Genomic DNA, 57,671 nt, shown 5'->3' with positions numbered 1-57,671 from the left:
CGAATTCCGGAAGCACAGGCTGTTTCCACCGATGACGCTCTGCTTGGCGGTGTCGAGTACGGTCAGCGTTAAGTCTTTAACGCTAACCCTCCTTTAACGCTATGCCCACCTTTGTTCGAGCGCGTAAGCGCGTGCTTGTACCTTGGTGGGTTTTGCTGTGCCTGCTGGCATTCATCCAGTCCCCCGGCAAGACTGTCGCTGACACAAAGCACGACCTGACAGAAGACCCCATCGGGTTTTTGTCCGCCTCGCTCAACATGTGGTCAGACACCATGCCGCTGGGACAGCTTCAAAACCAGGCATATGGCTATCTCTTTCCACAGGGCGCATTCTTCGCCCTGTTCAGTTTGCTGCCCGATGTATTAGCGCCCGGCTGGATCATCCAGGCGCTGTGGTGGAGTCTTACTCTCTGCTTGGCTTTTACCGGCGCATATCGCGTGGCTGAAGCTATAGGCGTCGGCACGCATACCTCTCGCGTACTGGCGGCGTTGTTGTACTCGTTGTCGCCGCGGGTGATTACGACGTTGGGCGCGATTTCGTCCGAGACCTGGCCCGTAGCGCTGGCACCGTGGATTCTGCTTCCGCTCCTGCGGGTCGCGGCCCGGCGCGAGGAACTGCCCTGGCGCGCGACTGCCCGCGCCGTATTGCTGTCCGGTCTAGCGGTACTGTGCACTGGCGCGGTCAATGCGGTCAGTACAGCGGCGGCTTGCATCCCCGCAGGTCTAATGCTGCTCTTCTTCGCTTTTACGGGGCCTCGTCGCGGGCGTGCGTGGGCGATGCTCGGCGGTTGGCTGGCTGCGTGTGCAGCGGTCAGCATGTGGTGGATTGTGCCTCTACTACTGCTGGGCAAGTACTCGCCACCGTTTACGGACTACATTGAGTCCTCCGGCGTGACCACTCGTTGGTTGAGTCTCGGCGAAACGCTCCGCGGCTCCACTTCGTGGACCCCGTTTGTCTCTTTCGAGCGAGTCGGCGGAAATGCTCTGGTCGCGGAGCCCATCCTCATTTACGCCACTCTGGCTGTGGCGGCGATTGGTCTGCTTGGCTTGGTCATGCGCTCACTGCCGCTGCGTCGGATGTGGCTGATGATGCTGCTGATCGGGCTTGTCATCGTGGCGGCCTGGACGGAGCCATTCGGGCTGGTGTGGGAATCGGCTCGAGAGGTGCTCGATTCCACGCTCGCAGCAGTACGCAACCTGCACAAATTCGACACAATTGTGCGCCTGCCACTTGTTATCGGCTTCGCTCATGCGACAGCCCAGCTGCCATGGCCGTGGCGAGAGCCGGCGAACGAGCACAAGAACGAGACGGCGAGCGATTCAGCAGCCACTGGCTGGCAGCAGTGGCTGCACCCTGAGAAGCACCCGCGCGCTATCGCATCGATGCTGGTTCTGGTGGTTATCGCCAGTGCCACCGCACCTGCGTGGAGCGCCCGTCTCGCTCCGGCAGGCGGTTTTTCCGAGGTTCCGGGCTACTGGCACGAAGCGGCCGACTGGCTGAATGAGCAGGGCGAGGACACCCGCACGCTGGTGATGCCGTCATCTCCGTTTGCTGATCAGACATGGGGCAATACTCGCGACGAACCGCTCCAGCCGCTTGCCGACGTGCCCTGGGCCGTCCGCGATACCGTGCCGCTAGTACCCCCAGAGGCGATTCGCGGCCTCGATGGTCTGCGCAATTCGCTGACTCGGGGCCGCGAGGTACCGGCACTGGATGCCACCCTGCGCAACAATGGCATCGGCTATGTGCTGGTCCGCCACGACTTGAGAGTTACCTCGAGGGGCGATTCGCCGCGCGCCATCACCTCCACGCTGCAGGACTCCCCGACCATGGAAAAGGTGGCGGAGTTCACGGACGAGGACGGCCATACCGCTATCCAGATTTGGGGCGCGGGCCCGAAGGAGCTGCGCAATCACGCCCTTTCGCCGCGGTTGGTGGACACTACACAGGTGCCGCTGGTCGCCGGTGGTCCTGAAGTGCTCCCGCGGCTTGATGAGGTCGATTCCGATGCCCCGGTGCGCATCCTGTCCGGTAAGAACGCCGGCACTGTCACCGACACTCCCGCACGCCGCGGCCGCAACTATGGTGAAGTCGTCGGAGCGGAGTCGGCAATCCTGGCCGAAGACGAGGACTCATATGTCCGCAACCTCGTTCCGGACTACCCCGTCGCGGGACTGCCACTGACGCAGACAGCAACGGGTCGCGCCACAATTGAGGTTTCATCGTCGGCCTCTGAGCCATACAACGTCGGTGGTGCATCGGCTGACCACTCGGTCAACGCAATGCTCGACGGCGACACCTCTACCTGGTGGGAACCCCTGGCAGGCAAGAGTCAGGCTGAGTGGGTCAAGCTGTCGTGGAAGGAACCGACCGATAACGCAGTGCTCAGCCTGACCGGTGCTCGCGTTCCGGCGCAACTGCGCATCCAGACCGATACGGCTTCCAGCTCCGTACAGTTGGTCCCGGGTGAGACGACCCACATTCCGCTGCCCGGCGGCAAGACCACATCTGTGCGCATCACAGCAAAGATTGCTCCTGTGGGGTTTGCTATCTCCGAGCTAGGACTGGTGATTCCAAAGCGGGACACTGGCTTCGACGCATTCGAATCCACCAACTCCGATTCCGATGAAGAGGCGGGACTTTCCGCCGAGGATATAGCAGAGGACCTCACGCCGGTTCGTGTCCCGGTGGTACCGAATTCCTCGTCGCTGGCTCAGCGTTGGGTCTTTGGCCAGGAGATTCACGAGGGCACGCTGGTGCGCCTGTTCACCGTTCCGAAGCCGGTAAAGGTGAAGGTCGATGCTGATACCTGCCGCAGCAGCATCGGAGACCCGTGGGCCAGCCTCCAACGAGGTGACGGTTCTGATCACCGCGAGCTGACCTGTGGTGAAGAGATTGAGCTCTCGCCGGGGCCATGGCGCATCGATGCCAAGTCCGATTGGGTATCGCTCACCTCGACTGGCTACTTCGCGCCGTCAGCCGAGCAGCAGAAAGCCACGCCAATCGACCTGAACAGTCCTATTGACCCTGCCGACCACGATCGCATCGTGTGGCTGCCAATCTCTGTCAATGCCGGCCACGAGCTTCGTGTCGGAGGTGCCGCCATGAAGCCGGTAACGGTCTCTGGTTGGCAGCAGGGTTGGACAATTCCGGCTGGAATTGGTGGTGCAGTCGAGCTGACCTATCCACCGCAGCAGACCTGGCGTACTGGAATCCTCGCAGGCGGCGCACTCGCAGCTGTGTACGCACTGGTCGCTGTGGGGCTGGCTTTCGCTTGGCGACGATTCGCTCTCACCGCCCCGATTTCCGTATCTTCGCTGGGCAATGACTTGCCGCGGGCGGCTATTGGCATTGCGGCTGCCGCGACAGTGACCCTGGTATCCAGCTGGCCTGGTGTGGTCGTTGCCCTCGTCGTGGTTGCCGCTACCCTTGGTGCGGTTTTCTGGGCACGGAAGCGTGGGGACGTCGTCAAGCCATGGCTGAACGTGCGAAACGCACTAATTGTGGCGCTTGCTGCGACGATGTCGATTGCGGGCTTGGTGCTGGCGGCGAACCCATGGCCAAAGGATGACTACGCCGGTGCCGGCTGGCCGCTTCAGTTACTGCTGACGGCGGCGCTGACAATCGTGGCGTGCTGCTCGATGCTTTCCGGTAGCGGTGCTGATGACGACACCGACAGAGATGCTAGCGACACCGACAACACCGCTGATTAAAAGCCGTTAGCGGTTGACCCAGACGCGTGCGAAGAAGCGGCGGGCAGGTTCCTCGACGAGCGCGTAGGAGGCGGCGGCCACCGGAATCGACAGTGCGACCGTGACAATGGTGACACTGAGCAGATGTCCGGTGAACAGCTTCACGCCAAGCAGCGGGAATGCAATGGAGAGCATCGCCACATGCCAGAGGAAGATACCGTACGACCAGCGCCCTAGCGCCTGCATGATGGGGTGTTCAAGGAAGCGAGACTCCGGCGCTATCGTCCAGGGGCCGATGATGGCGGCACCGAAGACCAGACCGCACAGCAGGCGGCGGGTGAATTCCCAGTTGGTGAGCTCGACTAGCCCTTCGGGACCCAGGTAGGAAGCCAGAACCAGCGCACCAACGGCGATCGCCAGCCACAGCGAACGGCGGCGTGCCCAGCGCTGCATGGTCTCCACCTTCGCGCGGGCGGCATCGGTATCGACGCCCTGGAGCGATTCCAGCTCGGCGAGAATCATGCCAGCTGCGAACCAGGAAAAGTAGGCAATCGGCTGAATATGCGGGTTAACGCCTTCTGGGTACGGCAGTGGCAGGTAGGGCCAGCCGAAGCTCAAGATCGCAAGCAGGGAAATTGCCACTATGCGGCGCCCCTGCTGGCGATGCGGGTCCAACCGGCTAAGCCCAATGGCAAACAGCGGCAGCGAGATGTAGAACGCGACCTCCACCGACAACGACCACAGGTGCGTCAACCCACCGTGCAGCGAGCCGGAGAAATACACCTGTGTCAGCGTCAGATTTGTTAGCCAAATCTTGAGATCCGCGCCGCGCCCCACCGGCAGTGCGATGAGCACAATAAGCACTAGCACCCAGTACGCGGGCATAATGCGCGCGACGCGCTTCTTGTAGTACTTCGCCCAGCTCTTCTTCCGTCCGCCGTCGGCATCGGACAATGCTTTACGACGGGGAATTCCGCCGTAACCCGAGCGGTGAGAACGCCACAACAGGAATCCGGACAGCACGAAGAAAACGGCCACGAAGAAGTCGAAGCGGCCGAGGATGCGCTCCCACAGGGCTCCCACATCATGCCCGGTCTGGAATGCGACGTGCGTGCCGATGATGCCCATCGAAGCCACAGCTCGCAGGCCCTCCAGCGAAGGCAGGAAGCCTGGGCGGAATGTGGTGGCAGAGCTCGATGCAGTGCTGGATCCCGAGCTGGATACAGTGTTCGGCGTAGAGTTCGGCACAGAGCTCGACACTGTGTCTTGCCCAGCGTTTGGCGCTGCCGCATATGCCTTGGACGTCATAGTACTTTCTTACACGGATACCGGAATGAGTAAAATCACTTGTATTTTATTATGAAATAAGTCCTGTTCAGGCCGGTTTTTCCAAAACTCTTTTGTTTTCCCGACAAGTTATTTTTAAAAAACACACCACATAACTCCTAACTTCCTGCTAGGTTTTGCAGCAGAAAGTTACGTACAGTTAAAGGACTATCCGCTGATGAAGAGAACTCTCGGACATGCACTGATTATTATCGGTGCTGCATTGATTGTCATTGCCGTCCTTCTGCCAACCTTCCTGGTGCCTCGCCTCCGGGTCATCCCACTTGACACTGTGAGCGATACCATCACGGAGGTGCGCGACGGCACTCTGTTGGACTCCAGCCAGCTGGGCAAGAATGAGCCAACGCCAAACCGCAAGAATGACCCGCGCTGCAAGGCAGAGACGGACGAAGAGAAGCGCGATCTCCCGGTCCACTGCTTCATCAACGACAAGACTCCGATGCAGTCGAAGCGCCACGTTGAGATTGAGGAGCCGGCTGACGACAAGATTGCAACTCTCCAGGTCGGTACCACTCTGCTGCGCGATGACCGCGAAGAGCCGAAGAACCTCATCAATGCGACCCTCGACCGCATCACTGTTGACCGCAGCACTGCGTACCCGGTAGATGACCCGATCTCCAGCGTTGCTATTAACGCACCGCAGGGTGGTTCGGACACCAAGCCGCCGACGTTCACCCGTCCGGGCATCCAGTACCAGTTCCCGTTTGGTGCTGAGAAGAAGTCCTACCCGTACTACGACGTCCAGGCGATGCGTAACTTCGAGATTGACTTCGTCGGTGAGGAAACTCAGGATGGCGTCAAGGTCTACAAGTACTCCATGACCATTCCGCCGCAGAACCTCTACGAGTCCCTGACCGAGCACTTCACTCGCGACGGCCGCAAGCTCACTGAGGCTGACAAGTCCTCGCTGGCTTCCATGCGCCTGAGCTTCCCGGCTCACAAGTGGGGCCTGGAGGGTGACGACGACGTCGAGCTGGATCGTTACTACACCAACGTCCGTACTGTCCGCGTCGAGCCGACTTCTGGCGTGATCGTCAACGGTACTGAAGAGATGTTCATGTTCTACGCCAAGGACGACAAGGAAGCTGAAGAAATTGCTTCCAAGGCTGGCCGTGAGAAGGAAGCCAAGGAGCAGAACCGTACCGCGATGAAGTACACCGCTCAGTGGGACGAAGGCTCCAAGGGCCGCCAGATGGACCGCGCTAAGGAAGCACGTAAGTCGCTGACTATCGGCGGCACTGTCGCACCGTGGATCCTCGGTATCCTCGGCCTGGTTCTCATCGTGATTGGCTTCCGTGTTCGCAGCAAGTCCGCCTAAGACGCCAAACTACGGTGCCACAGGCTCTCGCTTACCCTAAGTTTCACTGAGGAAAGCGAAAAATAATTTAATATAGGGCACGTGACACAACGTTTCCGCACTACTCTGACCCAGTCGGCTCGCTCTCATTCGGAGCGAGTCGCCTGGGTTTTTGTGTTGTCGTGGATTCTCCTGCTGACCGCTGCCGTGTGCTGGCCGCTCTTTGTGCCCCACAAGGCCCCGGCCGATGGTCGCTTTGGGGCACCGATGTTTCTGCTGCGCGACATGGTCATCCCCAATCACCCACCGCTTACCGACGCGGCCCTGGGACTCGGCCCCGCTGCGGCACGAGCTGTTCCGCAGGACACCGCACTGTGGGCACTGGGCTACTTTGTGGATGCCAGCCATTGGGTGCGCTTCGGCATGGTGGGCGCCTGTTTGATTGGTGGTCTTGCAGCTGCTGAGCTCGCCCGCAGGTTCACTCGCCACGGCTCGGGCACCAGTAGCGCATCCGGTGCGGGCCTTGTACCCATGACTCCGAGCTTGGCCAGCCAGCTGATTGCACCGACGATGCTGCTCTGGAACCCGTTTGTGGTCGAGCGTTTGCTCCAGGGACAGTGGTCACTGGTCATCGCCGTATTGCTGCTTCCGGCAGTTGTTCTGGCAACGCAGATGGGTAGTGCCTTGTGGCGCACCAGCGCAATTGCCGCTGCGGGTCTCACGCCGACCGGTGCCCTTTTGGCTGGTATCACCGGCATTGTTACCGCTCGCAATAACCGCGACCGCGCTTGGATTGTGGCCACAACAGTAGCGGTCAGTTCACCGTGGCTAGTGGCATCTTTGCTGAACCCGAGTGCAGCTGGGTCCTCCGATGCGGCTGGCGCTGCCGCATTTGCGGCCAGAGCAGAGGCACACGTCGGCACGCTCGGCAGCCTGTTGGGATTGGGTGGCATCTGGAATAAGCAGGCTGTGCCACTGACGCGCGAGGTTGGTTTTTCGGCGATTATGGTGCTGGCACTCCTGGTGCTTATGGGCCTGGGATTCCGTCGTGCCTGGCATTCGCAAGAGCGCTGGCGGGGGCTGATTATCACTGGCGCCACGGCCATCATGCTCGTCGCTCTCGCCGCAACAACGCCGGGCATTTTGATGATGGGTTGGGCGCTGGAGCACATCCCGGGCGCGGGCCTGCTTCGTGATACGCAAAAGTGGATCGCGCTCGCCGTCCCCGCCTATGTCATCCTCGCCGCAAGCGGTGCGGAATACCTGGCACGCCGCGCTCGCGGGGCCACCGCCAATATCGGCCAGTGGTTGGCTACTGGCGTCAGCGCGCTCATCATCATCGCCGCTGTCCCCACGCTGCCCGCCGATGTCGCTCCACTTCGCCCCATTCCGTCATGGGAGGGCTGGTCGGCGGTTTCCGGCGTGGTCGCGCTTGACGACGATCGCGTTGCGGTTCTACCTGCCGGTTCTTACCGCATTATTAATGGGCGTCCTGTCCTCGACCCGGCTACGAAGATTTTGCCCGCTCCGGTGGTGAGCTCTGGCGAACTGATTGTCTCTGGGCAGTCGGTGTCTGGCGAGGGAGCCACAACCGTTGAGCGCACGCTGCTCGGTGGTGCGAAGAGACACGAGGAGCTTGAGTCTGCGCTCCAGAGTCTTCGAGACCAAGGCGTTGGCTGGGTCCTAGTGGAGAATTCGCCCGGCAACTTCGGCGACTCCGCTGACATTGTGGCAGCGTTAGACCCCGTCTATGAAACACCTGACCTGCAGCTATACCATGTTCCCGGCGTTATCGAGCCGGCCACACAACCAAGCCAGGGGGCCTATGCAGCTGCGTGGACAGCCTTTGGAATCTGGACTCTTTGCCTACTCGCTGGGCTGCTGGCGGGGCTACTGACTGGAGTAATGGAAGCGCTACTGCCCCGCCGCAGGTAGCAACTTATCCAGTGTTGGGTTTTCCAAGACATTCAGAACTGCCTCACCGGTCTTGTCCCAGCCAAATTCCGCGGCACGGGCGACGCAGGCCTTGGACATTGCGCGATGCAGTTCGCCGTTATCGAGAATCTGTCGTGTCTTGGCAATCAGGTCAGCTTCATCGCTGGCCAGCAGGCCAGTTTCGCCGTCGTTGACCGAATCGCGCAAGCCCGCCGAGGAGCGATAACCGACCGTCGGCACGCCGTGCTGCGCTGATTCGATGACGGCGAGCCCCCAACCCTCCTTGCGAGAAGGCATCAGGTGCAGACACGCCTTGGAGAGGATGCGGTGTTTGTCCGCCTCGGTGACCTGCCCGTGGAAGACGACGTGGTCCGAAACGCCCTTGTCACGGGCATATTCCACGAGGTTGTCGTGCCACCACCCCGAGCCAATAACATCGAGAATCGCACCTGGACGATCTTGTACAAGATCTGCAAGCACATCGATGGCGTGCTCAATCTGCTTATGCGGAACCAATCGCGACAGCGTCACCAAATGCGGTGCTGGACCGTCGCACTCGGATAGGTCCGCCATGATTTCGGTCGACTGCAACTCCTCCGGAATCGGGTCCACACCATTGCGGATTACCGCGATGCGCCCCGGCGACACTCCAAGTTCTACCAGTTCAGCGGCACTTGGCTCGGAAACTGTGATGTAGCGGCAGCGGCGGTGAATCATCGGCGACAGACGCGACTCGATGAACCACCCAAGCTTGCTAATAATCGGCCCTGCCACTGGCCACTGTTCGCGGTGGCAGTGATGTGTTAGCAGCACCGTCGGTGCGCCGGAGAAAATCCGCGCGAAAAAGGGGACACCGTTTTGGGTGTCGACCACGACATCCGGCTTGCCGCCGAGCACCTTGGCAATTGGGCCCACGCCAAATCGCGCACCCAGCATCGCGGTCCAGGAGCGCACATAGACGGAGAAGTTTCCACCAGCGCGGGAGAACGTCACGCCATCACGACGCGAAAGGGCTGGTGCGTCTGGGTAACTGGCCGTGCGGAACACCACGGTGTGACCTTGGTCGGCAAGGTAACCTGCGACGCGCTCCAAATAGCGCTCACTACCTCCACCTTCGGGGTGACCAGTGTCGCGCCAACACAACAGTAAGATTTTCATAACAATATGAGCCTAACGCTCGGCGCGGCTTTCGTTGCCGCTTTAGCTCAAATCCATACTCCCAAACCCAACCAGTCCATTAGATTGTTTGACGTGACCAGCTTTCGCTTTCCCGCTTTTATCGTCCCGCCCGCTCTGAAAGAGCTGCGCAGCTTTGCTACGCTGTCGCGCTCATTCGGGCTGCTCAACGACTTCAAATACGAGCAAACCGATCCCGATATCTTCTACGGGCACCTGGCTGAGGACACCATCGGCCTGTTGGAAGGCATCGCAGCTGGGGCGGATGGTGCGGCGGGGTCGACGGACACAGGGGGCACGTCGTCAAGCGTTACGACGAATACCGCACTGCGTGGCAAGCGCATCCTTGATGTCGGCGGCGGCCCTGGGTACTTTGGCCGAGCATTTGCCCAGCGTGGCGTGGAATATTACACCTGCGAACCCGATGTGGGCGAGATGGCGGCGGCGGGTATCAAGCTGGAGTCGTCGGTACGCGGATCGGGGCTGGAACTGCCGTTTCGCGATGACGCGTTTGACCTGACGTACTCGTCGAATGTCGCCGAGCACGTGCCCGAGCCATGGACGATGGGCGAGGAAATGCTGCGTGTAACCAAGCCGGGCGGACTGGTCGTTTACTCGTACACCATTTGGTACGGCCCGTTCGGCGGCCACGAGATGGGGATGACGCATTACCTGGGTGGCGACCGCGCGCGGCGCATGTATGAGAAGAAGCACGGCAAGCGACCGAAGAACTATTTTGGCGAGTCCCTGTTCAAGGTCGGTTGCGGTGAAGGATTGAAGTGGGCGCGCGCTGCCGCGGAGGCCGGCGACTGCGAGCTGCTGGCCGCTTTCCCGCGCTACCACCCGTGGTGGGCCTGGTGGATGGTGCACGTGCCGGTGCTGCGCGAGTTCGCGGTGTCGAACCTGGTGTTGGTGCTGCGGAAGCGGTAGGGGGTTCATAGAGGAAGCCTTTAGAGCCCCTGAACGCAAACCGTCACCCTAGCCCCCCAATACCACCCCTGCTTTTAGGATAGCCTGCCCTTTGTTACTGTTTCCGACATTCGGTAGAATGCTGGGCTCGGGAGTACTCAACGAGACTCTTCGCACAAACAAAGGACCTACATGAACAAAACCTTCAGGACCCTGACAATCGCGGTGGCCAGCGGAGCCATCGCATTCACCATGGCAGCCTGCGGAAGCAGCGACACGAGCAGTGAAAACAACGCCAGTAGTGTCAGCGCCTCGGACGCCAACACACAGCTCCCTGTGACCATCAAGCACGCGTTCGGCGAGACCACTATCAAAGAGGCACCGCAGCGAATCGCGACTGTCGGCTGAGCGAACCATGAAGTACCGCTTGCTCTGGGACAAGTGCCCGTTGGCATGAGCAAGGCCACCTACGGTGACGATGACGGCGATGGCATCCTCCCGTGGGTTGAAGACAAGCTGAAGGAACTCGGCGCAGATTCCGGCGACAAGAAGCCGGTGCTCTTCGATGAAACCGACGGCATCCCGTTTGAAAAGGTCGCAGACACAAAGCCTGACATTATTCTTGCTACTTACTCCGGAATTTCTCAGGAGGACTACGACACGCTCTCCAAGATTGCGCCTGTCATTGCCTACCCCGACATGGCATGGGGCACATCATTGGAAGACATGATTCTGATTAGCTCCAAGGCGATCGGCAAGGCCGATGAGGGCAAGAAGCTGTCCGAGAACTTGGACACCACTATTGCCGACGCTCTTGAGAAGTACCCGAACCTCAAGGGCAAGAAAGCACTCTTTACCTCCTTCGGTGGCAGCTCCGACCCATCAAAGCTTGGTTTCTACTCCACCGAAGATCCACGCATGGGATTCCTTGTAAACCACGGTCTTGCAGCACCGAAGATCGTCGAGGAACAGTCCAAGACTGCTGACAAGTTCTGGGTTGAAGTCTCCACTGAGAACCCGGAGCAATTCGATGACGTCGATGTCATCATCTCCTACTCCTCGGGCGATAAAGCCGAGGATGAAAAAACGTCAAGGATATGCAGGCGGATCCACTGCTTTCCAAGATTCCGGCGGTGAAGAACGGCAACATTGCCTTCCTTGAAGATGGCCCGCTAGGAGCCGCCTCGAACCCCTCACCGCTCTCCATCCCTTGGGGCATCGACCGTTACTTCGCAGCGCTTAACGAAGGATTGAAGAAGTAATAGTGCCAACCTCAGTCCATGCTGCTTCAACAAAGCCCACTCCCCCTCCTTCGACGACCACCAAGTCAGCTGTATTTGTTCTCTTGCTGATACTTGGACTGGTATCGGTGGTCCTGGCGGTTATGTTCGGCATACGCAGTATTACGTTCACCGAGGCGCTTTCCGCCTTAGGTGGAGCTACCGACACCGCGGGAGAAGCTGCAGCGTGGACACGCATTCCGCGTACCGTGCTGGCACTGTGCGCGGGTGCAGCGCTCGCCACCTCGGGCGTAGCCTTTCAAGCTGTTACTCGAAACCCGCTTGCGGACCCCGGAATATTCGGCGTTCTTGCTGGCGCTTCTCTAACAGTTGTTATCGGTATCACCTTTTTCAACATCAGTCGCACACTGCCGACAATGCTAGTTGCGTCAATGGGCGCCTTCGCAGCTGCAGTGTTTGTCTACTGCGTGGGATCAATCGGCCACGGCGGAGCCACTCCACTCAAGCTAGCTCTTGCTGGAGCTGCCACGGCCGCCGCCCTATCTAGCTTGACCAGCGCCATCTTGTTGCCGCGCGCCGATGTCATGGACGAATTCCGCAACTGGCAAATCGGCTCCGTCAGCGGTGCGCAGTGGGAATCACTGACGGTCGCTTTCCCGTTACTTGGGCTCGGGTTCGTCATCGTCTTTTTAACCAGCAGCGGCCTCAACGCACTCTCCCTTGGCGATGATGTCGCCACCAGCCTCGGCATCAACTTAACCCGCACGCGAGTCCTGGCAACACTCGGCGCGGTGCTGCTCTGCGGGACCACCACTGCCGTCACCGGTCCGATTGCCTTCGTCGGTCTCATCGTCCCCCACGTACTCCGGATGATCCTTGGAACCGACCACCGCGTTCTCATCCCAGCAAGCGCTCTGGCAGGAGCAGTATTGCTCACGCTTGCTGACACCGTCGGGCGCCTCGTCGGTGACCAATCCGAGATTGCTGTCGGCATCATCATGCCCTTCCTCGGAGCTCCACTGTTTATTTGGATCGTGCGACAGACAAGGATGCGGGAACTATGACAAACCTCGCCCCCGAAACGCGCCCGCAGAATAGGGCCAGCGAATTAGCGACCGCTATCCAAGAACAACGCGGTCACGCCCGAATTCGTTTTACGCTCACATTATTGGTTCTAGCAGCGATTACGGCCGTACTGTGGCTGCTGAGTCTCATGCTTGGAGATTCCTTCTATTCCCTTGCCGATGTCATCGGCGTCATTCGCGGTGACACCGTCCCCGGGGCATCTTTCACAGTGGGAGAGCTACGCCTACCACGCGCCACGATTGCAATTGTCGCCGGCTTCGCGTTTGGCGTATCAGGAACAATCTTCCAAACGATGCTGCGAAACCAGTTAGCCTCACCGGACATTATCGGTATTTCCGCTGGTGCGGCCGCTGCTGGTTCGACCATGATTGTGCTGTTTCAGGCCTCTCAGACTGCCGTGTCAACGGTGGCGCTGATGGCGTCGTTAAGCGTGGCCGCTCTGACCTACCTGCTGGCGTTGAAATCGGGATTTGCCGGCACTCGCCTGATCCTGACGGGAATCGGCATTGCGGCGATGCTGCAGGCATGGACCACCTACGTGCTGTCGAAGGCTTCCGCGTGGGATCTGCCGACGGCCACACGTTGGTTGACTGGATCGCTGAATAACATCTCGTGGGAGCGCGGATTACCGCTGGTTATTACCGTTCTTGTCGTAACACCGCTGCTCTTGATTGGTGCGCACAGGCTATCAATCTTGGAGCTTGGCGACGACATCGCCACCTCACTCGGACTGCGCGTGAACCTGCTTCGCGGAGCTCTTATTGTCGGCGCCGTCATGCTCATCGCAGTGGCGACATCCGCAACCGGACCAATCTCATTTGTCGCATTCATGGCAGGCCCGATCGCGATGCGAATCTTTAGGCCCGGCGCGAACCTCATAGTGCCATCTGGATTGGTTGGAGCATTCTTGGTGCTTGTCGCAGATTTAGCCGGCCAATACCTCTTCGGCACGCGTTATCCCGTCGGAGTTATTACCGGCGCGCTCGGAGCACCCTTTTTGATCTATCTGCTCGTCAGAACATCTCGATAGCTGCGCTTTGTTCATCAAACCAAGGAGTCACTCACCGTGTCCGCACAACTGAATGCTCAGTCCCTTACTTCTGGATATGGGGAAAAACCCATTGTGAAAGACCTGACTTTGTCATTCGAAGCAGGCAAGATTACTTCGATTGTCGGACCAAATGGTTGTGGCAAATCAACGTTTCTACGTACGCTAGCTCGTTTGATTCGGCCATCAGCTGGATCCGTCGAGCTGGACGGCAAGGAGCTAGGTTCCTATTCTTCCCGCGAATTGGCAAAGCGGCTCGGACTGCTTCCGCAGACCCCTATCGCTCCTGACGGCATCACTGTCGCAGACTTAGTCGGCCGTGGTCGAACCCCCTACCAGGGAATTCTGGGTCGCTGGAGTTCAGCCGACTACGACATCGTCACCGAAGCTATGGAAGCTACCCGAGTCGCAGACCTCGCAGGGCGGTGCGTCGAAGAGCTCTCCGGCGGCCAGCGTCAACGTGTGTGGATTGCAATGGCACTCGCACAACAAACCGATGTGCTGCTTCTCGACGAACCTACAACCTACCTAGATCTAAAACATCAACTAGAAGTCCTGGATCTACTAACTGATCTCAATCAACGCCGAGGCACCACCATCATCATGGTGCTGCACGACCTCAACCTGGCTGCTCGGTATTCGGATGTTCTCGTCGCCATGCGCGACGGACGACTGCATTCCGCAGGAGCGCCTGTCGACGTGCTCACACAAGAGCTGACCCGGGAGGCGTTCGACCTCGAATCGCTGATTATTACCGATCCGGTCTCAGGGCTACCCACGGTTACGCCCATTGGGCGCCACCACTCGAAATTAGCCCAGTACTAGCTCAGTAGATGTAAGTAACTCATCAGATTTAAGGATTCCCATGGGATACCAGCCACACCGCGTCCGCGTTGCCCGCACGCAACAGATTTCCCCGCACTTTCAGCGCATAACACTTCACGACGTGGAGAATGTCGGGCCGAAGGACACGATTCGGGACCTCCGTATCAAAGTCATTATCCCAGCCGCTGGTCAGCTTCCAGAGCTGCCGGAGGAGAATTGGTTCGCCACCTGGAAAACCCTTGACCCCGACACTCGCGGCTATGTCCGCACGTATTCCATCCGCGCTTTTCGGCGCAACTTGCCAGACGACGCTCCCGATGAACTCGACATCGATTTCGTGCTACACCCCGATGCCGCTGGGCCAGCGTCTGCATGGGCTTCAAAGGCACAGATCGGCGATGAGCTGCTCATCATCGCACCGACACGAGATGATGAATCCGGCAGCGGCATCGAATTCGCCCCTGGAGCTAGTAGTCGCATCGTGATGCTTGGAGATGAAACTGCCTTACCTGCAATTGCGAAGACCCTGGAGGAATGGCCAGCGGGAGTGCAGGGAGAAGTGTTTATTGAGGTTCCATGTACAAGCGATGCCCAGAAGCTAGAGGTGCCATCTGGAGTCTCGGTGAAGTGGCTGGCGCGAGCGGACGATGAGCACGACACTTCGGGCGAGCTGCTGTACTCCAATCTGGTGAAGCTTGTCAGCAATGCGCTAAGCCCGGTCTCACAAGAAGCACTGTCAAACGTTCTCGAGGGGAATACGGCGGCGACCACTACGTCGACGGGCGAGGATGACCCCAGCTTTCTGGTGTGGGAGACCCCAAGCTATTCACAGTCGGGTGAAGATATTTCCAATTCCAGCGGCGAAGACAAGGCCAACACCGAATCTCCGAATCCGAGGCTAACCGGGACTTACTTTTGGATTGCAGGTGAGTCTTCAGCGGTGATTCGGATGCGGAGGCTGCTGGTGAAGGAATGCCACGTCCCGAGGAAGCAGGTGTCGTTCATGGGATATTGGAAGCGGGGTCAGGCAGCGAAGGGATAGCAAGAAATGCAGTGCTAGCAATTGCTGCAGGCCGGATCGTCACTACGCAGGCTCGACTGGAGTCCACGCGCCGAGCTCGTGACCTGCGGGCGTCGTGAAGTAGAAGCGACGACCGCCTGGGAAGTCGTACGGTTCCTTCGTAATTGTGCCACCCGACGCCTTGACCTGCTCGTATGTGGCATCCAGATCCGACACCCGGATGAGTGGCATGATTGCGCGCGTTGGATCCTCGGCGTTAACGCCACTGGCGGTGCCGGAATCTCCAGTGTCGGCGTAGTCGTCGCCGTACATGGCGTAGGTCCAGCCGAAAACGGATGAGAAGAAGTCGCGGACTGTGTTCAGTTCTTCAACGGAAGAGGCGGGGAACTCGATGTAGTCGATGCGGGAGTCGCTCATGAGCCAAGTCTAGGAGAATTGGAGGAGCCACAATCGCCACCTAAAAATACTTATGTAATTACCCCCGGTTTCTCACATAACCGCAGGTGGGAGACTACAGGGAGTCAACTTTCTCCCCAGCACCCCTCAAATCACCCCCGGCAATCCGCCATTCGTTATAGAGTGACGCACGACACTTTACGACGAATCTGTGAGGTAAAAACACATGACTTCCGCCACCATTCAGCCGGGCGGCGAAGCCTTCATCTACGAGGCAATTCGCACCCCGCGCGGCAAGGGCAAGAAGGACGGCTCCCTCCACGAGGTACGCCCGGTATCACTTCTCGTCGGCCTCATCGACGAAATTCGCAACCGCTTCCCGGACCTGGATGAAGAACGCATCAGCGACCTCATCGTTGGCTGCGTCAGCCCGGTCGGCGACCAGGGTGCGGACATTGCCCGGACCGCAGCACTCACCGCAGGTCTGCCGTACCGCACCGGCGGTGTCCAGATCAACCGCTTCTGCGCTTCCGGCCTCTCCGCCATCAACTTGGCTGCTCAGAAAGTCCGCTCCGGCATGGACGAGCTCGTCCTCGCCGGTGGCGTCGAGTCCATGTCCCGCGTGCCAATGATGTCCGACGGCGGTGCAATGGCGATGGACGCACAGGTCTCGTTTGCGACCGACTTCGTCCCGCAGGGTATTTCCGCTGACCTGATTGCATCGCTCGACGGCTTTGACCGTGAGTCCCTCGACGAGATGGCAGCACTCTCCCACGCTCGTGCCGCAAAGGCTTGGTCTGAGGGCCGCTTTGACCGCTCCGTCGTCCCAGTCAAGGACGCTAACGGCCTGACCATCCTCGATCGTGATGAGACCATCCGCGAAGGCGTCTCCGCAGAGTCCCTCTCCGGTCTGCGCGCAGCCTTCACCATGATGGGTGAGCAGGGCGGCTTCGACGCAGTTGCACTGAAGAAGTACCCGCAGCTTGAGCGCATTAACCACGTCCACCATGCAGGTAACTCCTCCGGCATCGTCGATGGCGCTGCACTGACTCTGGTTGGCTCTGAGAAGGCCGGCGCAGACATGGGTCTGACCCCACGCGCACGCGTTGTCGCCACCGCCGTCAATGGTGTCGAGCCGACCATCATGCTGACCGGTATCGAGCCGGCTGTCCGCGAGGCACTGGCCAAGGCCAACCTGACCGTCGACGATATCGACGTCTGGGAAATCAACGAGGCGTTTGCCGCCGTCGTCAAGCACGCTCAGCAGAACCTGGGCATCGACTACGACAAGCTCAACATCAACGGTGGCGCAATGGCCATGGGTCACCCGCTGGGTGCAACCGGTGCCATGATCACCGGCGCCGCAATCGACGAGCTGCACCGCACCGGTGGCCGCTACGCTCTCATCTCGCTCTGCGTGGCTGGCGGCATGGGTGTTGCAACCATCATCGAGCGCGTCTAAAGCAAACCGGAACGAAACTCACAGCGACAATTACCGCGGTCACACCGCGATAACCACAAAGGACTGACTGATTTATGAGCACAGATAACATGTTCCGGTGGGATCAGGACGACGCCGGAATCGTCACCCTCACCATGGATGACCCGAATGCGCCGGTCAACACCATGAACAAGACCTTCCAGGACGACATCTGCGCCACCGTGGAGCGCCTGGAAAACGAAATTGGCGACGGCTCTGAGACCTCCATCAAGGGCATCATCATCACCTCTGCAAAGAAGACCTTCTTCGCAGGTGGCGACATCAAGCAGATGTCCAAGGCCACCGAGGACGATGCAGCTGACATGTTCGGCATGGTCGAGGACATGAAGGCCTCCCTGCGTCGCTTGGAGAAGCTCCCGGTGCCAATTGTTGCTGCCATCAACGGCGCAGCACTGGGCGGCGGCCTCGAGGTCGCGCTGGCTGCTAACTACCGCGTTGCTGCCGATGCCCGCGGTTCCAAGATTGGTCTGCCAGAGGTCACCCTCGGCCTGCTGCCGGGCGGCGGCGGTGTTTCCCGCGTCGTTCGCATGCTGGGCATTCAGGACGCACTGATGAAGGTCATTCTGACCGGCGCGCAGATGAACCCGGCCAAGGCTCTCGCAGCTGGCCTCGTTGACGAGGTTGTTGCCCCGGAGCAGCTCATCGACACCGCTCGCGCATGGCTGACCAGCGAAGACGCCAAGGCCGCACAGCCGTGGGACGAGAAGGGCTTCAAGATCCCGGGTGGCGACCCGAAGACTCCTAAGTTCGCAATGAACCTGCCGTCCTTCCCGGCAAACCTGACCAAGCAGCTCAAGGGCTCCCCGATGAAGGCTCCGCGCCTTGCTATGCAGGCTGCCATCGAGGGTTCTCAGGTCGACATCGACACCGCACTGCGTATCGAGTCCCGCTACTTCACCGAACTGGTCACCGGTACCCAGTCGAAGAACATGATGCAGGCGTTCTTCTTCGACCTCAACCACGCTCAGGGCGGCGGCTCCCGTCCGCTGCAGGCTGACGGCACCCCGTACCCGAAGCGTGAGTTTAAGAAGGTGGCCGTTGTTGGCGCCGGCATGATGGGCGCAGGTATCGCCTACGTGTGTGCAAAGGCTGGCATGGAAGTTGTCCTGAAGGACATTTCCCTGGAGAACGCCGAGCGCGGCAAGTCCTACTCCGAGGGCCTGGAGGCGAAGGCTCTCAAGCGCGGTCGCACCACTGAGGAGAAGTCCGCAGCACTGCTGAACCGCATCAAGCCGACCGAGTCCTACGACGACCTGGCCGACGTCGACCTGGTCATTGAGGCCGTCTTCGAGAACACCGACCTCAAGCACAAGGTTCACGCCGAGATCGAGGCCGCAGTTCCGGAGACCTGCATCCTGGGCTCCAACACCTCCACCCTGCCGATTACCGAGCTGGCTTCCCACGTCAAGCGTGAGAAGGACTTCATCGGCCTGCACTTCTTCTCCCCGGTGGACAAGATGCAGCTGATCGAAATTATCTCCGGCGATAACACCGACCCGGCAATCCTGGCTGCTTCGCTGGACTTCGCTGTTGCGATCCGCAAGATTCCGATCGTCGTCACCGACTCCCGCGGTTTCTATACCTCCCGCGTCATCGGCACCGTTATCAACGAGGCTCTGCGCATGGTTGCCGAGGGCTACGACCCGGCCATCATCGAGGCCGCTGGTCGCCAGGCTGGTTACCCGGCACCGCAGCTCCAGCTTGCCGACGAGCTGAACCTCAAGCTCATGGAGAAGATCGCTGGCGAGACCCGCGCAGCCGCCGAAGCTGCAGGTCAGACCCTGGACGAGGGCGGCGTGCCGGCCCTGGTCGAGGCCATGCTGCACAAGTTCGAGCGCCCGGGCAAGCTCGAGGGCAAGGGCTTCTACGAGTACGTCGACGGCAAGCGCTCCGGTCTCTGGCCGGGCCTGTTCAACGAGCTCCGCGAGGAGCTGAACATCACCCCGATTGCTCCGGAGGACACCGACCTGCAGGAGCTGGTTGACCGCATGCTCTTCATCGAGGCCATCGAGACTCAGAAGTGCGTCGACGAGGGCGTTCTGCTTCACGACGCCGACGGCAACATCGGCTCCATCTTCGGTATCGGCTACCCGGCCTGGACCGGTGGTACTCGCCAGTTCATTAAGAACTACGACGGCGCCACTGTTATCGACCCGGCCGCAGCTCACCCGGAGCGCCGCGGTGTCGCAGGCTTCGTCGAGCGCGCCGAAGAGCTGGCCGCTAAGCACGGCGAGCGCTTCAACGCTCCGGAGTCCCTGAAGAAGTAGGGCTACCCCGAGCGCACCCCGGTTGCTGGAATTGTTCCAGCAACCGGGGTTTTCCGCCTTCGAGGCCACGTCAACGTACGTAGCACCGCTGAACGCACCAGCGCGCCAACCCCAATTCGGCCTACCCGTTAAACTGCGCACATGGCTAGAAACGTCGCTGATCTGCCCACCGCACTGCCTGAACTCGCTATCGACCAGCAGGGGTTTGATGCCCCATCGCCGCAGCTGGTCATGCTTAACGACGAGCTCGCGACCCAACTCGGCCTCTCCCCGCAGTGGCTTCGCTCGGAGGCTGGCCTGAAGTTCCTCACTGGCCACGGCGCCGATCACGGAGTCGGCCAGGAAACCGATACCCCACTCGGCGCATACACAACCCCGATGGCCACGGCCTATGCCGGCCACCAGTTCGGCAACTTCGCAGGCCTACTCGGTGATGGTCGCGCGCTCTTGCTTGCCACAGTTGAGGTTGAACCGGGGCTGACTGGGCTGCACTGTCCGCCTAACCAGCCCGACTGCCCCAAAGAGACAACCCACAGCGACAGCACCCAGGCCTACGAGATCCAAGCGAAAGGCACCGGCCCCACGCCCTTTTCCCGTGGCGGTGACGGCAAAGCCACGCTGACCTCCGCGCTGCGGGAGTACCTCATCAGCGAAGCCATGTATGCGCTCGGCATCCCCACCACCCGCGCGCTGGCGGTCATCAAAACTGGCGAAGAGATTTACCGCGGCTCGCAAACCCCATTCGACAACACCGACCCCACCACCGAACTTCAACCGGGCGGCATCGTCGTGCGCGTAGCATCCAGCCACCTGCGAGTTGGCACGTTCGAGCTGGTCGCACGCTCCGGAGCGGACACCGGAGTCATGGATCGGCTCATCGAGTTCGCCGCGCAGCGGCACGGCTACGAGGGTTCGGCGGAGTCGGTTCTCCGGGACGTCGTCAAGCGGCAAGCCAATCTCGTTGCGGCGTGGCTGGCCTGTGGATTTGTCCACGGCGTGATGAACACCGACAATGCCAGCATCGCGGGCGAGACCATCGACTTTGGGCCGTGTGCGTTTCTGGATGCGCACGACCCCCGGGCGGTGTTTAGCAGCATTGATCAAGGCGGTCGATACGCGTTCGGCGCGCAGCCGACGATTGCCGGGTGGAACATGTCGAAGCTCGCGGAGACTTTGCTACCGCATTTCGCAGGCACCCCGGAGGATGCCCTCGCACGCGCCCGCGACATCCTGGGCGAATTCGCCGACGAATTCACCGATGCGCTCAGCCGCAGGTGGCTGCCCAAGTTGGGGATTCTCCCCTCGCTTTACGACGACCCGCTGGCCATCCCCCTGGTGCAGCAGTGGCAGGCGTTGCTGGCGAAGTTTGGGCTCGACCATACGAATGCTCATCGGGCGCTGATTGAGGTTCTGGCCGATGGTGATGGGGATACAGTTGCTGCGTTGGCTGCGCTGACCAGGCTGACCGCTGATCCTGCGTTCCCCGCCGCCGCGGCTGAGTGGGGGCAGTTGTGGAAGCAGACGCGGGAAGAGCTGGGAATCGACCAGACGACGGCCCTGACACTTATGGAGGAAACGAATCCGCTGTATATTCCGCGAAACTACCTGGTCACGGAAGCGTTAGCGGCGGCAGGGGCGGGGGATCTGACCGACTACCGGCACCTGCTGGAGGCGGTAACCAACCCCTTTGAGTCGCAAGACGTCCCTGCGGGGTTCACGGAGCCGGCACCGCGGGAGTTGGGTGCTTTCCGCTCGTACTGCGGGACTTAATGCGCTGTCTCTCCGCCTCCTTCAAAGTCCACTTCCTCTTCCAAAACCCACTTCACGACACGGGTGTCACCTCGTGCCAACTGTGGAGGTGGCATGAGGTGACATAGCTGTCGTGAAGTCGCGGATGGGGCCCGCGGACGGGCCCAACGCGGGTAGGGCCCTGACTGAGTGCCAGCGGCGCGGAGAACCAAAGGGCAACCCCTGCGGGGGTGCCAGGATGTTACAACGTTGCACCACTGCACAGGATTAACTCCCCAATCGAGGGTAAAAGACACCGTCAAATAAGGGATGATTCGCCTGATTAATACTCATATGTTTTTGGACTTGTATGGTTAGAGACTGTATTGAACGGTCGTATCCAAACCTTAGAGTCCACCACACCCAAGTTGTCACCACCATTGCTTATGCAGGTGGGAGGTGGGTATCTAAGCCATTTGGAGTGAGCCGATCACCAAATTCATATCGCCTATCTGGCAGAATCTAGAAAGGCTCGCGATGCATAGACCCGTTGCCTCCGGCCCCTTCCACACCCGGCAGAAACTCCGGCGGAAGCTCCGACAGCGAGAGAAGTCCCGTGCCACAAAACTGCACGCAACAACGCTCAGCGGAAAAGGAAAGTTCACGCTGCATGTCCGCCAGATCCTGGCGGCTTTGCTGGTAATCGCCTTGCCAGGAAGCGCGCTCGCTGCCTGCAGCACTGACCAGCAACAGGTCGGCGCGGGGTTCATTGTGGTCCAGAACTCCGAACCACAGTCGCCGCTGTACACCACTGACACCAATGAAACCGGTGGTGGCGATATCCTCCGCATGCTCTACTCAGGTCTGGTGCGCTACGACACCGACGGCTCGATGATCCTGGACCATGCGGCAGAAATTAAGCCCAACGAGGACTCGACTCATTTCGACATCACGCTGAAACCGGGCTGGACCTTCCACAACGGCGAACCAGTCACCGCGCAGAGCTACATCGATGCCTGGAATTACGCCGCCTACGGACCGAACCTGCAGAAGCAGCAGTCCTTCTTCGCCAACGTGCAGGGTTTTGATGCTGTTTCGGGAGAAAAGGCCACGGAGAAAACACTCTCCGGCCTGAAAAAGGTCGATGACCTGAGGTTCACCGTGGATCTGACCAACCCAGATTCTTCCTTCCCGCTCAGCCTCGGCTATGTCGCGTTTATGCCGCTGCCGAAGGCCGCGTTCGAAGACAAGAAGGCTTTCGGTGAACACCCAATCGGCAATGGACCGTACAAGATGGCCGAAGGCCGCGCTTGGCTGCACAACAACCAGCTAACTGTGGTTCGCAATGATGACTTCGCCGGTGAGCACAAGGCCCGTAACAACGGCCTGGTATACCGCTTCTACTCGGACGTGGACACCGCATATGCAGACCTCCAGGCAGGCCGCCTGGACACGCTGCCACGCACAATTCCACCAACAGCCCTGGCCAGCTTCGAAACGGACTTCCCCGACTCCAGCGCAAACGTCCCGACCTCGTCTTCGCAGTACTTCGCAATTCCGCGAAATCTGCCAGGTTTTTCGGGTGAAGAGGGCAAGCTTCGTCGTCAAGCGATTTCCATGGCGATTGACCGGAAACTGATCACTGAGAAGATTTTCTTCGACACCCGCACCCCGGCGCGCGAGTTCAGCTCGTTGACGCTCGGCGACCTTGACCCGAACGTACCTGGCCAAGAGGTGCTGGAATACAACCCGAAGAAGGCCCGCCAACTGTGGGCCGAAGCCAACAAAATTGCACCGTTTACCGGCTCGTTCGACATCGCCTACAACGCCGACGGCGGACACCAGCAGTGGGTCGAAGCGGTGACCAACATGATTGGCGAAACCCTCGGCATCGATTCCCACGGCAAGGCCTACCCGACCTTCAAGCAGTTGCGCGATGAAATCTCCAACGAGACCATCACCAGCGGCTACCGCACTGGCTGGTCAGCGGACTACCCGTCAGTGGCCAACTACATGATCCCGCAGTTCGTCACTGGCGGTTCCTCGAATGACTACCACTACTCGAACCCGGAGTTCGACAAGCTGATTCAGGAGGCGGCCTCGGCAAAGAGCGCAGAAGATGCCAAGCCAATTTATGTCAAGGCTCAGTCTGTGCTGATGGAGGACCTGCCAGCGATTCCGCTGTGGTACCCCAATGCTTCGGTGGCGTGGAACCCGAAGCTGCGCAATGCCGTAGTGATGTGGGACGGCATCTTGGACTACCCAATGATTGAGAAGGACTAGCACCATGGGTTGGTATATCGGAAAGAGACTCCTACAGATGGTGCCGGTATTCTTCGGTGCCACACTGCTGATTTATGCAATGGTCTTCGCCATGCCAGGCGACCCCATTGCCGCACTGGCTGGCGATAAGCAGCTGCCACCGGAGCAGGTCGCAGCACTGCGCGCCCACTACCACCTGGATGAGCCTTTCCTCGTCCAGTACTGGGAGTACCTCAAGGGCCTGTTCACCCTGGATATGGGCGAGACCTTCTCCGGTCGCTCGGTCGGCGAGGAAATCGCGCTGGCCTTCCCTATTACGATTCGCCTGGCGCTGATGGCCGTTGCCATTGAGGCCATTTTCGGTATCGGCCTCGGCGTTATTGCCGGTATGCGCAAGGGTGCCTTCTTCGACTCCACCGTTCTGGTGATGTCCCTGCTGGTTATCGCAACTCCGACCTTCGTGCTCGGCTTCGTGGCCCGCTACCTCTTCGGTGTGCGCTGGGAGATTGTCTCCCCCACCGTTGGTAGCGATGCCTTCTTTACCTCCCTGCTGCTGCCGGCATTCGTGCTGGGTCTCGTCTCGGTTGCTTATGTTCTGCGACTGACGCGCTCCGAGGTCTCGTCGGCACGCCATGCCGACTTCGTGCGCACTGCCCGCGCCAAGGGCTTGCCAACCTCTGAAGTCACCCGCCGCCACATCTTGCGTAACTCGCTGATTCCCGTTGTGACCTTCATCGGCGCTGATCTCGCGGCTCTGATGGGCGGCGCAATTGTCACCGAGGGCATCTTCAACGTGCCAGGTATCGGTGGCCTGATCTTCCACGCCGTCCAGATTGGTGAAGCTCCCACCGTGGTCAGCATCGTGACCATCCTGGTGGTTATTTACATGTTCGCCAACTTGCTCATCGACTTGCTCTACGCAGTCCTGGATCCGAGGATTCGTTATGCCTAAGCCAGATTCGACGCAGTTAGATTCGACGCAGCCAGAAAAGCAGTCCAACGCCGCGCATACCGGCACCGCACAGTCCGGCACCACCCAGGCCAACGCCGCACAGGCACCAAACCCGGCGACGAACCCCGACCACAAGCAGTTGCCGGATACCCCACCACTGGGGCTCTGGGGTTCGGCCTGGCAGAACCTGCGTTACCGCCCACTGTTCTGGGTTTCCGCATTCATTATTTTGCTCTCCATCGCAGTGGCCGCGTTCCCGTCGCTGTTCACCTCTGTGGACCCGACGGCGGCAAACCTGCGTGACTCGCTGGCCCCAGCCCGCGACGGCCACCCGATGGGCTTCACTCAGCAGGGCTACGACGTCTACGCCCGTGTCATCTACGGTGCCCGCGCCTCGGTCATCGTCGGCATCGGCGTCACCCTTGCCGTGACCGTGGTGGGCATCATCCTCGGTGCCATCGCTGGCTATCTCGGCGGTTGGGTCGACGCGGTGCTCTCCCGCATCACGGACATGTTCTTTGCCATCCCCCTGATTCTCGCCGGCATCGTGCTGATGCAGCTGTTTACCGAACGCACCATTTGGTCCGTGGTCTTCGTGCTCGCTGCTTTCGGCTGGCCGCAGATGGCGCGCGTGGTGCGCTCCTCGGTGATCTCAGTGAAAAACGAGGAATACGTCACCGCCTCCAAGGCGCTCGGTCTGTCCAGCACTGGCATTCTCTTCCGCCATGTGCTGCCGAACTGCCTCGCCCCTGTCATCGTCATGGCCACGACCTCACTGGGTATTTACATCGTCGCCGAGGCCACGCTGTCCTACTTGGGCATTGGCTTGCCGACGACCACCGTTTCCTGGGGCAACGACATCTCTGTCGCACAGCAGGTGCTCCGCCAGGCCCCGTCCAACCTGTTCTGGCCAGCACTCGCCCTGGCGATTACCGTTCTCGGCTTCATCCTCATGGGTGACGCTTTGAAGGATTCTCTCGACCCGAAGGAGCGTCGTCGATGAGCACCGACACCAATACTTCCGCAGCGCCCATTCTCACCTTGAAGGATGTCTGCATTGGCTTTCCGACGACCACAGCGTCCGGCCGCCGCAGTAAATCGTTGACCGATGTGGTGCATGACGTCGACCTGGAGATTTTCCCCGGTGAGACGGTCGCCATTGTTGGCGAATCCGGCTCGGGTAAATCCACCACTGTCCATGCCGCGCTGGGGCTCCTGCCCGGTGATGGCGAAGTCACCGGGGGCACCATCACCTTTGATGGCCGCGACATCACGCATCTGACAGACCGCGAGTTTGTCAGTATCCGCGGTAGCGGCATCGGCTTGGTCCCGCAGGATCCGATGACCAACCTGAATCCGGTGTGGACCGTCGGCGCCCAGATTACCGAGGCGCTGCGCGCAAATAACATCGCCACTGGCTCCGAGGCCCACAAAAAGGCGATTGAGCTGCTGGAACAGGCCGGCCTGCCGAACGCTAAAAAGCGTATCGACCAGTACCCGCACGAGTTCTCCGGTGGTATGCGCCAGCGCGCACTTATCGCGATGGGCTTGGCCGCGCACCCAAAGCTGCTGATTGCCGATGAGCCCACGTCCGCTCTCGACGTGACCGTGGCGAAGAAAATCCTCGACCACCTCGACAAGCTCACTAGCGAACTCGGCACGTCCGTGGTGCTTATTACTCATGATCTCGGTTTGGCTGCCGAGCGCGCTGATCGACTCGTCGTTATGCAAGCAGGACGTGTCGTGGAGACCGGCCCTGCCCTGCAAGTTCTCACCCGCCCGCAGCATCCATACACCAAGCAGCTAATCGCGGCGGCTCCATCGCTGGCTGCCCGGCGCGGTGATCGCGTGGTGGCGGCGCCGACGACATCGGATGCGGACCAGAAGGAGATTCTGGTCGCGAAGAACTTGGTGCGCGACTTTGCCATCCGCGGCGACCGTCCGTGGCGCAAGGATTCCTTCCGTGCCGTCGATGACATCAGCTTTACGCTGCGTCGCGGTCGCACCATTGGAATCGTGGGCGAATCCGGTTCGGGCAAGTCCACTGTCGCCAACATGGCGCTGGGGCTGCTCGATCCGACCGAAGGCGAAGTGCTTTTCGACGGCAAACGCGTCCAGGGCCGGAATCGTAAAGAGGAGCTGGAGCTGCGGCGTCGCATTCAGCCGATTTTCCAGAACCCGTATGCGACGCTGGACCCGATGCGCACGGTGCATTCCTCCATCGAGGAGCCGCTGCGGATTCACAAGATTGGCACCAAGAAGGAGCGTGAGCAGCGCGTATTCGAGCTTCTCGACCGCGTCGCTCTTCCCGCGGAAATGGGGCGCCGCTTCCCCGGTGAGCTGTCGGGTGGTCAGCGTCAGCGTGTGGCGATTGCGCGTGCACTGGCCCTGAACCCTGAGGTTGTGGTCTGTGACGAGGCGGTGTCAGCACTCGACGTGGTGGTGCAGGCTCAGGTGCTCGAACTACTCGCTGAGCTGCAGGAAGAGATGGATTTGGCCTACCTCTTTATTACGCACGACCTCGCTGTGGTGCGGCAGGTGGCTGATGAGGTCATCGTGATGGAGCACGGCAAGATGGTTGAACACCGTCCGACCGACGATCTCTTCGACCACCCGGAGAAGGAATACACCCAGCGGCTGCTGGACGCCATCCCAGGTGCGTCGTTGGATTTGGATCTGTAGCTGGGCAGTGGCCTGTTTCCCCAGGGCACTTCGCTCCGCCCCCCTCTGGGCCACTTCACGACACAGGCGTCACCTCGTACCAGCTGTGGAGGCGGCATGAGGTGACATAGGTGTCGTGAAGTGGCTGGGCGATTTTGAGTCGGAGCGGATTGAGCGGGAGAAGAGAGAAAGCTATCCGGAAAGACCGTCCAGACAGCCTGCTAGTCCTCCGGAGCAAGCTCGCTTTCAGTAACCCACTTGTGGTTCTTCATGGTCATACCATCATCGTCAATGTCGACCATGTACACCGGCTCCTGGGTGGAGTAGTCAACAGTGCCCTTGGCCCCCTTCATGCCCGCCATATGCTCGGCGTTGATGGTGATCTCGGAGCCGTCGGCAAGCGGTGCTTCGCCTGGGTTCTCCAGCTCCTCATGAACGACCCAGCGGTGGTCCTTCACCGGCTCACTGCCATCGGTCGGGGTGTAGGAAACGGAGTAGGTAGTGGTGTTGAAAACACCAACAACCTTGCCTTCTGCACCCTTCATGCCCGGCATGTGATCGGCGAGAACCTGCACTTCACTGCCGACCGGGAACTTCGCGTTGTCCGCCGCAATCATTCCCTCTGGAGCCGGACCACCATCGGCCGGATGGTCATGGCCGGCCATCGCGTCATCACCATGGTCACCATGACCGCCATGCTCATCGGCATCGTCCATATCATCCATGTCGTCATGCCCCTCAGAGCTGGTGGCCGACACGGAAGAGCTGGTTTCGCTAACAGTGCTGCTTGCCTCAGTACTAGCCGAATCATCGGAGGAGCAACCGGCCAGCACAAGGACGCTGGCGGCACCCGCGGCTACGAGAGCATCTAGTGGTCGAATATTCTTTGCCATGGTTGAGCTCCTTTGTTGTTGATGTCAATCAATCTATGCCCTCACCCTAACAACGCTCCCCCAGCTTCACCAGGGCTTATCGCCCGCGGCGGACGGAAATCGTCCAGCCAGCTTCACCGGTCTGCTCAAAGTTGGTGACCTTGTGGCCATCCTTCGCAGCCCAGCGCGGAATCGCATCCGTGGCCTGGGTGCAGTCGAATGGGATCACCAGCTCCTCGCCGACCTCAATCTTGTTGATCGCGTCCTTGGCCTCGATCAGCGGGAATGGGCACACCGCGCCGACGGTGTCGAGCTCGTAACGCCCATCGCCCAGTGGCGTGAGCTTGCCGTCTTCCTGCTTGACGACGCTCCGGTCGAGCAACGCTACCGGCGCCACAGTAAAGGCACCCGCCAGCGGGGAGGCCTCGGTGCCAGCGGCACCGGCACCTTCGCTACCCGGCAGGGACACAGGCGAAGTAGCAGTCGAAGTGACCGGAGCAGTTGCCGATACCGCTGTGTCGTTGGTGGTGGAAGGGGTGCTCGGGACGTCGTTAAGCGAAGGTGCGGACGGCTTCAGCCAGAGCTTTGCGGCGATAGCGACACCTGCGGCGATGGACGCCAGTGCGAGCCAACCCTGGTAGCTGAACAGCGAGGTCTGAACCATGCCGTTACCGACGGTGCAGCCGCCGGCCCACGCAGCGCCGACACCCATGAAGATGCCGCCGACGACCGAGCGTGCACCCTGGGTGGCGTCCGGGACGCGGAGGCGGAATTCACCGGAGGCCTTGGCCGCGATGAAGGAGCCGACGAGGATGCCGAGGACGAGGAGGACGCCCCAGTCGAAACGCTCGGTGTCACCAGTAACAACGTAGTTGGCGAGGTTGGAGGACGGAGTCGTGATGCCGAGGCCGTCGTTGCGGCCGGTGGCGGCGGACAGCGGCCATGCGATAACGCCAAGTACACCGACGATGGCGGCGGTGGCGTACACGTGCCAGGCCTTTTCAGTCAGAATGTGCGCGAGACCGGACTTGCGCGGCGCCAGAGTGGCCGGGCGCGGACCGGAGAATTCTTCGCGCAGGAAGCGGACAGCGAAGTATGCCGTGACGGCGCTCAGCGCGATGACCAGTGGCCAGATGCTAATGCCCAGAGAGGCGTGGATGCTGGTCAGGCCGACGGTGCGGTCCTTCAGGGAATCCTGCAGGCCGTTGAGGAAGCCAGTCTTCATAGCAGCAGCGGATAGGGCGTAAAAGACCAGTGCAATCCATGATCCGATCAGGCCTTCACCGGAGCGGTACCAGGTGCCCGAGGCGCAGCCACCAGCCAGGACGATACCCAGCCCGAAGATAACGCCACCGACGATAACGGCCAGTGGTGCCAGCTCGTTGTATTCGGGAGTAATCACGCCGGCGCTGGTCAGTGCGGCCAGACCGATGGCGTGGACGGAAATAACAATCAGCAGGGCGACAAAGCCGCGCCAGCTGCGCTGAGTGAAGATGTCGCGCAAGAAGCCGGTGACGCAGAAGCGTCCTCGCTGCATAACAAAGCCGAGCACGGCACCCAGCGCTAGTCCTGAGATGAGCATGAGAGTGTTTCTCCTAAATTTATGAGCCAGTCCGCCATCAAAGCCATAATGAACAGACCTGTCTATTAGTGGATTAGAAGCTACTCTACACAGCGAAAAAAGTCCAACTTAATGAAGTTTTCACAGGGTAGAACACCTGCCAATAGACAGACCGAACCGTATAGTTGCTGGTGAGAAGCGCAAGTTGTGGCAAGCTAAAACACTATGAGCGCACAGAATTCAGCCCTGGTTGGACACCAGCGACACCAGCGGTTCCTTGCGATGCGCTCGATACTCGACCTTCCTTTTACCCATGCTTTCGCCCTTGACCCTCAGGCGGTCATCGATATTTCCGGCGTGGCCCGCCTCAGCGAGCTCAATGCCAAAAATGTCGTGACAATCGACAGCTTGCGTTCACTCGCCCACACCAACACGCAGGACTTTTACGCCATCGATGACGCGGCAGAAGCTCTGGGTACCGCCTTGCGAATGGCGATTTCCTCCCGGCAGCTACTCTGGTTCAGCTCGCTGCCCGAAAGTGATGTGGACAAGGTACAAAACATCCTCGGTAGCGACATCGTTCATGTGGTGGGCCCGGAACTGGCCGTCGATAAGCTCGATGACAGTACCCTCGAGCTTCCCACTGCACTGAAACAGCGCGGAGAACCACTGGTGCCCATCGCTATCTCGCCAAGCGAGCTGGTGCAGGCCTGGGCACACGGCAGTCGCGTGCAGCAAAAACTGCTCGCTTACCTGCTGGAGGGAACAAATACGCTGGTCATGCAGCAAAAGGATCTGCATGCACTACGCAAAGTCGGGACCAAACTCATCGAGCGCAACCCCGTGTGGCGCCTGCTCTACAACCCGAAAGTGTTGGCCTACCTAGTGGTGATGGTCTACTCTTCGCTCCGCGCGCTACCTGTGGTTTTCGTCCCCGGATTCCACGGCAATGTCTGGGTGCTGTGGAGCATCGACATCATTACCGCTATCCCCTACACCTGGGGAATTGTCGAGATGATCACCGGCCGCTCATTCGGCCGAAGAATGCTGGGGCTCCTGATCACCCTAGTGACTTTCGTCTCGCCTTACGTCTACTTCTGGGCCAATGGGCGCGATTATCCGATGTGGGTCACCATCTTTGTCATTGCATTAATTGTCGCAGCCTGCGCCGTCGAATACGTCCGCTGGCTACGCGACCGCGCCATCTCCGCAATCCTGCGCCAACCACCCACCGCCTGCCGCTAGCGACCGCTGAGCGAGCGCCGCACGCCGCCAATAATCAGCCAGGCACCGGCGGCGACGTTGACAGCCACAAGCCCGTGGATAGAGGTCATGCTTAACGACGCTACCGCCGTCTCACTTGCGATAAGCATGCCGGTCGAGACAATCCAGATGAACGTTGCGGCAATGTTGGCAATCCGGCCGCGTTCCACGCGGAATGGATGCGTGTAGTGCAGCGGCACCAGCGTCATTGCGCTGAAGATAAAAATGGCAGAGATGCACACCGCCATGGGCGCGTTCCATACCCACAGCAAGACCGCCACGATATTCCACGCGGCGGGGAAACCAACGAAGTAGTAGTCGCCAGACTTGGCGGCTTCGTTGGCATAGCAGAACATCGACGACACCAGAACCAAAATGATCAGGGCAATCGCCAACGGCCGTGGCCCCAGCGGCAGATACATAACCATGAAAGCCGCGGGTATGGCGGTCCAGGTGAGATAGTCGACGATGTTGTCCACCACTGCGCCGTTAAACCACGGGACGACTTCCTTGATGTGATGCTTACGCGCCATATTGCCGTCGACACCATCGACGACGAGGGCAATGCCCAGCCAGAGCCACATCCAATGTGGGCGGCCCTCCAGCAGTGCGACCGCAGCCAGCGTTGCCCACACCAAACCGGTCAGCGTGAAGGCATGCACAGCCCAGGCGATGACATGCTGGCGCCGGGTGAAGCGGGTAAAGGTCGCGGCGGTGCTGGCAGTATCGGCGCAGGCAGTATCTGGCCCACTGGCGGTACTAGAACTGGCATTGTCGGAGCGGGTAGTAGCGTTCACGGCAGATGTCCTTTAGAAAACACAACGCGCACAACTGCAAACCTTTATCGCAGTTGTGCGCAGAGTCGATTTTTTCAATCGGTGAGTATAACGGCCGATGGGTCGTTTTCCCGTATTATTGCTCGGGCTTGTGCCGAGTTATTTAACGACGATCCTCGAACCAACCGGTAACCGCCGGTGCTGTGTTCTCGTAGACCAGCTTGGCTTCGGTGTACTCCTCCAGGCCGGTCGGGCCCAGCTCACGGCCAATACCGGACTGACCAAAGCCACCCCACTCGGCCTGTGGCAGGTAGGGGCCAAAGTCGTTGATCCAGACGGTACCGTGACGCAGCTCGCGGGAAACGCGCTCAGACACCTCGCGGTTGGATGACCACACCGCACCGGCCAGGCCGTATTCGGTGTCGTTGCCGATCTCGATGGCCTCGTCAACCGTGGTGAAGGTCTCCACCGTCACCACCGGTCCAAAGGCTTCGTCGTGAACGCAGTCCATTTCGCGGGTGACCTGGTCAATCACGGTTGGGAGGTAGAAGTAGCCGTCGGCAAGCGAGGCGGAACCATCGGCGGTGGTGCCCGTGGCAATCTCGCCGCCTACGCGCACGCGTGCGCCCTGCTCACGAGCTCGATCGACGTATGCCGCGACCTTATCCAGGTGCTGCTTCGAAATCAGCGCACCGGTCTCGGCCTTCTCGTCGAGCGGACCGCCGAGCTGGATGTGTCCGGCGCGCTCGACCAGATCGTCGACAAACTTCTCGGCGATGGACTCCTCCACAATCAAGCGAGCGCCCGCCGAGCACACCTGACCGGAGTGCAGGAACGCAGCATTGAGGGCATTGTCCAAAGCGGCTTCGTAATCGGCGTCGGCGAAGATGATGTTCGGGTTCTTGCCGCCGAGCTCAAGCGCGACCTTCTTCACAGACTTAGCCGCTTCACCAGCAATAATCTTGCCAGTGACAAGACCGCCAGTGAAGGAGACCATGTCCACCTTCGGATGCGAGGACAGCGGTGCGCCCGCTTCGGCACCGGCTCCGGTAATGAGGTTGGCAACGCCTGCCGGAACACCCAGATCATCGATGACGTGCATGAGCAGAATTGCTGTGTGCGGAGTCAGCTCCGCCGGCTTGAGCACAAAGGTATTGCCCGTGGCCAGCGCCGGTGCGACCTTCCATGCGGTCTGCAGCAGTGGGTAGTTCCACGGCGTAATCAGACCACAGACACCGACGGGCTCACGCACAATACGCGCGACGACGGACGGGTCATCCGCATCCACGAGACGACCGGCATCATTGCCCGCGAGCTTCCCGAAGTACTCAAAGCAGGCGATGATGTCATCCATATCGGCTGCCGCCTCAGGCAGGCGCTTGCCGGTATCCATAGCCTCTGCCCAGGCAAATTCGTCCTTGCGCTGCCTGATGGCAGCACCGATATCGAGTACCAACTTGCTGCGCTCAGCTGTGCTCCAGGATGCCCAGGAACCTTCTCCGGTACGTCGGAAAGCAGCGTCGGCGGCGGCGATGGCACGCTCGGTGTCGGTTGCGTCTGCTTCTGCGACCTCGGCGATGAAAGAGCCGTCGGCCGGGCACTCGATGGTGCGAGTGTTGCCAGCGGCTGCAGCGGACCAGGTGCCGTTGATAAACAGCGTGGCGGCCCCTTCGTGAGATTTGGCGGTCTCGGGTGCGAGAGCCTTATCAGTAGTGGAAGGCTTAAAGGTCATTTAGGAATCCTCCTTGGCGTAGTCATCAGACCATTCGCGGACAGGTTCGGCATTATCGGACAGATCTGAGGTGCCCGGGAGATCAGACTGCATATGCAGGAACTCCAAGTGCCGTTCGTAGAGGTCGAGGACGTCGGAAATCAGCTGCTCTTGGGTGTAGCCATAGACGTCGTAGCCGAGCGAGCCGGTAAGCGTGAAGACCTCGAGACGGTAGTAGTAAATATCAGCATCACTGTCCAGGTGTACCAGGCCAGCGAAAGACGGCGTCAAGTGTTCAACCGGATAGACCTGGTAGCGGAAGCTCATCTCCTCGCCGAAACCGACCTGCAGGTCAATCTGGTCGATGCCAACTTCTTCTGCTGGTTCACGGTGCAGCGTCACTTCGCCGCCACGATCCCTGATAGCTTCTGCCACCTGTTCAAGCGCGGGCTGTACCACTCGGTCGAGGTAGCGCATGACTGGCTTCTTGCCCGGGAAGGACATGGAGCGGGCAAGTCGCTTACGCCAGTCGCCCTGTTCGCCATCTACGGCGCGGCCCGACATCGCCCCATGGAGGGCTCGACGTGTCGAATCCTGTTGCAGCAGCTCCAGTCGCAGCGACTTAAAGAGGCCATACATCACCAGATAGATGACAAAGGCGAACGGCAGGCCCATCACAATCGTCGCGGACTGCAGTGTCGGAATACCGCCGACGTAGAGCATCGCGATGGTCAGCACACCGACCACGACAGCCCAGAAAATACGGGTCCACTTCTTACCGTCCTGCTGTGTGTCGGTGATCTTCGAAGTGAAGTTACTCATCACCAGTGCTGCCGAGTCAGCCGAGGTGATGTAGAGCAGCAGACCGATCAGGGAGGCGACTGCCGCCACCAACATCGGTGCCGGGTACTGCTCTAGCAGAAGGTAGAAGGCGCGCTCCGGGTAATCCAATGCAGTCTGCCCAAACTCCGAATCGCCACCGATAACCAGGTCCAGAGCCGAGTTACCGAACACCGATACCCACATCAGAACGAAGAGGAATGGAATGGTCAGCGTGCCGACGACAAACTGACGCAGACTACGGCCACGGGAAATGCGAGCCAGGAACAAACCGACGAACGGTGCCCAGGCCACCCACCAAGCCCAGAAGAACAGGGTCCAGGAGTTCAACCATTCCTGCGCTCCGGAGAACGCGTAGGTATCCATAGTCATGGACGGGAACTTCGAGACGTACTCACCGACGTTCATCACCAGTGCGTCAAACAGGAACGCGGTGCGGCCGGTAACCAGGATGTAGAGCATCAAGCAGATGGCCAGGCCAACGTTGAGCTCCGAGAGACGACGAATTCCCTTGTCGACACCGGAAACTGCGGAGGCGATAGCCACCGATACGGCCACGACGATTAGAGCGATCTGCCAGGACGTACTCTCATCCACCCCGAACAGCACACGCAGGCCGTAATTCAGCTGGACGACGCCGATACCCAGCGAGGTTGCGACACCGAAAACGGTACCCAGCATCGCCGCGATTTCGACCGCTTCACCAGCGGGGCCGTGGATGCGCTTGCCGATAATCGGATAGAGCGCCGAACGAATGGTCAGCGGCATGTTCAGGCGATACGCGAAGTAGCCGAATGCCATACCCATCAGGGCGTAGAGTGCCCAACCGGTCACGCCATAGTGGAAGAGCGTGAACACCACTGCCTGACGTGCAGCTTCGATGGTCTCCGCGTCTCCGGTCGGCGGGCCATAAAACTGTGCCACCGGCTCCGCTACCGAGAAGAAGAGCAGGTCAATGCCGATACCCGCCGCAAAGAGCATAGAGGCCCAGGAGAACAGACCAAACTGAGGCTTGGCGTGATCGGGGCCGAGCTTAATCTGTCCCGTTCGCGAGATAGCGACGTAGAGCATGAAGAGCACTGCCACCGTCGCGGTCACAATATAGAACCAGCCGAAGTTCTTCGATACCCAGGCGACAATGCCAGCTAGGGTGTCCGCTGCATTGTCCGGGGCAAAAATAGCCCACAGGGCAATGGCAAGAATGCCAACACCTGAAATAATAAATACAGGCCAGTTGACCTCAGGCTCGGAGGTCACACTCGCTTGCGCTTGTTGTGGAGGGGCCGACTGCGATCGCTGCATTCCTTGCGACGATCCAGATTTTTCCTCCGTTACCTTCTCAGTTGGCGGAGTATCAGACATAGGAAAATCCTTCAGATTCGGGAACTAACCCAGCATACCTAGTTTGAATAATCCCTCAAGTTTAAGAATCGATTCAGAAGAATTCTCCAATACCAACATCAACACCTTCACCTGCATATTTACCCAGTTTTCAAGACGTTTAAAATCATTCCAACTGGAATTGAATACCAATTGTGTGGCATTCTATATAGGTGAAGGGGATTTGAGATACGCCTCCGGCCACTTATTCCAATATCAATATATAGGGCCCGCCTTTAAATATTACTTGGGGCTTATCGGGGCTTATCACAGTCCTTGAAAACCATTCCGATATGCATCGGCAAACAACCTACGGAGGTACACCAGAACATGGGAGCTTTCCCGGCTGTCTTCAACTTCGGTAAAAAGAATGGCAACACCACAGTCGAACACCGCGACGTCGTCATCGTTGGCGCGGGCTCTGCCGGCTCTGTGCTGGCTAACCGGCTGTCCGCAGACCACACTCAGCAGGTGCTCGTACTCGAGGCCGGCCGCATGGACTCCCTCTGGGATCTCTACATTCACATGCCTTCGGCGTTCTCCTTCCCAATCGGTAACAAGTACTACGACTGGAAGTACGAATCCGAGCCGGAACCGGAGATGAACGGTCGCCGCATCTACCACGCCCGCGGCAAGGTCGTCGGCGGCTCCTCCTCCATCAACGGCCAAATTTACCAGCGCGGTAACCCCATGGACTACGACAAGTGGGGCGACACCAAGGGGCTGGAGAACTGGGGCTGGAACCACGTTCTGCCGTACTTCAAGCGCATGGAAAATGCGCTCGGCTCCGACAAGGACGACCCGCGCCGTGGCCACGACGGCCCACTGCGCATGAAGCGCGGTCCGGCCGATTCTCCGCTGTTCAAGGCCTTCTTCAAGTCTGTCCAGCAGGCCGGCTACAACTACACCCCGGACGTCAACGGCTACCGCCAGGAGGGCTTCGGTCCCTTCGACGCGAACATCGACAAGGGCCGTCGCCTCTCCGCTGCCCGCGCATACCTGCACCCAGCCCTGCAGCGTCCAAATCTGGAGCTCCGCACCCGCGCAGAAGCCACCCGCATCCTCTTCGAGGGCACCAAGGCCGTCGGCATCGAGTACACCTGGAAGGGTCGTACACACCAGGTGCGAGCAGACAAGGTCATCCTCTGCGGTGGCGCTTTCAACTCTCCGCAGCTGCTCGAGGTCTCCGGCGTTGGCGATGAGAAGATTCTGAATGCCGCCGGAGTGAACGTCGTCAAGCACCTGCCTGGTGTCGGCGAGAACCTGCAGGACCACCTGGAGGTCTACATTCAGTACAACGCCACCCAGCCGGTGTCTTCACAGCCGTACCTGGAGAAGTGGCGTTGGCCGTTCATCGGTCTGTGGTGGATGCTCACCCACAAGGGCCCGGTGGCAACGTCGCACTTCGAGGGTGGCGGTTTCGCGCGCTCCAACGACAACGAGCCCTACCCGAACCTGATGTTCCACTTCCTGCCGCTGGCCATGCGTTACGACGGCACGAAGATCGATAGCCCGCACGGTTTCCAGTTCCACGTTGGTCCGATGTACTCGGATGCCCGTGGCCATGTCCACATCACCTCCTCGGACATCAAGGTCAAGCCGTCGATCCTGTTCAACTACCTGTCCACTGATCAGGACCGCCGTGAATGGGTCGAGGCTGTGAAGGTCTCCCGTAAGTTGCTGGACACTCCGGCCATGAAGGAGTACACCGACGGCGAGATTTCCCCGGGTGCAGATGTGCAGACCGACGAGGAAATTCTCGAGTGGGTCCGCAAGGATGCCGAGACCGCCCTGCACCCATCCTGCACCTGCAAGATGGGGCCGGCCTCCGACGAGATGGCCGTGGTCGATCCGGAGACCATGCAGGTCCACGGCACCGAGGGCCTCTACGTGGTTGACGCTTCGGTCATGCCGGGCATCACCAACGGCAATATCTACGCACCGACTATGATGATTGCCGAAAAGGCCGCTGACCTCATCGCCGGCAAGACCCCGCTGGCACCGCAGGACATTCCGTTCTACCGCGCTGGCCAGGGTATGCCGCTGGATCCGCCGGAGAGCACCAAGTAGTTCTTGAGTTCTTGAGGCGGTAGCGCGGCGTCTATTGCGCAACGTCGTTCGTCGGCATTGGCCGGGTTCTCCCACGCGGGGGAATCCGGCCTTAGTGTTACTCTCGCCCCTATGAGCAGTACAACCTCGCAGACACTCGAAAACCTCCGACGCTCATCAATCATTTTGGCGCCGATGGCCGGTGGCCCATCCACGCCCGAACTCGTCGCTGCCGTTTCCAATGCTGGCGGGGTTGGCACCCTTGCCGCCGGATATCTCACTGTCGAAAAGCTCACTGAACAAGCACGGAAGACGTGCGCACTGCTTGACGACGGCAAAGGTTTCGGCATCAACCTCTTCTGCCCCAACACTGCTGACGCCGGTATCGGAACCTCAGAGGAGGAACTTGCTCAGTGGACCGCTTTTCGTAATCGTCTGGCGCCGGCCGCTGCCCACTTCGACATCGACTTGCCTGACACTCCGACCTGGTCAGATGACTACTTCTCGGCGAAAGTCGAGGCAATTCTCGCTGATGACTTTCTGCCCAATCCCGATGCCCTGAAGTTCGTCTCCTTTACCTTTGGCTACCCAGATAACGAGGTCATTGCTCGGGTAAAGGAATCAGGCCGCAAAGTGATTTTGAATGCGACCTCAATTGAGGGTGTACAGGCGGCGGCGAAGGCTGGCGCTGATCGCATTGTCCTGCAGGGACTAGCTGCGGGTGGGCACCGCGCATTTGTGAAGGGGAAGGATTCGTCCGACAGCATTGGGGCCTCTGTGGAAGAGCTCGCCCAAGCAGTCACCGAAGCATGTGCAGTTACCAATGTTCCCATCATCGCCGCTGGTGGGGTGGGTAACCGAGAGGACGTCGTCAAGCTTGTGGAAGCCGGCGCGGTGGCTGTGCAAGCTGGCACACGGTTCCTCACCACCGCGGAGGCGGGTACGAAGGAGACGCACCGACGGGCACTGCGTGATTTGGTGGGGCGTGACACCGTTTTGACTCATGCTTTTTCCGGCAAGCCAGCGCGTGCCATCGAGAACACGTTTACCCGGGAGTTTTCTAGGGTCGCGCCGGAGCTTTACCCGCAACTGCACTACTTGACCACACCGCTTCGCGGCGCGGCGAATAAGGCCGTCGATCCCGAGTATCTCAATTTGTGGGCAGGTATTGCGTTTGCGCAGTGCACGAATCAATATGCGGCGGATGTTGTTGCGGAGCTTTCCGGCTTGGCCGAGTAATACGAAGCCGCCGATGCTACAAACTGCAAAATGACCAGCCCCGGACATATATCGCGGCTGGTCATTTGGCTTTATTTGTGACGACGACTTTTATGGCGACGGCGCGGTTGTGGCGTTAAGCGTCTAGCAGCCAATCGTTCGGGCTGAACAGCTCGAAGTGAACGTTATCGCGAGCAACACCGCGATCGGCGAGCTGCTGGCGAATGGCCTGCAGGAAGCCGTTGCCACCACAGAGGTAGAACTGAGCGCCCTCCGGCAGCTCCGCATCCGCCAGATTCATCAAATCCGGCTCGTACCACACCTGCTGGCGAGCATTGGTCAGAGCGGCGACAGCATTGTCACGCTCTGCGCGCAGGGCATCTGCGGTTTCTGCACGGTCCGCGTGGAGGACGACAACATCTCGCTTAGAGTCGCCAGCCACCAGGGCATCCAACATGCCGATCATGGGAGTGGCACCAATACCTGCGGAAATAAGCACCACCGGGTCGTTTGATTTGGTGTCCAACACCAGGTCACCTGCCGGCAGAGAGATCTCGATGGCATCGCCCGGCTGCACCTTTTCCCACAGCTGTGTGGAAACTTCGCCAGCCGGCAGGTCCTCAGAGGCATCGACACGACGAACCGCGAAGGTCAGAACACCTTCCTTGCCGCCGACCAGAGAGTATTGACGTAGCTGGCCGGCGCCGTCCGGCATGGTCTGACGCACGGAAATGTACTGTCCCGGGAGGTAGGAAACGGGGGTTTCGTCGTCAAGCTTGACGGAGAATACTGCGACATCATCACCGCGCTCTTCACGAGAGACGACGTGAGCGGCGCGGAAAACATCACCTGCTTCGACGCCGAGGTCGTCATAGAGCCCCTTCTCGAAGTCGATGAGAACACGCTGCATCTCCAGGTAGACGGCATCCCATGCGTCGCGGACAGCCCCCTGAAAGACCTCTGGGGTGAGGATTTCCTCGATGGCATCGAAGAGGTGCTTGTGCACGATTGGGTACTGCTCCGGCTTGATGCCAACGGAAATGTGCTTGTGGCCGATGCGGGAAAGCAGTTCTTCCGGGGCAGGAGCGTCTGGGTCGACCAGCGTAGCTGCGAAGGTAGCGACGGATGCCGCCAGCGCCTTCTGCTGAGCCCCCTGCTTCTGGTTGCCGCGGTTGAAGGTATCGGCAATGAGTTCGGGGTGAGCAGCGAACATCCGGTTGTAGAAGTTCGGCGTGATTTTCTCGATGTTGGCACCGACGACGGGCAGGGTTTGGGTGACGACTTCGGCCTGCTCTGGAGTCAGGCCGTTCTTGTTGACATTCAGGTTTGGCATGACTTCACACTATCACCATATTGCGCATTTTGTTTGCGCAATATTGTTTGTTGGCGCCAAAACTAGTCTTTGCAGTTGCGAATCAACCGCTTTTAGCTGCAGAAACGGCGCCGCCAAAAGTCTTGACAGACAAGCTCCGACAGCACCACTCTCAGCTCTTTTCAAATCGAGATTAGGCCTTCAGTTCTACGCCTAAACCACCTAAACCGGACGAATATTGAGCCTCGACCCCTCAGACAAGCTACCTCCCTCGGAAGTATCACCATCCGCACCATCAACCGACTTGGCGGGAATGAGATCAGCAATCAACACCGGATCGAGTGCCGCGAAGAACGCCTCCTGTGCAGCCGCTAACTTGCCACGCAACAGGCACGTCGGCAGCAATGGACAGTCAGTGCCGACACAATCGACGACCTCGTTGTTTTCCAGAGTGCGCAGCAGCTTGCCGACGGATTTTTCCGTAGCCGAATCTCGCAGATAGATGCCACCATTGCGCCCCTTGACCGCTTCCAAGAAGCCGAGCTCCACAAGCCGCGAGACAACCTTGGAAACATGCGCGCGAGACGCATTGAGAGACTCCGCTACCTCGGCAGCGGTGTATTTGCGCCCCAGCTCCCCCATCGCCATCAAAGTGATGACACGCAGGCTCAAATCAGAGAAAAGCGTTAGTTGCATTGCGTGTCATCCTTCATCGTTGTACTGCACAAACCACCCCCTTGCCAGCCACTTCGGGCAACAAGGGGGTGGTTCTAGGTTCTAGCTTTTAGCAAGGCTAGCTAGCAAGATCTTAGTCCTGCAGACTCTTCTCGATACGAGCCTTCAGAGCCTCGAACTCGTCCCAGACCTCCTGCGGAACGCGGTCGCCGAGGAACTTCAGCCACTCCTCGTTGTCCGGGAGGTCACCCTGCCACTTAGCAGCCGGTGCCTTCAGGGCTTCCTTGACATCGGCGAAGTCGATGTCCAGGCCAGTCAGGTCCAGGTCCTCTGCCTTAGCGGTGTGACCAACAACGGTCTCCTTGGCGCCAACACGGCCCTCAATGCGGTCGATGATCCACTTGAGAACACGGGAGTTGTCGCCGAAGCCCGGCCACAGGAAGCGACCGTCTTCGCCGCGGCGGAACCAGTTGACCAGGAAGACCTCTGGCATCTTGTCGCCGCCCTTGACACCCATGTCAATCCAGTGCTGCAGGTAGTCACCGACGTTGTAGCCAATGAACGGCAGCATTGCCATCGGGTCGTGACGCAGGGAGCCAACCTTAGCCTCAGCGGAAGCAGCGGTCTGACCGGAAGCCAGGGTTGCACCGATGAAGGTTGCGTGGTTCCAGGACAGAGCCTGGGTCACCAGCGGCACAGTGTCCGGGCGACGGCCACCGAACAGGATGGCGTCAATCGGGACACCCTGCGGGTCGTCATACTCCGGTGCAGCGACCGGGCACTGCGAAATCGGGGTGCAGTAACGGGAGTTCGGGTGCGAGGACAGCTCGTCGGAATCCGGAGTCCAGTCATTGCCCTTCCAGTCAATGAGGTGCTCCGGCTTGCCTTCCATGCCTTCCCACCAGACGTCGCCATCGTCGGTCAGTGCGACGTTGGTGAACAGGGTGTTACCGGCCTCCATGGTCTTCATGGCGTTCGGGTTGGAGGAGTAGTTGGTACCCGGTGCAACACCGAAGAAGCCGTTCTCCGGGTTGACAGCGTACAGGCGGCCGTCCTCACCGAACTTCAGCCATGCGATGTCGTCACCGACGACCTCGGCCTTCCAGCCCTCGATGGTCGGAGTCAGCATAGCCAGGTTGGTCTTACCACATGCAGACGGGAATGCAGCGGCGATGTGGTAGGCCTTGCCCTCTGGGTTGGTGAGCTTCAGGATGAGCATGTGCTCGGCCATCCAGCCCTCTTCCTTAGCCATGACCGAAGCGATACGCAGTGCGTAGCACTTCTTGGCCAGGATGGCGTTTCCGCCGTAGCCGGAACCGTAGGACCAAATCTCCTTGGTCTCCGGGAACTGGGTGATGTACTTCTCATCGTTGCACGGCCATGCAACGTCCTCCTGGCCCTCCTCCAGCGGAGCGCCAACGGAGTGCAGAGCGTGGACGAAGTCTCCGTCCGGACCAATCTTGTCCAGGGAATCCTGACCCATGCGGGTCATGATTCGCATGGAGAGAACCACGTACTCCGAGTCGGTCAGCTGAACACCCAGCTTCGGCTCCGGGTCGGTAATCGGACCCATGCAGAACGGAACGACGAACATGGTGCGACCCTTCATGGAACCGCGGTAGTGCTCGGTCATTTCCTTCTTCAGCTCGACCGGATCCGCCCAGTTGTTGGTCGGGCCAGCGTCCTCTTCCTTTTCAGAAGCGATGAACGTGCGGGACTCCACACGAGCAACGTCCTTCGGGTTAGAGCGGGCAAGGAAAGAGTTCGGGCGCTTTTCCTCATTCAGCTTGATAAGAGTTCCCTTATCAACCAGGTCCTGGGTAAGGCGGTTCCACTCTTCTTCCGAGCCATCAGCAAAGACAACCTTGTCTGGCTGGGTCAGTTCTACGACCTCAGCAATCCAGCGCAGCAGTTCGGCGTTCTCGGTCGGGGCCTGGCCCTCGAGACCAGGAATAGAAGGTGCGGACATCAGTTCTCCTGACTCATTGATTCGCGTCTTAATTTAAGGCTACCGGGGGATACCGAAAGTTGCCGGGCCCCACATCGACAATCGGCTCGTTCCCTCATTTGCAAGCCGTTACATCACGGCTTTACAACAAATAATTTTCCTCGCCCCATTCTTGCGACCTGTTCATTTATGGCTATAACCAGCGAATAAGGCCAGCCTCACCACATAAAATTACAACCATTAACCCTTTGGCTGCAGTTACCCCCATTTGTAAGCAACCGAGACACGGGTACCCCCGCGCGCAGCGGTTCCAAAGTCATTAGCCCCAGCTGCCCCGAGCGGATTGCTCCCATGAGTACGCATCCCACTTCCCCGCTGCTGATACCGTTTCCGCTGCCGCTCCGCCTATCGCGTCAGCAGCCCTCACATCATCGCTGCTCCAAGACTCCCAAGTGCCGTCAAAACGGACCGTCGTAACGTGATCCACCGTGCCGTCACCGTCTAAATCCGAATAGATCGACAACCCGGAGTCGTCGGCAAGCGTAATTGACCCCTCGTCGTCGCCGAGGTCGTAGAGCTGCCCATCGACCTCCACGACCAACCCGGCGCCACCAACGTCCGCAGACTGCCCATCAATCGGTGTCGCTGCCTCCAAACCACACGGCGTAGCGGGCGAACGCGCCTCCACCCCGCCATCGGACGCGGGTTGGTCGGAAAAGTACTGCAGTAATGAAAACTCATCCATCGTGATATCCCCCTATTTCTCTTCGCTGTCACAGCTATCGTGCAGGCGTTCCGGTGTACTCCGCCAGCTGCTCTATTCGCCATCCCGGACCCCGCGCACCAATGGCTTCGCGCACCGTCATCTCCACGGACTGTGTCCATTTTCGCCGCAGATGGGCAAGATAATTTGCCCGCCACTGCGCGGTGCGTTGGCGTGCGTTACGACGAATCGTTGCGCCCACCGCCACCACCGCAACACCGAGGCCTATTGCAAGTGCGACCAGCTGCGCCGCAAGCGTCGGCACCCCAATCCACATCAGCAATCCGTGGACGATCCGCACTGCACCGACCGCCACGCCAAGCGATGCCACCGCCACCAGAGCGTCCATGGCATAACTGGGGTGAGCTGGGCTTGCTGGAGCGGGCACTGAGATTTCCACACGAAGGCCCAATTCGTCGCCACACCGCTGTTGCAGCCGCGTCGCTGCGACCTCGGCACGCCCCTGAAGTTCCACCTGATCACCTGCGGGGCCGTCAGCCACTTCCTGGAGCGCATCCAGCACTGCACTCTCAGCTGCCAACTGCATCTTCCGCTGCAATCGCGCCGCCGCCCCGGCTCCGCGCGATCGCTCCTGTGTCAGCTGAGCTCGCACATTTCGAGCCCGGCGCGCACTCAGTGTTTCCCCCGGGTTTCTGGGCGGACCTTCTGCCAGCAGAACCAGGGTTCTGGCCATCTTCGCGTCCAGCGCTCCCATTGGGATTGTGCTGTCGATTTCCTGACGCCAGGCCTCGGCATACTCACCATTGCCAATCAGGCCAACTGCAACACGGCCGGTGGCTTGGCTAATGGCTGCAACCGTGCTGACGCACTCCCGCGTGGGCTGCACCTCGCTGTCTGCAACATAGAGCACGACGGCGCTGCGTTTATCCACAAACTCCAGGCGTCGTGGCGGAGTCGCAGTATCGACAATCTGCGAGAAGTCCGCGCGGTCCGCTGCGTCCCCGGCTTTGGTGACAAGAAGCGGTGGCTGCTCCGGAGCCTCGGCCGAGACCGGGAGTGGCTCAACTACGTCCGGTGCTGCCATAACAGCTCCTCCAGGCTGTCTCTAGCAGCGGGAAAGGCCGCCGCAATCTCAGTCAACTGCACTGCGAGTAGCCCGTCATCATTGCGTGATCCGCCTTTCGCACCGTGGCGTTCAGCAATCTTCCGCAACGCGGAGCTGAACAAAAAGGTGTGTTCAGCTGTCTCGTTTGTGGCGATGTCGCAATACTCGTCGGCAAGCGAATGGCGAATCGGTTGTTGCTCGATGACCAGCGCGACAGAGACGGACAGCTTGTCGGCCAGCTCCGCGTGACATTGCGAAAACGCCTCGCGCACAGCGGTTTCGCGCACGCCCCTGCGCAATCGCGCGCAGATTATCGATGGCCGTTTCTCACGCTCAAGTGCCTTGGCGACGCACACCTCCGCACCGCTCGTGTGTGTGGTGTCCGAGTGCGCGACCTGCCGCGCTGACAGCCAGTCCACCACAGCGGCGCGCAACGACGACGATGTAGATCCTGTTGACGGCTGTGTTGTTTCCGTGACGTCAGTTGCGGAAATAAGATCCATTAGGCCTAGTCCCCTCCCATAAATCCCCTGCGTGGTTTAGTTAAAACCTGCGTAACCCCCATACGGCCCGTGAGCCAGATTCCGCGCCCTGAAACGCTGCGCTAGGCAGACCCCAAGCACCGCTTCAACCAACGAATAAGCGCGGCTTCGCGTTCAGCCTACAGCGGACCGCGGATTCGGCAAGTCGACAAAACAACTCGCCTCGCCGTGCCGCCAATTCAGGACGACGCGGCATCGTCAACCGGCGTGAAACCGCCAGGACAACAACAAAAATCCTAGGGGCAATGATTGGATAGTTGGCCGATGTCGTGGACAATAGGGAACGTGACTACTTCTGATTTTTCTGAAAATATCGAACAGCCTGCGGTTTCGCAGGAATCCGAACCATTGCCAACTCGCGCAGACGCGCAGGCGGAACAACCGCATGAGCGCCAGCCGAAAAAGGGCGAATTGCCTGCAGGTCGTCCGGAAAAGACCCAATTCGATGATGGTCTTGACTACCCGCGCATCGGCAATCTGTCCTTCCGCCGTGGCACTTTGACTCCCAACCAGGAAAAGATCTGGGAAGACAACTGGGACACGTACGGCAAGGTCCTCTCCGACGAAGTCATTGACGTAGAGGAATGGTTCGGCCGCAAGGGTCCGACCATCGTCGAGATTGGCTGCGGCACCGGCACGTCCACCGTGGCTATGGCTCCGCAAGAACCGGACCACAACATCATCGCCGTTGAGCTCTACCGCCCTGGCCTGGCGAAACTGCTCTCCGCCACCGTGCGCAATGAAGTGTCGAACATCCGCATGGTCCGCGGCGACGGCGTCGAGGTCCTGCAGCGCATGATCGAGCCGGAGTCGCTGGCCGGCGTACGCCTGTTCTTCCCGGACCCGTGGCCGAAGGCACGCCACCACAAGCGCCGCATTGTGCAGTCCGGCACGTTGCGCCTGATTTCTTCGCGTCTGAAGCCCGGCGGCATTTTCCACGCCGCCACCGACCATGCGGACTACGCAGAGTGGATTGAGGAACTCCGCGAGGTCGAGCCGACGCTCGAGCCTATCGCCTGGCCCTGGCCGGAATCCCCCATGCTTCTCGACCGACCGACGACCAAGTTCGAAGCCCGCGGCCTGAACCTCGACCACGACATCCACGAGTTCATCTGGCGCAAGAAAGAGGCATAGGAACATGAGCACTACCCAAAACACCTCTGCCAGCTACAACACCACTGAGACGCACCCGACCGCACTACTCGTGTGGGACGCCCCGAACTTGGACATGGGGCTCGGCGCCATTTTGGGATCCCGCCCGACCGCCGCACACCGCCCGCGCTTCGACGCCGTGGGCAAATGGCTTATCGACGAAGCCGAGCGCGTATCCCACAACATCGGTTCCGATGTCCTCCCCGAGGCCACGGTGTTCACCAACGTCAACCCGGGCTCAGCGGAGATTGTCCGCCCCTGGGTCGAGGCTCTGCGCAATGTCGGTTTCGCGGTCTTCGCAAAGCCGAAGATCGAAGAGGACACCGACGTTGACCCGGACATGATTGCGCACATCCAACGGCGTTACGACGAGGGCGTGTTGCGCAGTGTCGTCGTTGCGTCCGCCGATGGCCAGAATTTCCAGGAGCTGCTGGAAAAGCTCGCATCCGAGGGGATTCGGGTAACCGTCATCGGTTTTCACGAGCACGCTTCCTGGGCGCTGGCCTCCGATGCGATTCGCTTCGTTGACCTGGAGGAAATCAAGGGCGTCTTCCGCGAGCCGCTACCGCGTATCGATCTCGACCGCCTGCCTGATGGCGGTGCGTGGCTGCAGCCGTTCCGTCCGCTCACGTCGTTGCTCAAGGAGCGCGACGGCAAGAACGACGACTAGGGAGACCACCGCGGCGACGTCTAGGGAGACGAACAGGAAGACGAACAGGCTTCTTATTTATGTCACGACTTAAAAAAGTCCTCAAAACCGGCAATTCGAGCTGGCTACGATCGATAATCCTCGTGGCCCTCGTGATTGCCGGTATCGTCCTGACGGTAAGAAACTGGGACAGCGTCGTCCAGGGGCTCCAAATCCTTGCGGATGTCGATGCTAAGTGGCTGTTCATCGCCATTTTTTCCGTGGCTTTTTCGCTCTACGCGATGGCGGAAGTGATGCGTCTGCTGTTGCGAGCTGGAGGCGTAAAAGCAGCCACTCGCCGTAGCACCAATGCGCTAACCCTCGCATCCAACGCGTGGGCGGTCACCGTTCCCGGTGGTGCCGCATTCTCCACGGCGCTGCAGATTAAGCGCATGATGCAGTGGGGCGCATCCGCGGTCCTTGTCAGCTGGTTCGTGCTTTTTTCGGGCGCGTTGTCGTTTTTAGGTCTGGCATTTCTGGGGCTTGGCAGCCTCTTCTTCGTCGGACAGGGTGGCACGACCGCAGTGCTCATCGCTATGGCAATTGCGGTTTTACTAGCCACCATTTTGCTGTGGCGGATTTCGCAGAACCCGGCTTTTCTCAACAAGACAGGCGCGTGGTGTCTGCGTGTCTTTAACAAGATTCGAAAGAAGCCCGCGGACACCGATGTCGACCGACTTGAAGAGTCCGTCAAACAGCTGACCAGCGTGAAGTTGCCCGTGCAAACTTTGGCTCTTTCCTTCACCTGGTCCTTTATCAACTGGGTCGCGGAAATTGTCTGTCTCTACGCCGCCATCCGTGCCGTTGGTGTCGATGACATCTCCGCTACGAAGGTGCTGCTGGCTTTCGTAACCGGCAAGCTCGCAGGTTTCATCCAGGCCACACCGGGCGGCATCGGCACTGTCGAGGCCGCTTTGACCGCGGCTCTCATCGCAGGCGGCACCACCGGCGCCGAGGCCTTTGCAGCGGTGCTGGTCTACCGCATCGTTTCCTTCGTCCTGGTGGCAATTGTGGGCTGGATTATCTACGCCCTCGGCTTCGACCACAAGGATCAGCCCGAGCATCAGCCAGTCGCTGACCGCTAATGGCTTCCTCGCCGCTGGTCGCTGGTCACCCACCAATCTGAGGGGTCGCTAGACTAAGAAGCATGAACACACGCGTATCGACGTTCTTGATTGACATCCTCGCCATCTTTATTTTCGCCGTGTTGGCACGTCTGGCTCACAACACTCCCGAGGGTCCTTTTACCTTCATCAATATCCTCGATACCTGGTGGCCGTTCGCATTCGGTGTCCTCCTGGGCACCGCGCTGATTAAGAACGAGCCGAACCCGCGTGCAGTGAGTTCAGGCGCAATTGTGTGGCTCGGCACTGTCGTCGTCGGCCTAGCTGTGTGGGCCACCCGCAATTCGGCAGTCCCGCACTGGTCCTTCATTCTGGTTGCCTCAGTCATGAGCGCCTTGCTGCTGCTGGGTTGGCGAGCAGCGTCGAATGCGGTTGCTCGTAAGTCTCTGGACTAAGCCTTCGGCCCCATCCCTAGCCCTTCGGTTTAGTTCACTGACTAAATCTGGTTTTTAATTTTTGCACTCCGCCTCGATAATTGAAGAATGGACAAATCTTCTGACGAGGCTCTCGGCAATCAACCAACTGCTGAGACCCAACGAACTCATAACCCCGCAGGGTCCAGCGAAGACCGTACCTTCATGGGCCAACCGTGGGGTCTCGCCAACCTCTTCGGCATCGAAATGTGGGAGCGCTTCAGCTTCTACGGCATGCAGGCCATCCTGGCTTTCTACATGTACTACGAGACCACTCAGGGCGGTCTCGGCCTGGACAAGGGTGCTGCTACCTCCATCGTCGGTGCTTACGGCGGTCTTGTCTACATGGCCGCACTCGTTGCCTCTCTGGTTGCTGACCGTATCCTTGGCTCGGAGCGGACACTGTTCTACTCCGCCATCCTGGTCATGTTTGGCCACATCTCCTTGGCATTCATCCCCGGCGTGATTGGCCTGGCTATTGGCCTTGTCTCCATCGCAATCGGCTCCGGCGGCGTGAAGACCAACGCACAGGTCGTGCTGGGTCAGCTCTACGCCAAGGACGACCCGCGTCGTGACGCCGGCTTCTCCATCTTCTACATGGGCGTCAATATCGGTGCCCTGTTCGGCCCACTGCTCACCGGCTGGATCTGGGGAATGAAGGGCTTCCACTGGGGCTTCGGCCTGGCCGCTATCGGTATGGCTGCCGGTCTGATTCAGTACATCCTGATGCGCAAGTCCACCATCGCCGAGGCTGGCCATGAGATTCCGAACCCGCTGCCGAAGAAGCAGTACCCGGTATGGATTGGCATTGCAGTGGTCATCACTGTTGTCTCGGTTACGCTGGTTTCCACCGGAATTGTTCCGGTCACGACTCTTTCCACTGTGGTCACAGTGATTGCACTGATCGCCGCTGTGGTGCTGTGGTGGCAGATGTACTCCTCGCCACTTACGACGAAATCGGAGAAGACTCGCCTGGTCGGTTTCATCCCGATGTTCGTCTCAGGCGTGCTGTTCTTCGGTATCTTCCAGCAGCAGTTCACGGTGCTGGCCATCTACTCGGACATCCGCCTCGACCGCGAGATCTTCGGTTGGGAAATGTCCCCGGCCTGGATTAACTCGATCAACCCGATCTTCATCATCGCCTTCTCGATGGTCTTTGCAGCCGCCTGGTCCAAGCTTGGTGACCGCCAGTGGTCCACCCCAGTGAAGTTCGGTGTCGCCAACATCATCATCGGTATCTCGCTGTTCTTCTTCATCCCATTCTCCGGTGGCGGTGAGAACTCCACTCCGCTGTATGCGATTATCTGGATTCTCTTCCTGTTCACCATGGGTGAGCTCATGCTGAGCCCGGTCGGCAACGCCCTTGCTACCAAGGTCGCTCCGGCAGCATTCCCGTCGCGCATGATGGCCGTCTGGCTGATGGCAGTCGCTATGGGTACTTCGCTGGCAGGCACCCTGGCCGGCTTCTACAACTATGAGGATGCCGCTGCTGAGAACACCTTCTTCATCACCCTGGGTATCGCCTCGGTTGTCCTGGGCTTGATTCTGCTCGCCCTGCGCAAGTGGATTGTCAAGGAGTTCGTCGACGTCCGATAGGGCTGGCTCCGTAGGGCTGCCCCTCGCTCTGGCACAGCCCACGCTCACGCCCACGCCCCTCCCCCTCCTCGCCACTTCACGACACCTATGTCACCTCATGCCGCCTCCACAGATGGCACGAGGTGACATAGGTGTCGTGAAGTGTTTTTTGGGTGGCTCTGAACATGCTTCGCCACAAACTCGCCACCAGCACAACCGCCATCCACAGATTTTCCCCACCTCCCCACCGGCTAAAATTGAGGCCATGTTTGCCATCATTACCGTCACCGGCGAGGATCACACCGGCATCATCGCCGCCGTCACCACTGCTCTGGCGGAGCAGGACGTCAACATCGTCGATGTTTCCCAGACCCTCATGGATAAATGGTTCACCATGATCCTGCGGGTGGAGTTCAACGAGAAGGCCACCCCCATCAGCACGCTGCAGGGTTACATGGATTCCGTCGGCAAGCGGGAGGGGCTTGTCATTCGAATCCAGTCTGAGGCGCTATTCAACGCCGTCAACGAGATTTAAAGGGCGCGACCAGGATGGATTTCAACTTCGCGCAATCTAAGTTCCTCGACACTATTGACATGATCGAGAAGTACCGTCTGGATATCCGGACGGTCACCATGGGCATTTCCCTGCTCGAGTGCTCTCGCTCTGAAATGGAAGCCACCGCACAGGCGGTGTATGACCGCGTAACCAGGCAGGCCGCTCGCCTCGTGGAGGTCTGCGAGGGTATCGAGGCGGAGCTGGGCATTCCGATCGTCAATAAGCGCATCTCCGTCACACCAGTTTCCCTCATCACGGCCGGTTGCGAAGGCGACCCCACCGTGGTGGCCAAGGCACTGGACCGCGCCGCCCGCGATTCTGGCGTGAACTTCCTCGGCGGCTACTCGGCGCTCGTCGAAAAGGGCGCGACGACCAGCGAGAAGCGGCTCATCGACTCCATTCCCCACGCTCTTAGCGAGACCGAATTGGTGTGCAGCTCGGTCAACGTAGCGTCGTCACGCGCGGGCATCAACATGGATGCAGTGCGCCGCATGGGCGAAGTGGTGAAGGAAGCTGCGGCGCAGACCGCCGACCGCAGCTCGATTGCCTGCGCAAAACTGGTGGTTTTCGCCAATGCGGTGGGCGACAACCCCTTCATGGCCGGCGCGTTCCACGGTGTCGGGGAGCCAGATTGTGTCGTTTCTGTCGGCGTTTCGGGTCCGGGTGTGGTCGATCGCGCGCTCGGCGATCTGCATGGCGCCAGCTTTAACGAAGTCGCCGAGGAGATTAAGAAGGCAGCGTTCAAGATCACACGCACGGGTCAGCTGGTCGGCACGATGGCGTCGGAGCGCCTGGGCGTGCCTTTTGGCATCGTGGATCTCTCGCTCGCGCCGACCGCCGAGATGGGCGACTCCGTCGCTCATATTCTCGAGCATATGGGGTTGGAGCAGGTCGGCACGCACGGCACCACTGCCGCGCTGGCACTGCTTAACGACGCCGTGAAGAAAGGCGGCCTGATGGCGTGTTCACGCGTCGGTGGACTGTCCGGGTCGTTCATTCCGGTCTCTGAGGACAAGGGCATGATTGATGCTGTGCGCGCGGGGTCGATCAGCATGGACAAGCTGGAGGCGATGACCTCTATTTGCTCGGTGGGCTTCGACATGATCGCGATTCCCGGCGACACGCCTGCGACCACGATTTCCGGCATGATTGCCGACGAGGCCGCCATCGGTGTGATGAACCACAAGACCACCGCAGCCCGCCTCATTCCGGTGCCGGGTACCAAGCCGGGCGATGAGGTGAACTTCGGTGGTCTGCTCGGCTACGCGCCGGTCATTGATGTCAATGCCAAGGGCAATGCCGAGTTCATTGCCCGCGGCGGCTACATCCCCGCGCCGGTGCACGGCTTCAGGAACTAGCGGATTCGGACGAGGCTCCTACGATTGCAGGCGGCGCCCATTTGCGTCATAGGCGTAGGAGCCGCTACCGACGAGAATCAAAATGAACTCGATAAATGCCCAAATGCTGACGCCGATAATGAGGAAGAAGCCAACCAGGAAGATGGCGGTAATCCAGCCGAATACCGTCAGTGCTAGCTGAATAGCACCACGCGAGTTGTGCCCCAAGTAGAAATTGTGAACACCCAGGGTGCCCAGGAAGAAAGCAAGCAGAGCCGCTGCAATCTTGGACTTATCCGAGACAGGGGAACCTGCCACCCCGTAGCCCTGGTGCGGGTTCGGGCCGCCGAAGCCAGCGGAATACGCCGGCGCCTGCTGGTTTGGGTAACCACTCTGATACGGATTCGAGTACCCGTTGTGGAAATTGTGCTGGCTCGGGTCCTGATAGCCCTGCCCCACGTTCGGCTGCTGCGGTGGGTATGGATCCGAGTACGGCATACCGGAGCTGTAAGCACCCGAGCTGTTAGCGAACTTCCCCTTGGACCTCGGCATACCGTCTTCGTCGAAATCTCCATATGGGTTTGTCGGATTCGTCATTGCACCCTACCTTTTCGCCTAGATCTCCCCGGTCATGAACAGCAGTTCCTTGGGCGATAATAACCGGTTCCGTCAGACTGCTTCCTGCAACTTTGTCAATTTCTTTCGAAATTTTAGCGAAACTGTTGTTTTGGAACATTAAACACCAGTTCTTGAGCAAGATTCTAACAGCAAGTCCCCGTCGGGGGCGTCTCGCACATTTCGAGCTGCCTCTACCGCGCCAGCGATTGCTCAATCAGTTCGCGAGCCCAACCCTCAGTCCAGGCCAGCGGAGTCGTCCCCGGAATTGCCACATCATTCGTGGCGTAGGTCGCGTGCGCACCCGCGCCGGTAATCATCTCCTGCGCTCGTGCAATCGCATCGGCCACTCCCGGAGGCACATCACAGAAGGAGTCCGATGGCACGCAGACATTCTGGACCTTGTCATTAAGAGGACCAAAGCCGTCTCGTGGACCGCGCATCGTCGCGCCCGGAACCACAGCCTGCACAATGCCGCCAAGCGGCTGCAATGACAGCTCGACGCCCACACCAGCCAGCGGAACGCCCTGGTTCACGCCCTGATTGGGGTCACGCCGCGGGTCGCCCAACAGAGCCACGCCCGCAATGCGCTCGGCCGGAACGACACCGCGGCCATTGCCGATGTCAGAGGCCAAATCACCTGCAATAGCGGCACCCTGGGAGAAGCCCATCAGGACGAAGTCCGTCAGTGGACACTGCCCGTGCAAGTCAGCCATTTCCTTAGCGGTGACATCGCGCCCGACTGCCTGCGAATCATCGTAAGTGAGTTGGTCGGGCAGCTGATGCGTCTTGATCTGTGCCGGGTACGGCGTAGTCCAGACCTTGACATCACCCTCCGAGTAGGACCCTGAGATCGAGTTCGTCAGGCCAAGCAGCAGCGAATGCGGGTTCGCGGTCGGGGCCATCGGATCATCGTCAGCACGCGATTCCGCAGTTCCGGGCACGGCGATAACTTCTACCGCCGGGCACCACTCGGGCTGTTCGGCCAGAATCCCACCATCGTCGCCGGGGGTCGGTGGGGTTTGACCGCCTTGGTCGTCGTTAAGCCATTGCACTACGCCGAAGCCAATAGCGGCCACCAGCACAATGACCGCCAGAATTGTCAGCACTTTACGCATGAGTGCTAGCAATACGCCTTTTTAGCGGAGCTTGCAATAGTCTTCGCCACTTCTTCGGCACTTTCCTGTGAGCGCCCCTGTGCGACCAGCTGTCCGGCAATCGCCAGCGCGATGACCTGACGCTCCTCCTCCGGTGCGTCTGCGCATGCCGCGCGACCTGTGCCGATGAGCTGATCCTCCACCCCAGCAACATCAATTCCCGCTTTTTCCAGCGCTTCGAGGTATGAATCATCCGCCTCACTGAGCTTCATCTGCCCATCGGGCGCTTCGTCCACGCGCTTAGCTTGGGGATCTGTGATCTCCGGCGCAGACTTTTCGCTCGACTTCGGCGCAGAAGTCTTCGTGCTTGACGACGTCGTGGAGGTCTTCGTAGTCGTCGACGAGGTGACCTCCGAAGACTCCACTGTGGAACTGCCACAGGCGGCCATTCCGAAGGTCAGCAGCGCAACAGCTGTGGTTGTAGCCAGTGTCCGGAAGGACTTGTTCATGGACATTTGTCTATCCCTTATTCAGTGCCCTGCTTTGGTTGGCTTACTTGTCATCACCGTTGTCGGCGGCTGGGGCTGGTGCTTCTGGCTTATTGCGCTCTTCAACAATCTTGCCGTTGAGCTGGCGAATCCAGCCACCCTCGAACTGCTGTTCAAGACCGCCGGCCTTGACTGGCTGCAGTGGGCCGACCGGGTAACCGAACGGGCCATTTTCGTAGCCAGTGCTGCCCCAGTGGTCAGTGATGTCGTTGGAGCGCACCGGTTGTGCGCCAGTTTCCGGAGTCCAGTAAATGGCACCGTGCTCAAAGCGCTGGAAAGCGCCGCGGGCGAGCTTGACCTCGTCGCCGTCGACAGGCAGACCCAAATCGGACTCGGCGCCACCGAGCTCCTTGTAGACACGGCCGATTTCACCACGCACGATGCGAGGTTCTTCGCCGCCAATCTTGACGATGGTGCCACCCTGGAAGTCTTGGGCGACACCGCCCGGAATATCGCGGTGGTTGGCGACTGGGTAGCCCAGCGGACCGGTCTCGAAGCCGGCCTTGCCCCAGACGTTCATAATGTCACCGGTGACTTCGTGGGCTCCGCCTTCCGGAGTCCAGTAAATCGACCCCTTTTCGAAGTGGACGAATCGTCCCGAGCCATCCGGCGTCGCCAATTCGTTGGTCACTGGGTAGCCGAGCGGCGAGGACGGACCGCCGAGCTCGTTATAACGCGAACCGATGCGCCCCCAGACCACATGTGCCCCGGAATCCGGGTGCCAGTAGGCGGTACCGCCGGTGAAGTCCTGAGCCACGCCATTCTTGGCGACACCATACTCATCCGACAGGCAGGTGCCGATTCCCGGCAGCGATGCGACGGCCTTTTCAATCTCGCCGCCTACACGGCAGACCGCGCCACGATCGGACTCCGGCAGCTGGAGTGCATCGGCCAGCGTTGGCCAGGCTTGACTGACCTCGAATTGCCAGTACGGCCAGGTGTGAGTACCCGAGCTCCGGAAGTTTACAACCGGCTCGACGCCCTTTTCGCGTGCATTTCGGATGAAGGTTTCACTGGTCATGCGGGAAAGCACTTCCAATGCGTAACCGGTCGGATTGTCCGGCTTCGTCGGATCGATCTGCGACGGCACGTCCCACTCACCGGTGTTGCCGTTACCCGCCGAGATGTACAGCGACATGCCCTTGAGCTTGTCGATGTTCAGCTTCGGATCATTGTCCTTCCAACGCTGCGAACCGAGCGGTCCCCACATCTTCGTCGCGTCATAGCCACCGGTGTTCTTCATCGCCAGAGCGATTGCCTGCGGCATGCCGGGCGAAGTCATGTCTAGGTAACCTGAGAGGCTACCGGCAAACTTCCACAGCTCCGGCGAGTGTGCTGCGACGTTGTAAGCACCGGTAGCGCCCATGGAGATACCGATGATGCCGCGTTCATCGTTGCCGCGGAAGCCGTTGGTGATAACCGGCACGAGCTCCTTAGTAATGAAGCTCTCCCACTTGTAGTTCTGACCGTTATCCGGCTGATCCCAGTCAGAGTAGAAGGACGATGTACCGCCGGCGGGCATAACCACCAGGACATTCTTGTCCTCGTAGAAGCGTTCGATATTGGTAGCGCGAATCCAACCGGAGTAGTCATCAAACGATGCCATACCGTCAAGGTGGTAGACGCTCGGGAATGTGCGCTCCTTGTCGCGGTACCAATCGCGCGGCAGCAAAATCTCAACCTGAATTGGCTTCTCCGGCATGGCAGCCGAGCGAATGTGCGCAATGACGTGGTGATCTGTGTACCACTCGACTTTGTCTACGCTGACTCCGCTGGGCAGGTTCGCCACTGCGGGAGTATCGACTTTAAATGGCGTACGCTCCGGCCCCGGCATCGGCTTCGGCATGCCCAGGCCAGATAGCTGCGCACCAGCAGCTTGCGCTGCTTCAGCGGCCTTAGCAAGGTCTCCCAGGTCTCCAGATTGAGCTAACTGCCCCTGAACGGCCTGAAGTTCCTCGTAGCTGGGCAGACCTGGCTGAGCTGGCTCGGGAGCCGCCACTGCAGCAGGGGCACCGAGAGCGAGAGTCAACGGTAGTGCCAAAAGTGCGGTCAACGCCCGCGATGACTTCCGGCTGTTGCCGAGGCCACCACGGAGGAATCTAGCGGTTACGCGCATAAGAGGGCTTCCCTTTACAAAGTCGCTGGTTGAAATTATTTGAGACATTGAGTGTTGCACCGGCGCCGATTAGGCACCTGCAGATAGCATCACGCGGCGCTAGAGCTATGCGTTTACCGTTCCGCTTCTCAGAATTACGTGGTGACCAGCAACGTATCCGAAGGTTCCCCTCCTCCGGCGTGCCGCTGCAAGAAGAATCTCACACACGTTCTGCGAAACAAACGGTATAGCTACCTGAATAGCTTCACCCTTTACTTTAAGGTTCGACTCTCATGTTTACCCTCTTACGGGTAAAAACCGTGGAGACACACGCAAAAGGAACTGAATTCAAGCGTTGACAGCGCAACTCTTTGCGCCCCTCTAAGCCGTTACCCACACCTTCCGCTCAGCATCCAAACCCGGACTCGACACAGAAAAAAGACCAATCCCAACAAAAGGATTGGTCTTTTTTCAAAATTGAGACTTCTTAAGAAGCTAGCCCCTTTAAGCAGTTATCCAGCACCAGAGCTAGGTCAGCACACCAGGGCACCAGAGCGCTCTGAAACAAATACCGACTTAAAGCCCCAGCGCCCGAAGAATGTGCGGGCGAGCAAGCGCGGCATCACGGCCCCACAGCTCCCACGAGTGGATACCGTTCGGGCTGTAGACAAACTGCGCATTGAGGCCGGCAGCGCGAGCATCCTGCTCAAAGCGCTGCGTCGAAGCGCGGGATACGGACTCCATCACGGCACGCCAGACGGTGTCAGGGAGCTGCGGCACCGGACGGTTCAAAACCTCCGGATCACTCCACAGGCTCTGAACACCCTGGGCGGAGGAAACATACATCGGCAGCCCCTTGAGCTGGTCGAGCAGCATCGAAGGGTCATGGGCCTGGCGTTCCGCCGAAGCCGGAACCGGAAGACCCCACATGCCAGTCGGATTCACTACACCAGTGCTAGCCACCATTGCAGTGGTACCCGTAGCAACTACCTCGTTCGACATCTGGTAGTAACCGGACAGCGAAGTAACATGCTTGAACTGGTCACGGTGGCGGGCTGCCAAAGAAACCGCCGCAGCCGCACCCATGGACAAACCAGCGATTGCGTTGCGGTTCGGGTTGACACCAAACTCACGCTGCAGATAGACCGGCA

The 57,671-nt window shown here is 59.7% G+C and carries 45 protein-coding genes and 1 pseudogene (2 of these 46 cut by a window edge); 27 read left to right on the top strand and 19 right to left on the bottom strand.

Annotated elements, in window-relative coordinates:
• Window positions 1–72, top strand: partial view of a DUF2613 domain-containing protein gene (locus tag HMPREF2751_RS06185; protein ID WP_005510537.1) — the 3' end only. 123 nt of this gene lie to the left of the window's left edge; 72 of the gene's 195 nt are visible here — the last part of the coding sequence; its start codon lies off the left edge, out of view; it ends in the stop codon at window positions 70–72.
• A 29-nt stretch (window positions 73–101) separates the two neighbouring features.
• Window positions 102–3,713: an alpha-(1->3)-arabinofuranosyltransferase domain-containing protein gene (locus tag HMPREF2751_RS06180; RefSeq protein WP_070595691.1), complete on the top strand. Its 3,612-nt coding sequence runs from the start codon at window positions 102–104 to the stop codon at window positions 3,711–3,713.
• A gap of 6 nt (window positions 3,714–3,719) precedes the next feature.
• On the opposite strand, the gene HMPREF2751_RS06175 is transcribed toward HMPREF2751_RS06180, so the two are convergent.
• Window positions 3,720–5,000, bottom strand: a complete 1,281-nt coding sequence (locus HMPREF2751_RS06175; RefSeq protein ID WP_049171762.1) for an acyltransferase family protein — start codon at window positions 4,998–5,000, stop codon at window positions 3,720–3,722.
• A gap of 196 nt (window positions 5,001–5,196) precedes the next feature.
• Between HMPREF2751_RS06175 and HMPREF2751_RS06170 the strand changes: the two genes are divergently transcribed.
• The gene (locus HMPREF2751_RS06170) at window positions 5,197–6,357 is read left to right on the top strand and encodes a cell envelope lipid trafficking protein PgfA (RefSeq protein WP_048734381.1); all 1,161 of its coding nucleotides are present in this window, start codon (window positions 5,197–5,199) and stop codon (window positions 6,355–6,357) included.
• An 81-nt stretch (window positions 6,358–6,438) separates the two neighbouring features.
• Window positions 6,439–8,271 (top strand): MmpA family trehalose lipid delivery protein, encoded by a 1,833-nt coding sequence (locus HMPREF2751_RS06165; protein ID WP_070595690.1) that lies wholly within the window; start codon window positions 6,439–6,441, stop codon window positions 8,269–8,271.
• Here the strand turns inward: HMPREF2751_RS06165 and HMPREF2751_RS06160 are convergent.
• On the bottom strand, window positions 8,251–9,429 hold the full coding sequence (locus tag HMPREF2751_RS06160; protein ID WP_069358925.1) for a glycosyltransferase family 4 protein: 1,179 nt from the start codon (window positions 9,427–9,429) through the stop codon (window positions 8,251–8,253). The two genes, HMPREF2751_RS06165 and HMPREF2751_RS06160, sit on opposite strands and share 21 nt — an antisense overlap.
• A 93-nt stretch (window positions 9,430–9,522) precedes the next feature.
• On the opposite strand from HMPREF2751_RS06160, the gene HMPREF2751_RS06155 reads away from it, so the two are divergent.
• From HMPREF2751_RS06155 to HMPREF2751_RS06130, 6 genes and pseudogenes are all read left to right on the top strand, one after another.
• Entirely contained in the window at window positions 9,523–10,377 is an 855-nt protein-coding gene (locus HMPREF2751_RS06155; RefSeq protein ID WP_141739555.1) for a class I SAM-dependent methyltransferase, read from the top strand.
• Between the two features lie 171 nt (window positions 10,378–10,548).
• A pseudogene (locus HMPREF2751_RS06150) lies at window positions 10,549–11,618 on the top strand (iron-siderophore ABC transporter substrate-binding protein).
• A gap of 122 nt (window positions 11,619–11,740) precedes the next feature.
• On the top strand, window positions 11,741–12,661 hold the full coding sequence (locus HMPREF2751_RS06145; protein ID WP_070437322.1) for a FecCD family ABC transporter permease: 921 nt from the start codon (window positions 11,741–11,743) through the stop codon (window positions 12,659–12,661).
• A complete protein-coding gene (locus tag HMPREF2751_RS06140) occupies window positions 12,658–13,713 on the top strand; it encodes a FecCD family ABC transporter permease (RefSeq protein WP_049171768.1) in 1,056 nt (351 codons plus the stop codon). Before HMPREF2751_RS06145 ends, HMPREF2751_RS06140 begins: the two co-directional genes overlap by 4 nt.
• Window positions 13,714–13,749: 36 nt before the next feature.
• Window positions 13,750–14,556 (top strand): ABC transporter ATP-binding protein, encoded by an 807-nt coding sequence (locus HMPREF2751_RS06135; RefSeq protein ID WP_070595689.1) that lies wholly within the window; start codon window positions 13,750–13,752, stop codon window positions 14,554–14,556.
• 40 nt (window positions 14,557–14,596) lie between these two features.
• Window positions 14,597–15,598, top strand: coding sequence for a siderophore-interacting protein (locus tag HMPREF2751_RS06130; protein ID WP_070595688.1), 1,002 nt, complete (start codon window positions 14,597–14,599; stop codon window positions 15,596–15,598).
• Between the two features lie 42 nt (window positions 15,599–15,640).
• Here the strand turns inward: HMPREF2751_RS06130 and HMPREF2751_RS06125 are convergent, their stop codons facing one another.
• Complete coding sequence (locus HMPREF2751_RS06125) at window positions 15,641–15,994, bottom strand: VOC family protein (RefSeq protein WP_070595687.1); 354 nt, start codon at window positions 15,992–15,994, stop codon at window positions 15,641–15,643.
• Between the two features lie 205 nt (window positions 15,995–16,199).
• Here HMPREF2751_RS06125 and HMPREF2751_RS06120 point away from each other — a divergent pair, with 205 nt between their 5' ends.
• The 7 genes from HMPREF2751_RS06120 to HMPREF2751_RS06090 all read left to right on the top strand — a co-directional run bounded on the left by HMPREF2751_RS06120 (window position 16,200) and on the right by HMPREF2751_RS06090 (window position 27,365).
• Window positions 16,200–17,435, top strand: a complete 1,236-nt coding sequence (locus tag HMPREF2751_RS06120; RefSeq protein ID WP_048760224.1) for an acetyl-CoA C-acetyltransferase — start codon at window positions 16,200–16,202, stop codon at window positions 17,433–17,435.
• A gap of 74 nt (window positions 17,436–17,509) precedes the next feature.
• Window positions 17,510–19,741 (top strand): 3-hydroxyacyl-CoA dehydrogenase NAD-binding domain-containing protein, encoded by a 2,232-nt coding sequence (locus tag HMPREF2751_RS06115; protein WP_070595686.1) that lies wholly within the window; start codon window positions 17,510–17,512, stop codon window positions 19,739–19,741.
• A gap of 141 nt (window positions 19,742–19,882) precedes the next feature.
• The gene (locus HMPREF2751_RS06110) at window positions 19,883–21,511 is read left to right on the top strand and encodes a protein adenylyltransferase SelO family protein (protein ID WP_070595685.1); all 1,629 of its coding nucleotides are present in this window, start codon (window positions 19,883–19,885) and stop codon (window positions 21,509–21,511) included.
• 495 nt (window positions 21,512–22,006) lie between these two features.
• Window positions 22,007–23,752 carry a peptide ABC transporter substrate-binding protein gene (locus HMPREF2751_RS06105; RefSeq protein ID WP_069358931.1) on the top strand — a complete coding sequence of 582 codons (1,746 nt, stop codon included), beginning with the start codon at window positions 22,007–22,009 and terminating at the stop codon, window positions 23,750–23,752.
• Window positions 23,753–23,756: 4 nt separating this feature from the next.
• Complete coding sequence (locus HMPREF2751_RS06100; protein ID WP_070595684.1) at window positions 23,757–24,683, top strand: ABC transporter permease; 927 nt, start codon at window positions 23,757–23,759, stop codon at window positions 24,681–24,683.
• Complete coding sequence (locus HMPREF2751_RS06095) at window positions 24,676–25,686, top strand: ABC transporter permease (protein WP_070429422.1); 1,011 nt, start codon at window positions 24,676–24,678, stop codon at window positions 25,684–25,686. The genes HMPREF2751_RS06100 and HMPREF2751_RS06095 overlap by 8 nt, the downstream gene beginning before the upstream one ends.
• Window positions 25,683–27,365, top strand: coding sequence for a dipeptide ABC transporter ATP-binding protein (locus HMPREF2751_RS06090; RefSeq protein ID WP_070595683.1), 1,683 nt, complete (start codon window positions 25,683–25,685; stop codon window positions 27,363–27,365). The genes HMPREF2751_RS06095 and HMPREF2751_RS06090 overlap by 4 nt, the downstream gene beginning before the upstream one ends.
• A 200-nt stretch (window positions 27,366–27,565) precedes the next feature.
• Here the strand turns inward: HMPREF2751_RS06090 and HMPREF2751_RS06085 are convergent, their stop codons facing one another.
• Both HMPREF2751_RS06085 and HMPREF2751_RS06080 read right to left on the bottom strand, forming a co-directional pair.
• Window positions 27,566–28,237, bottom strand: a complete 672-nt coding sequence (locus tag HMPREF2751_RS06085; RefSeq protein WP_172954625.1) for a YdhK family protein — start codon at window positions 28,235–28,237, stop codon at window positions 27,566–27,568.
• A 76-nt stretch (window positions 28,238–28,313) separates the two neighbouring features.
• Window positions 28,314–29,798 (bottom strand): YeeE/YedE thiosulfate transporter family protein, encoded by a 1,485-nt coding sequence (locus HMPREF2751_RS06080; RefSeq protein WP_069359369.1) that lies wholly within the window; start codon window positions 29,796–29,798, stop codon window positions 28,314–28,316.
• 204 nt (window positions 29,799–30,002) lie between these two features.
• Between HMPREF2751_RS06080 and HMPREF2751_RS06075 the strand changes: the two genes are divergently transcribed.
• The gene (locus HMPREF2751_RS06075; RefSeq protein WP_070595682.1) at window positions 30,003–31,022 is read left to right on the top strand and encodes a hypothetical protein; all 1,020 of its coding nucleotides are present in this window, start codon (window positions 30,003–30,005) and stop codon (window positions 31,020–31,022) included.
• Here the strand turns inward: HMPREF2751_RS06075 and HMPREF2751_RS06070 are convergent.
• The 3 genes from HMPREF2751_RS06070 to betT all read right to left on the bottom strand — a co-directional run bounded on the left by HMPREF2751_RS06070 (window position 31,019) and on the right by betT (window position 35,729).
• Window positions 31,019–31,837, bottom strand: coding sequence for a CDP-alcohol phosphatidyltransferase family protein (locus HMPREF2751_RS06070; protein WP_083304420.1), 819 nt, complete (start codon window positions 31,835–31,837; stop codon window positions 31,019–31,021). The two genes, HMPREF2751_RS06075 and HMPREF2751_RS06070, sit on opposite strands and share 4 nt — an antisense overlap.
• Window positions 31,838–31,979: 142 nt before the next feature.
• Window positions 31,980–33,548, bottom strand: a complete 1,569-nt coding sequence (locus HMPREF2751_RS06065; RefSeq protein WP_070595681.1) for an aldehyde dehydrogenase family protein — start codon at window positions 33,546–33,548, stop codon at window positions 31,980–31,982.
• Window positions 33,549–35,729, bottom strand: a complete 2,181-nt coding sequence (gene betT / locus HMPREF2751_RS06060) for a choline BCCT transporter BetT (protein ID WP_049190998.1) — start codon at window positions 35,727–35,729, stop codon at window positions 33,549–33,551. It abuts the gene before it with no gap.
• Window positions 35,730–36,077: 348 nt separating this feature from the next.
• On the opposite strand from betT, the gene betA reads away from it, so the two are divergent.
• Both betA and HMPREF2751_RS06050 read left to right on the top strand, forming a co-directional pair.
• Window positions 36,078–37,817, top strand: coding sequence for a choline dehydrogenase (gene betA, locus HMPREF2751_RS06055; RefSeq protein ID WP_049171795.1), 1,740 nt, complete (start codon window positions 36,078–36,080; stop codon window positions 37,815–37,817).
• A gap of 111 nt (window positions 37,818–37,928) precedes the next feature.
• Window positions 37,929–39,035 (top strand): NAD(P)H-dependent flavin oxidoreductase, encoded by a 1,107-nt coding sequence (locus tag HMPREF2751_RS06050; protein ID WP_065421657.1) that lies wholly within the window; start codon window positions 37,929–37,931, stop codon window positions 39,033–39,035.
• 115 nt (window positions 39,036–39,150) lie between these two features.
• On the opposite strand, the gene HMPREF2751_RS06045 is transcribed toward HMPREF2751_RS06050, so the two are convergent.
• From HMPREF2751_RS06045 to HMPREF2751_RS06020, 6 genes are all read right to left on the bottom strand, one after another.
• Window positions 39,151–40,347: a globin domain-containing protein gene (locus HMPREF2751_RS06045; protein WP_049171798.1), complete on the bottom strand. Its 1,197-nt coding sequence runs from the start codon at window positions 40,345–40,347 to the stop codon at window positions 39,151–39,153.
• Window positions 40,348–40,548: 201 nt separating this feature from the next.
• Window positions 40,549–41,022, bottom strand: a complete 474-nt coding sequence (locus HMPREF2751_RS06040; protein WP_070595680.1) for an Rrf2 family transcriptional regulator — start codon at window positions 41,020–41,022, stop codon at window positions 40,549–40,551.
• 112 nt (window positions 41,023–41,134) lie between these two features.
• A complete protein-coding gene (locus tag HMPREF2751_RS06035) occupies window positions 41,135–42,970 on the bottom strand; it encodes a phosphoenolpyruvate carboxykinase (GTP) (protein ID WP_070595679.1) in 1,836 nt (611 codons plus the stop codon).
• Between the two features lie 298 nt (window positions 42,971–43,268).
• The gene (locus tag HMPREF2751_RS06030) at window positions 43,269–43,694 is read right to left on the bottom strand and encodes a DUF6802 family protein (protein WP_070595678.1); all 426 of its coding nucleotides are present in this window, start codon (window positions 43,692–43,694) and stop codon (window positions 43,269–43,271) included.
• A gap of 34 nt (window positions 43,695–43,728) precedes the next feature.
• The gene (locus tag HMPREF2751_RS06025) at window positions 43,729–44,757 is read right to left on the bottom strand and encodes a hypothetical protein (protein WP_048734276.1); all 1,029 of its coding nucleotides are present in this window, start codon (window positions 44,755–44,757) and stop codon (window positions 43,729–43,731) included.
• Window positions 44,739–45,281, bottom strand: a complete 543-nt coding sequence (locus HMPREF2751_RS06020; RefSeq protein ID WP_070595677.1) for a hypothetical protein — start codon at window positions 45,279–45,281, stop codon at window positions 44,739–44,741. The genes HMPREF2751_RS06025 and HMPREF2751_RS06020 overlap by 19 nt, the downstream gene beginning before the upstream one ends.
• Window positions 45,282–45,605: 324 nt before the next feature.
• Here HMPREF2751_RS06020 and trmB point away from each other — a divergent pair, with 324 nt between their 5' ends.
• The 7 genes from trmB (at window position 45,606) to HMPREF2751_RS05985 (ending at window position 52,186) form a co-directional block, all read left to right on the top strand.
• Complete coding sequence (gene trmB, locus HMPREF2751_RS06015) at window positions 45,606–46,454, top strand: tRNA (guanosine(46)-N7)-methyltransferase TrmB (RefSeq protein ID WP_246819644.1); 849 nt, start codon at window positions 45,606–45,608, stop codon at window positions 46,452–46,454.
• A gap of 4 nt (window positions 46,455–46,458) precedes the next feature.
• Window positions 46,459–47,142 carry an NYN domain-containing protein gene (locus tag HMPREF2751_RS06010; RefSeq protein WP_049171810.1) on the top strand — a complete coding sequence of 228 codons (684 nt, stop codon included), beginning with the start codon at window positions 46,459–46,461 and terminating at the stop codon, window positions 47,140–47,142.
• Window positions 47,143–47,201: 59 nt separating this feature from the next.
• Complete coding sequence (locus HMPREF2751_RS06005; protein ID WP_016421635.1) at window positions 47,202–48,245, top strand: lysylphosphatidylglycerol synthase transmembrane domain-containing protein; 1,044 nt, start codon at window positions 47,202–47,204, stop codon at window positions 48,243–48,245.
• Window positions 48,246–48,307: 62 nt separating this feature from the next.
• Window positions 48,308–48,679 (top strand): DUF3054 domain-containing protein, encoded by a 372-nt coding sequence (locus HMPREF2751_RS06000; RefSeq protein ID WP_070595676.1) that lies wholly within the window; start codon window positions 48,308–48,310, stop codon window positions 48,677–48,679.
• Window positions 48,680–48,766: 87 nt separating this feature from the next.
• A complete protein-coding gene (locus HMPREF2751_RS05995) occupies window positions 48,767–50,293 on the top strand; it encodes a peptide MFS transporter (RefSeq protein WP_016421637.1) in 1,527 nt (508 codons plus the stop codon).
• A 244-nt stretch (window positions 50,294–50,537) separates the two neighbouring features.
• Complete coding sequence (locus tag HMPREF2751_RS05990) at window positions 50,538–50,807, top strand: ACT domain-containing protein (protein ID WP_016421638.1); 270 nt, start codon at window positions 50,538–50,540, stop codon at window positions 50,805–50,807.
• 14 nt (window positions 50,808–50,821) lie between these two features.
• Window positions 50,822–52,186 (top strand): PFL family protein, encoded by a 1,365-nt coding sequence (locus HMPREF2751_RS05985; protein ID WP_049193157.1) that lies wholly within the window; start codon window positions 50,822–50,824, stop codon window positions 52,184–52,186.
• Window positions 52,187–52,204: 18 nt separating this feature from the next.
• Here the strand turns inward: HMPREF2751_RS05985 and HMPREF2751_RS05980 are convergent, their stop codons facing one another.
• The 5 genes from HMPREF2751_RS05980 to HMPREF2751_RS05960 form a co-directional block, all read right to left on the bottom strand.
• Window positions 52,205–52,762, bottom strand: coding sequence for a TM2 domain-containing protein (locus HMPREF2751_RS05980; RefSeq protein WP_016421640.1), 558 nt, complete (start codon window positions 52,760–52,762; stop codon window positions 52,205–52,207).
• 212 nt (window positions 52,763–52,974) lie between these two features.
• Complete coding sequence (locus HMPREF2751_RS05975; protein WP_070595675.1) at window positions 52,975–53,898, bottom strand: cutinase family protein; 924 nt, start codon at window positions 53,896–53,898, stop codon at window positions 52,975–52,977.
• A gap of 5 nt (window positions 53,899–53,903) precedes the next feature.
• A complete protein-coding gene (locus HMPREF2751_RS05970) occupies window positions 53,904–54,392 on the bottom strand; it encodes a DUF732 domain-containing protein (RefSeq protein WP_070595674.1) in 489 nt (162 codons plus the stop codon).
• Between the two features lie 37 nt (window positions 54,393–54,429).
• Window positions 54,430–56,541: an alpha/beta hydrolase-fold protein gene (locus HMPREF2751_RS05965; RefSeq protein ID WP_070595673.1), complete on the bottom strand. Its 2,112-nt coding sequence runs from the start codon at window positions 56,539–56,541 to the stop codon at window positions 54,430–54,432.
• A 555-nt stretch (window positions 56,542–57,096) separates the two neighbouring features.
• Window positions 57,097–57,671: the 3' portion of an alpha/beta hydrolase gene (locus HMPREF2751_RS05960; RefSeq protein ID WP_049193152.1), read on the bottom strand. 469 nt of this gene lie beyond the right edge of the window; only the last 575 of its 1,044 coding nucleotides appear in the window; its start codon lies off the right edge, out of view — the gene reads right to left on this strand; its stop codon occupies window positions 57,097–57,099.

The sequence above is a fragment of the Corynebacterium sp. HMSC063G05 genome (assembly GCF_001810555.1).
Classification (GTDB): domain Bacteria; phylum Actinomycetota; class Actinomycetes; order Mycobacteriales; family Mycobacteriaceae; genus Corynebacterium; species Corynebacterium jeikeium_D.
This window is presented reverse-complemented; position numbering and strand designations above follow the sequence as displayed.

Excerpts from the sequence above, each read along its gene's own strand:
- HMPREF2751_RS06180 (WP_070595691.1), top strand. The coding sequence starts at position 102 with ATGCCCACCTTTGTTCGAGCGCGTAAGCGCGTGCTTGTACCTTGGTGG.
- HMPREF2751_RS06175 (WP_049171762.1), bottom strand. The coding sequence starts at position 5,000 with ATGACGTCCAAGGCATATGCGGCAGCGCCAAACGCTGGGCAAGACACA.
- HMPREF2751_RS06170 (WP_048734381.1), top strand. The coding sequence starts at position 5,197 with ATGAAGAGAACTCTCGGACATGCACTGATTATTATCGGTGCTGCATTG.
- HMPREF2751_RS06160 (WP_069358925.1), bottom strand. The coding sequence starts at position 9,429 with ATGAAAATCTTACTGTTGTGTTGGCGCGACACTGGTCACCCCGAAGGT.
- HMPREF2751_RS06145 (WP_070437322.1), top strand. The coding sequence starts at position 11,741 with ATGTTCGGCATACGCAGTATTACGTTCACCGAGGCGCTTTCCGCCTTA.
- HMPREF2751_RS06140 (WP_049171768.1), top strand. The coding sequence starts at position 12,658 with ATGACAAACCTCGCCCCCGAAACGCGCCCGCAGAATAGGGCCAGCGAA.
- HMPREF2751_RS06130 (WP_070595688.1), top strand. The coding sequence starts at position 14,597 with ATGGGATACCAGCCACACCGCGTCCGCGTTGCCCGCACGCAACAGATT.
- HMPREF2751_RS06125 (WP_070595687.1), bottom strand. The coding sequence starts at position 15,994 with ATGAGCGACTCCCGCATCGACTACATCGAGTTCCCCGCCTCTTCCGTT.
- HMPREF2751_RS06120 (WP_048760224.1), top strand. The coding sequence starts at position 16,200 with ATGACTTCCGCCACCATTCAGCCGGGCGGCGAAGCCTTCATCTACGAG.
- HMPREF2751_RS06115 (WP_070595686.1), top strand. The coding sequence starts at position 17,510 with ATGAGCACAGATAACATGTTCCGGTGGGATCAGGACGACGCCGGAATC.
- HMPREF2751_RS06110 (WP_070595685.1), top strand. The coding sequence starts at position 19,883 with ATGGCTAGAAACGTCGCTGATCTGCCCACCGCACTGCCTGAACTCGCT.
- HMPREF2751_RS06105 (WP_069358931.1), top strand. The coding sequence starts at position 22,007 with ATGCATAGACCCGTTGCCTCCGGCCCCTTCCACACCCGGCAGAAACTC.
- HMPREF2751_RS06100 (WP_070595684.1), top strand. The coding sequence starts at position 23,757 with ATGGGTTGGTATATCGGAAAGAGACTCCTACAGATGGTGCCGGTATTC.
- HMPREF2751_RS06095 (WP_070429422.1), top strand. The coding sequence starts at position 24,676 with ATGCCTAAGCCAGATTCGACGCAGTTAGATTCGACGCAGCCAGAAAAG.
- HMPREF2751_RS06090 (WP_070595683.1), top strand. The coding sequence starts at position 25,683 with ATGAGCACCGACACCAATACTTCCGCAGCGCCCATTCTCACCTTGAAG.
- HMPREF2751_RS06085 (WP_172954625.1), bottom strand. The coding sequence starts at position 28,237 with ATGGCAAAGAATATTCGACCACTAGATGCTCTCGTAGCCGCGGGTGCC.
- HMPREF2751_RS06080 (WP_069359369.1), bottom strand. The coding sequence starts at position 29,798 with ATGCTCATCTCAGGACTAGCGCTGGGTGCCGTGCTCGGCTTTGTTATG.
- HMPREF2751_RS06075 (WP_070595682.1), top strand. The coding sequence starts at position 30,003 with ATGAGCGCACAGAATTCAGCCCTGGTTGGACACCAGCGACACCAGCGG.
- HMPREF2751_RS06065 (WP_070595681.1), bottom strand. The coding sequence starts at position 33,548 with ATGACCTTTAAGCCTTCCACTACTGATAAGGCTCTCGCACCCGAGACC.
- betT (WP_049190998.1), bottom strand. The coding sequence starts at position 35,729 with ATGTCTGATACTCCGCCAACTGAGAAGGTAACGGAGGAAAAATCTGGA.
- betA (WP_049171795.1), top strand. The coding sequence starts at position 36,078 with ATGGGAGCTTTCCCGGCTGTCTTCAACTTCGGTAAAAAGAATGGCAAC.
- HMPREF2751_RS06050 (WP_065421657.1), top strand. The coding sequence starts at position 37,929 with ATGAGCAGTACAACCTCGCAGACACTCGAAAACCTCCGACGCTCATCA.
- HMPREF2751_RS06045 (WP_049171798.1), bottom strand. The coding sequence starts at position 40,347 with ATGCCAAACCTGAATGTCAACAAGAACGGCCTGACTCCAGAGCAGGCC.
- HMPREF2751_RS06040 (WP_070595680.1), bottom strand. The coding sequence starts at position 41,022 with ATGCAACTAACGCTTTTCTCTGATTTGAGCCTGCGTGTCATCACTTTG.
- HMPREF2751_RS06035 (WP_070595679.1), bottom strand. The coding sequence starts at position 42,970 with ATGTCCGCACCTTCTATTCCTGGTCTCGAGGGCCAGGCCCCGACCGAG.
- HMPREF2751_RS06030 (WP_070595678.1), bottom strand. The coding sequence starts at position 43,694 with ATGGATGAGTTTTCATTACTGCAGTACTTTTCCGACCAACCCGCGTCC.
- HMPREF2751_RS06025 (WP_048734276.1), bottom strand. The coding sequence starts at position 44,757 with ATGGCAGCACCGGACGTAGTTGAGCCACTCCCGGTCTCGGCCGAGGCT.
- HMPREF2751_RS06020 (WP_070595677.1), bottom strand. The coding sequence starts at position 45,281 with ATGGATCTTATTTCCGCAACTGACGTCACGGAAACAACACAGCCGTCA.
- HMPREF2751_RS06010 (WP_049171810.1), top strand. The coding sequence starts at position 46,459 with ATGAGCACTACCCAAAACACCTCTGCCAGCTACAACACCACTGAGACG.
- HMPREF2751_RS06005 (WP_016421635.1), top strand. The coding sequence starts at position 47,202 with ATGTCACGACTTAAAAAAGTCCTCAAAACCGGCAATTCGAGCTGGCTA.
- HMPREF2751_RS06000 (WP_070595676.1), top strand. The coding sequence starts at position 48,308 with ATGAACACACGCGTATCGACGTTCTTGATTGACATCCTCGCCATCTTT.
- HMPREF2751_RS05995 (WP_016421637.1), top strand. The coding sequence starts at position 48,767 with ATGGACAAATCTTCTGACGAGGCTCTCGGCAATCAACCAACTGCTGAG.
- HMPREF2751_RS05990 (WP_016421638.1), top strand. The coding sequence starts at position 50,538 with ATGTTTGCCATCATTACCGTCACCGGCGAGGATCACACCGGCATCATC.
- HMPREF2751_RS05985 (WP_049193157.1), top strand. The coding sequence starts at position 50,822 with ATGGATTTCAACTTCGCGCAATCTAAGTTCCTCGACACTATTGACATG.
- HMPREF2751_RS05980 (WP_016421640.1), bottom strand. The coding sequence starts at position 52,762 with ATGACGAATCCGACAAACCCATATGGAGATTTCGACGAAGACGGTATG.
- HMPREF2751_RS05975 (WP_070595675.1), bottom strand. The coding sequence starts at position 53,898 with ATGCGTAAAGTGCTGACAATTCTGGCGGTCATTGTGCTGGTGGCCGCT.
- HMPREF2751_RS05970 (WP_070595674.1), bottom strand. The coding sequence starts at position 54,392 with ATGTCCATGAACAAGTCCTTCCGGACACTGGCTACAACCACAGCTGTT.
- HMPREF2751_RS05965 (WP_070595673.1), bottom strand. The coding sequence starts at position 56,541 with ATGCGCGTAACCGCTAGATTCCTCCGTGGTGGCCTCGGCAACAGCCGG.